We start from the raw sequence: 55,969 nt of genomic DNA, 5'->3' as shown, positions 1-55,969 counted from the left end.
GCCGGTCACGGCACGCGCGGCCGGCCCGGCACATAGGGCGCGAGGATGTCGGCCACGGTGCGGTTGCGAGGCGTGGGGACGCCCAGCTCACGGCCGAGGTCGGCGACGCCTCCGCTGAGCCAGGGCAGTTCCAGGCGGTTGCCCTGCTCCAGGTCGTTGTGCATGGAGGAGGTCATCGTGGCGGGCAGCGTGTCACAGAAGGCCAGTTGCTCGTCGACGAAGGACTCGTCGAGGTGTGCGCCCGCCGCGCGGCCGACGGCGACGACCTCCGCCATGACGTCGCGCAGCAGCCCCCGCGTCGCGGGATCGGCCCGCACGACGCCGATCGGCTGGCGCACGGCCGACGTGGTGCCCGACAGCCCGGTGAGGAACACGAACTTCTGCCACACGACCCGCGCGATGTCGGCGCTGACCTCGGCGTCGACGCCGGCCTTCTCGCACACCGCGCGGAACTCCTGGGCCCGGGCGGTCTCCTCCGCGTCGTACGGGCCGAAGACCAGTTTCTGCATCGTCCCGCGGTGGGAGACGACACCGGGCTCCTCGATGACGGCGGAGATGTAGCAGACCCCGCCCCACACGGCCTCGGACGGCAGGTGCCGTCGCAGGACGGCCTCCTTCTGCACCCCGTTCTGCAGGGAGATCACCCGTGCGCCCCCGTCGGCCAGGCCTCGCAGCCGTTCCGCGACGTCCTCGGTGTCCCACAGTTTGACCGCGACCAGCACGACGTCGACGGGACCGAGGTCGCCGACGTCCGGCACGAAGCGGTCGGCCGGTGCCCTGAACTCCCCCAGCGGGCTGCGGACGACCAGTCCGCCGTTGGCGCGGATCGCCTCCAGGTGCCTGCCTCGGGCGACGAAGGTGACCTCGTTGCCCGCCTCCGCGAGCCGGGTGCCGAAGTAGCCCCCGACGCCGCCCGCTCCCACGACCGCGATGCGCATGGCGTTCGTTCTCCCTTCCGGTTCCCAGCTCTTGGTAACCGTTATGAGGGTTACTATCCTCACATGAGCGAGCGCGCGCCGGCCACTCCCCGCACCCGCGTCACGGCCAGGGTCCGTGAACTGCGCTTCGACGCGGGATCGCCGGCGCTCGACCTCGTCGCCACCGTGGGGCGCCGCCCGAGCACGCCCGTGGAGCGGCTCGGAGACCACGACCGGCTCCGCGCCTGGTGCCAGGGGGTCGGGCTGACCCTGCGCGACGGGGAGGACGGACATGCCCTGCTGGGTGCCCTCCACGAACTCCGCTCCGCAGCCACCGACGTCGCCACCGCAGCGGTGGACGGCCGCGCGCCCCGGCCGGAGTCCGTCGCACTGCTCAACGACCTCGCGCGTGTCGAGCCGCCCGTGCCCCGGCTCCGCGTCGACCCCGAGGGGCGTCCGGGTTCCGGTACGGAACCGCTGTCATCCGCCCAGCTCCTCTCGGTCGTCGCCCGCGACCTGATCGCACTGGTGACCGACCCGCGCCTGCGCGACCGGCTGCGCACCTGCGCGGCGGAGATCTGCGGCATGGTCTACCTCGACCACGTCAACGGCAACGGCAAACCGCGCAAGTGGTGCTCCATGGAACGCTGCGGCAACAACGCCAAGGCCGCCCGTCACCGGCACCGTGCCTCCGCGTCCGAGCCGGACCAGGCCTCGTCCACACGGTTGCCGGACGCTACGGCGGGGGCGGCTGCTCGAAGGCGGCGATGAAATGGCCGAGGTCGCGCCGGCGGCAGCTGGACGGCCACACGGCCCAGGTCCTGCGGACCAGGGGATCGCCGACCAGCGGCGACCACATGACGGTCTCGGGGATCGGCTGCGCCCAGTTCGGCGGGGCCAGCGCGAACGCCCGCCCCGTGATCACGGCCGCCAGCTTCACCTCCGCGATCAGCGGCTCCGCCGCGCCCGACTCGGGACCCACGTCCAGGCCGTGGCTGCGCAGCACCGAGGTCAGCTCGTCCCACCAGGCGGGGCTCCCCTCACGGGGGAAGCCGACCCACTCCAGTCCCGCCAGGGCCTCCAGCCGTACGCCGCGCGGTTCCGCGAGTTCGGCCGCCTGCTCGGCCGCGAGCAGCACCCCGAGGTTCTCCCTGACGACCAGCATCGCGTCGAACTCCGGCCCGCCCGGGCGCTCACGCAGCAGCCCGACGTCGAGCTCGTCCGCGTGCAGCGCCTCCAGCTGGGCGGCCGTGGACAGGTGGCGGGCCTGCACCCGGGTGTCGGGGTACGCCCGCGACAGCTCGGTGAGCACCGGGGTGAGCAGGTCGGGCGGCAGCTCCAGCGGTACGCCCAGACGCAGGGTGCCCTCGCCCTGCGAGGTCAGCGCCGCCATCGCCCGTACGGCCTGGTCGTGGCGTGCGAGCACGGCCCGGGCCTCGTTGAGCAGCATCGCCCCGGCCTCGGTCGTCCTTACCCCGGAACTGGACCGCACCAGGAGTTTGACGCCGAGTTGCCGCTCCAGAGCGGTGACGGTCTGCGACAGCGCCGACTGGCTGACGTGCAGCCGCCGCGCCGCGGCCGACATCCCGCCCTCCTCCGCCACGGCGACGAAGACACGCAACTCCCGCAGTTCCATCCGGACATCCCACCAACGCGGCGCCCGAAGGACACCGCGACAGGCCAGGCCAGTTCCTTATGGCGGAACACGCCGCCCCCTGGGGGTGACGCGCCGGGCGGGCCGGCCCCCGCGAGGCATCCGCGGGGGCCGCCGCCTCTCAGCGTGCCGCGGCCAATTGAGGCAGGACGTTCACCAGGGGCTCGCCGTGCGCGTAGCGCCGGAGCTGCTGCGTGATGAAGGCGAGGGAGGCGGGGGTGAAGGCGTCCGTGAAGGCCCCGACGTGCGGGGTGATCAGGATGCCGGGCAGGTACCACAGCGGGTGCCCGCTGGGCAGCGGCTCCGGCGCGGTGACGTCCAGGGCGGCGCGCAGCCGCCCGCGCCCGGCCTCCCGTACCAGCGCCTGCGTGTCGACGATCTCCCCCCTGGCCACGTTGACCAGGACGGCCCCGTCCTTCATCAGGGCGAGGCGGGACGCGTCCATCAGGTCGCGGGTCTCGTCCGTCAGGGGCGCGCACAGCACGACGGCGTCGGCGGAGGGGAGCAGTGCGGGCAGCTCCGCGAACCCGTGCACATGGCCGTCCGCCGTCTCGCGTGCGGTGCGTGCCAGCCTGACCACACGGCAGCCGAACGGGGCGAGCCTGGCCGCCACGGCCTTCCCGACCGCGCCCTGGCCCACCACCAGGACCTCCTTGCCGGAGAGCGTGGGGAAGACGCGGGGCCGCCACTCGCCGAGGGCGTGCCGCCGGGAGAAGTCGTCGAGGCCGCGCTCGGAGGCCAGGAGCAGGGTCACCGCCAGCTCGGCCGTGGCCTCGCCGTGCACACCGTTGGCGGTGGCGACGCGGCTACCGGAAGGGAGCAGCCCCAGGAAGGGGGCGAGGTAGTCGTGACCGGAGCTGAGGACCTGCAGGACCTCCAGCCGCTCGGCGCGGTGCAGCAGCCGGTCCAGGATCTCGTGCTGCTTGGCCGGGACGGGCGGGACGACCACGAACCGTACGTCCCGGGGATCGGACGGGAAGGCCGAAAGACCGTCCCAGAAGTGGTACGACAGGCTGTCGGGCAGCGGTCCGGGAAATTCACCGGACCGATAGGGGAGCCAGACCGCGCGGCTTTCTCGCATGATTCGCAGTGCTTTTCTGTGGAACTCGGAGAACGGGCGTGCCACGCCGGGCTCCGAGAGCGCCACCCGTCGGACCAGGGGCTTTCTGTCGCGGACGCTTCACGTCCGAGGGCCCGGAGCATCTGACATCGTTGTCGCGCGTGAACCTCCGGAACGCTAACACACGACCGGTCGGCGACATCGGGCGCGGGGCTGCCGCAAATGGCGGTGCGTCAACGGGAGGTGAATTCCTTTCCCCGTGAAGGCAAAGGCACGGTCATGAACCGCCCCCGGGGGACGGAGCGCCGCTGTTGCCCTCGTCACGCCCCGCCCGGGGTCCGGGTCGGGCTGGTTCGGCCGGCCCGGCGGCCGGACCGGCGAAACGGCGGAGAGCCGTCCGGCCGCGGCGAGGCATCCCCCCGGTGCCCCGCCGCGGCGCTTCTGGCCCCCGTTCCCCCGTTCCCCCGTCCCGCGGCGTCCGTTCTGCGCGACGCCGCGGGGCGGAAGTCACATGGGCGCCGAGATCAGCGCCCAGACGGACTTGCCCGCCTCGTCGGGCGGTGTCCACCCCCAGGACTCACTGAGCGAGTCGATGATGTGCAGCCCCCGCCCCGTTTCGGCGAACCAGTCCGGCTCCTTCACCACCGGGATGCCCGTGCCGGGGTCGGCGACCGTGCAGAGCACGGCCTCCTCGCGGCGGAGCAGGCCCAGCCAGACCGGCCGGCTGGACAACGGTGCGTACGCCGGGTCGTCGAGGCCGTAGCGGACGGCGTTGGTGAGCATCTCCGACACCACGATCGAGGCGGTGTCGACGATCGCGAGCATCCCCCAGCTGCTCAGGGTGGCACGCGTGAACTGCCGTGCGGAACCTGCGGCATGGAGGTCACCGCTCAGGCCGCACGCGGCAAAGCGTGACCCTGAGTCCTCGGTCAGGCCGAAGTCGAGGGGGATCACCGGATGCGTGGTCATCGGTAACTCCGCAGAGCTGTCGGGCGGGGGGCGCGGTGCTGTCTGCGTCCACCACTATCCCCGTCGGATCCCTACCCGTGCAAGCACATCTGCAATTACAGTCGTAAGTGCAAGAGTAAGTACATCTGCACGTGCATCTGCACATGCAGATGGCGCGTCAAGGAGGCGTAGCCATGCGGGAGTTCGACAACGGCGTACCGGCCACCGACATCGAGGGCGCGGTCTGGAGGAAGAGCGGCCGGAGCAACCCCAGCGGCAACTGCGTCGAGCTGACGGCGCTGCCCGGCGGAGGCTTCGCGATGCGCAACTCCCGGCACCCGGGCGGACCTGCGCTCATCTACACGCGCGCGGAGATCGAGGCCTTCCTCGGCGGCGTGAAGGACGGGGACTTCGATGACATGACGGGCTGACAAAACGTCGGCATGCCATAAGATGCGGCTGTATTCGGGCGCCACTCAGTGAGACACTGGCGGTCAGCCCAGTCACCACGGGAGCCGGCATGACCGCGACGCGGCCGAGCAACGAACCGTCGATAAGGCAGTACCTGGAGCACCCACGCGGTGGTCCGACGGTTCTGCGTATCGTGCTCGGCACCCAGTTGCGGAGGCTGAGGGAGTCCCAGGGCATCACCCGTGAGGCGGCGGGTTTCTCGATCCGCGGCTCCCACGCCAAGATCAGCCGTCTCGAGCTGGGCCGCGTCGGCTACAAGGAGCGGGACGTCGCCGACCTCCTGTCCCTCTACGGCGTGACCGACGAGACCGAGCGCGCGGACTTCCTCAAGCTCGCCCGGCAGGCCAACACGCCCGGCTGGTGGCACCGCTACGCCGACGTGCTCCCCGGCTGGTTCGAGACGCTCGTGGGCCTGGAGGAGGCCGCCTCCGTCATCCGTACCTACGAGGTGCAGTTCGTCCCCGGCCTGCTGCAGACCGAGGAGTACGCCCGCGCCGTCATCAGGCTGGGCCACCCCAGGGCGTCCGGGGTCGAGGTCGAGCGCCGGGTCGCGCTGCGCATGGAGCGCCAGCACCTGCTGAGCGGGCCCAACCCGCCGAGGCTGTGGGCGGTCGTGGACGAGGCGGCGCTGCGCCGTCCGCTGGGCGGCGCCGAGGTGATGTCGCGGCAGCTGGAGCGGCTCATCGAGGCGGCCGCCATGCCGAACGTGACACTGCAGGTCGCGCCGTTCAGTGTCGGAGGCCTCGCCACCGCGGGCGGACCGGTGACGATCCTGCGTTTCCTGGAGCCGGACCTGCCCGACATCGTCTACCTGGAGCAGCTCACCAGCTCGCTGTACCTGGACAAGCAGGACGACGTCGACAACTACCTGGCCGTCATGGACCGGCTCAGTGCCGAGGCCGAGCCGCCGGTCCGCACGCCGGGCTTCCTGCGCGAGTTCCTCAAGCACCTGTCGTGAGCTGACGCGGGCCCCCGGGCCGGCATTCCGGCCCCGGGAGCCCCGAAAGTGATCACGACTTGCGGCCGACCCCGCCGAACTCGATCCACTCCTGTGTGGCCTGACGGGGCGCCAGGTCGGTGTCGGGGCGCCAGGTGGACACCTCGACCAGCCCCGGCTCCAGGATCTGCAGGCCGTCGAGGAAGTCGTGCACGTCGCTCTCCTGGCGGACCCGGCCCCAGTTGCCCTGGGTGCTGGCGTCCATGAACTCGGTGACGAAGTCGCGCACCGACTTGTCCTCGCTGACCAGCTGGCAGACCACCAGGAAGCTGCCCGGTGCCAGTCGCTCCGCGACGCGCCTGACCAGAGCCGCCGGGTCGTCCTCGTCGGGGATGCAGTGCATCACCGAGACGAACAGCGCGGCGACCGGCCGGCTGAAGTCGATCAGCCGCTCCACCTCGGGGTGGCCGAAGATGCCGTCGGTGTCACGGAAGTCGGCCTGGATGACGGCCGTGTTCTCGTTCTCCTCCAGCAGCGCGCGGCCGTGCGCCAGCACGATCGGGTCGTTGTCGACGTAGACGACGCGCGAGGCCGGATCGACGCGCTGGGCGACCTGGTGGACGTTGTCCTGGGTGGGCAGGCCTGACCCGTGGTCCAGGAACTGGCGTATGCCGTACTCGCGGGCGAGCACGCCCACGACGCGCTGCAGGAACCTGCGGTTGTTGACGGCGAGTTCCTTGGTGCTCGGCACGACCTTGAGGAGTTCCTCGGAGGCCTCGCGGTCGACGGCGTAGTTGTCCTTGCCCCCGAGCAGGAAGTCGTACATCCGGGCGACGCTGGGAATCCCGGTGTCGATCGCGGTCGGCAGCGGCTCTCGCTCCTGGCTCATCCGGTCCCTCACAGTCCTGCCCACGCCCTGGACGCGGGATGATCGCGGAACCCTCATTCTAGGCTCAAGTCACGTTGCTACCCTGCGGTTTCACCCATGGGAAGTGAATTGATCGCCCGCCTGTTTGACGCCTGAAATCCCCATCAGTCACCACGGAAACGGACCTATCCCCCTCGTCTCCGGGGCCATCGGTACGCTGAGGCCGTCTTGCCACCCCTCCAAGAACGGGACGAACCCCATGGAGCTCGTCTTCGCCGGCCGCGTGATCGAGTGGCGCGGGCCCTCGCCGTACTACTTCGCGACCGTGCCGGACGAGGAGTCCGCCCACATCCGCGAGGTGGCCGCGGCGGTCACCTACGGCTGGGGCGTCATCCCCGTCGAGGCCCGCATCGGCGGCACCACCTTCACGACATCGCTCGTCCCCAAGGACGGCGGCTACCTGCTGCCGCTGAAGGTCGCCGTGCGCAGACCCCAGGGCATCACGGCCGGAGACGACGTGTCCGTTGAACTGACGGTCCGGCTCTGAGCCCGCGCGCGGTCCGGGGCGCGGTTCATCGGCCCGGCTGCGCGCGGGCCGCCTCCAGGAACGCCGGCTGCGGCCCGCGCACATGATCGTGCGACGACACCTCGGCGTGGGCGCACTCGCGCCGCAGCACCTGGTCGACCGCCGTCGCGTACGCCCAGGCGCGGCGGTGGAAATCGGCCGGGAAGACGACGGCGATCATCCGCTCGCACACCCCACATCCGGTCGATCAGCCCCAGGGCCGCCTCGCGCGGCTCGGCGAGGCGTATCCCTCTGCTGCGCCAGGGCGTTGAACTCCCGCAGCGGCTCCAGCCGTTCCGCCCTTCGGGCCTCGGCCACCTCCGCCTCCCGGCGCATGCCCTCGCTGCGGCCGGCCTGGCGGCCCGCGGTGATCGGGCCAGGAAGGAGAAGCCGCCGCCGAGCGTGACACCGGGCAGCGACGTCCACACCTGCGCGTCCACGGCGCACCTTCACCAAGACCGCCGCGGGCCGGCGCATGCGGAACGCCCGTCCCGCACGGCCGTGGACACCGCCCTCGGAGGAACCCGGAACCGAGCACGCGATCCCGGTGTTCCAGCAGGTCATCGGCTGCCACCGCCGCGCCCTCCACCGGCCCGGCCGGACGGCCCGGTGAGGCCCGGCTGCCGTAACGATTCGGTGGTCACGGACGCGAGGAAATGCGGCCAGACGGGCAGCATCCGGGCGCGCACGCGGGAAAGCCCGTTGGCGTCCGGCGGGACTGCGGGTAACTTCGCCCCTCGTCACCGCCCCTGAGGGGCGGGAGGCCGGCGCCACGGGCGCCCGCGTGTACCCCTCACCTGCGACGTTTCCGGCCGGCCGGCGAGCGGCGGCCGCTGTGAGGCGTGCCGCGGCGCGTGCGTGGCTGTGCGGTACCGGCCTGGAAGGTGAAATGGGGAGGGAACAGAGGATGTCGGAACCTGCGGACTTCGTCACCCGCCTGCGCGCGGAGCGGCAGGACCCGGGACGGGAGGAGGCGCTGCGCCTCGACAAGGCACGCCGACGCCGGAAGGCCGTGCTTGTCGGGTGCGCCGGGGCGCTCGTCCTGACCGGCTTCGGGGTCTGGCTGACGTCCGTGACCGGGCACCGTCCGGCGAACGAGCCGTACGCCCCGCAGACGCTCCAGGAGGACATGTGGCCCGACGAGTGGCCCGCGACGGTCCGCCTCCCCTTCCGTGGTTCGCCCGCCGCCGCGTGGGAGGACGGCGCCTCCGGCATCGTGACCCCGAAGGCCGAGGCCACCGGCGACCACACCGTGACCGAGGTGGCCGCGGCGCTGCGCCACAGCAGGGAGTTCCTGCTCGAGTCCAATGTGACACCCGAACCGCTCGCGGGAGACCGGCCGTCGGCCGCGATGGACCTCCTCGATCCGCGCGATCCCGGAACCGCGGCCCTTGAGGACGCGCTGCGGCACCCCGACGAGGAGCACAGCCCGCTGGACGTCTTCACGCGCTTCGACCCGGACGAGGAGTCAGTGGTCACCGACGCGGTGAAGTCGCGGGGGACGATGACCTACGAGGTCGCCCCGTCCGGGGAACTCCTGGTGCACGCCGACTACACCTTCGTGTACGCGGTCACGAAGAAGCACGGCGGCTGGGAGATCGTCCCGGCTGCGCCGGAAGCCGCGCGTGTCATCGTCCGACGCCAGGTGACCCTCACTCCCAGCCACGGCAGGCTGGCCCTGCGCGGGAGCGAGCGGCGCGTCGTCAACGCCGACTGCCGGGCGTCGGAGGACGGCTACGTCCACCCCCTCTACCACGCGGCGGCCGCCAAGGCGCCGAAGGGGGCGTCACTGGACCCCTACGCGAAGCCCAGGCCCATCGAGGACATCCCGGCCGGGTGCGTGACGGCCACCCGCACCTGATTCGCTCCTCCACGCGACGAGCCCCGCTCGCGGTGCGAACGGGGCTCGTGTGCGGCGGGGGCCGCGCCACTCGTCTGCAGGGGCGGCAGGATGTGAACCTGCGGCGTGCGGGTTTGGAGTCCGCTGCTTGTCCCGCCGCTTCATGTCGGCTCATGCCGCCTCGTGCGCCACATGCCGGAACGTTCAGGTCAGGCTCCTCTTCGGCGCCCAGACATTCCCCCGTTTGTGACAGCTCATGCCGCTCGGTATCGGTCCGCATCATCCGGGCGAGCACTGAGCGAGCAGAGGAACTCCACGACCTGCAGCAACAGGTACCCCGACGGTTGCTGGCTCCGGCCCTATCCATCGGCCGAAACCTCGGTCTTCGGGTCGTCCTCGAACACCTCCCAGGAGTCAACGATCAACTCCTTCCCCACGGTGAGCGCATTGCCATCGAGGTCCACGTTGCGCCAGTCCGCCCCGATGCCCTCACCGCGGCGCAGGCCTCGGAAGGCGATCAGGTGGAAGAATGCATACAGGCGGCTGCCCACGGCCTCATCGAGAAACGTCCCGAGCTGCACCGGGGTCCAGACCATGACTGCTCTCGGCTTCTCCCCGGTACGCTCCCAGTGCTCAACGTGCCGGTCCGTCCACAGCTTCGCCTTAGGTCGCTTACCCGGGGACAGTTCCACCCACTTGGCCGGGTTGAACGTGATCAGCTGCTTCCGGATTGCGGCGTTGAGTGCGGCCCGCAGCGTCGCCCTGATGCGCTGCAGCGTCGCGGGCCCCGTGATGATGCCGTAGGGCGGCATCGAGGCCATACGGCTCACATCGCGAACGCAAGGCCACACCATGTCATGGGAGGTCCTCGCGACCACGGGAGCGCTCGCCACCGAATGGGGCGACGAAGAACTTTACGCCATAGCTTCGGCCCACAATCTGACGGCCAATCAATTCATCGAGCAGAAGTCGGGCCGTGTCATTTTCGATGACTGGATGACCTCGGATGGCGAGGCCGAGAGCGCCCCGCCCGGGGTTCCATGTCGGGCGAGGCGGCGCCGGGCCCGAGAAGCCTGGGATTCGGATAAAGCGGCACCCTACCGGGCGAAGCAGCTCCCGGAAATGGTGAGGGATACGGGCTCCTGCGAGGCGACCTGCGGTGGAGTGCCCAGCAGCCGGGCGAAGTTCGTCATGGTGGTGAACAGCGGCGTGCGGGCCCAGGTCTCCGCGCAGTCCGCGCAGGAGATCCGTACGTCTTGCCCGCGCGAGCAGACCCGCACGCCGTCCTCGATGGCGTGGCGCTGCACGGGGTGGCACCGGGGGCAGGTCAGGACGTGGGCGGCGCGCTCCATCTGGTGGAGCGCACGGTCGGCGCTGAGACGCGGGCGGCGGATGGGGCGGGCGTGCGGCCTCATGGGTCTCCCCGGGGCGGACTCGCCGCGGCGAGATTCTCCTCGGCGAGGGCGTGCAGGGGCAGACTGTCAGGTGCGGTCATCGTGCTGACTCCTTCGAGGCTTCGACACTTCGAAGATCAGCCGGTGGCCGTTTGTCTATGCGGGCACCAACCCGGACGCCGGAGCAAACCCCCGCATCAGGTCCAACCCGTTACACCACTTCCAAGGACGCAACCATCGTCAGCCCTTGGTATCTGAGCAGGACGGTTGCGTTGCCGATGAAACCCACGTGGAGCGATGTGTCGGAAGGCAGCGTCATCGTTCCTCCCGGGCGGAGAGAGGCGGAGCCGCTCGGCGCAAGGTGCCCCGCCGACGCTCCACCTCTGTTTCTCGGGGATGATGACGGCAGCCACCCAGGCGAGCGGGTGTACATCCGCCGTCAGCAGCTCGTTCTCCGGCCCCGCGCCGCCCGAGCCGACCCCGCAGGATCCATGGCCGGATACCGGGACCTTTGTCGTGTTGGGTCACGCCGGTCAGGTTGTCCGCACCGGATCGGCGCGCGGCCCCTGTGTGACCAGCGGCCGTAGAGCCCTCCGCCCTCTCGGACGAGGACAGCGATCTCGTCGAAAGAACCGGCAGGCGCGACAGCGCGAGGGCCCCGTTGTTGGGTCGCTCCATGGCTTCTCTGTCGGGCGTCCCGGCGCCGTGAAAACCGTTCGATCATGACGCGGACGGCCCGATGTCGCCCTTCTCCGCCAGTTCCGTGAGGAAGTCGTGGCAGCGCGCGGCACGCTCCGAATCCTCGCGCATCACGCCTTGGAAGAAGTCTGCGATCTCGGTCTCCCCGGCGTTCTTGGCGTCGCGGACGTACTGTCCGTAGTCGTGTCCTGCCTTCAGAGAGTGGTACTGGACTGACACCAGGTCGTACGCGACGTCCTGGAATCCTGTCTCACCTGTCGCCATGGTTCTCCTCCGTTTCTTGCGGGCACCCCACGCCTGCCCATGCGAAAACGGGATAAACAGTCCACTCCCTGCCTTCCCACCACCTTCCGGCCGACCAAGTGAGGCGCAGCGGCCGGCGCATCGGAGACCGGGCCGCCGACCACACCACGGCGAGCCGACCCTCTCCTCCGGTCAGGACCTCGGCCCATGCCCTCAGTGACGGCTGCGGGACGCGTCGACCGCGTCCTTGACCCGGTCCAATAGTGAGGCAAACGGGCCCATTACCCATTGCGCTGTCGTGGATCCGGCGACCTTGGGATGCGGGTGTGTGGGCGCCATGGAAAGGACCGACTGCAGGTGGTAACCCATGGTCCTCAATTGGTCTTGGTCACAACCGGCGAGCACGGCGGGGAACTCCTGTTGTTCCTCGCGTTCGGCATGCTTGATGACGGCTCGTTCGAAGTAGGCGAACTTCGTGTCGAACTCGGCGCTGTCGACATCCATCGTCTCGAGTTCGGCCAGTGTCTCGCTGGCGAATTTTTCCTCAAGGTTGCGTGCCTCGACCTCTGCCTCACCGGCTGTGCGTTTGGCAACCGGTCGCAGGATCATCTCCTCGGCGGTCTCGTGGACGGCGAGTGTGGCGCGGAGCTTGTCGAACCACTGCTGCCTCTCATCTCCCCGCGTTTTCTTCACGTTCGAGAACAGGTCCCGGATGTGAGCGTGCTGCTGCAATAGGATGCGTACGACATTGCCACCCGGCAGGTCGTCTGCTTGTTGACGTTCGGTTTTCGCGTCGCCCATGGCTCTCCACCCGCTCACGTAGCGTCGGTCCTTTTCTCGAGCCCACCCAATGGAGCACCTGACCGCAACGAGCTGCCCCAAAAGAAACGCCTACTTGCCGGGCCTCCTCTGCTGAGATCAGGCTGAATAAGCAGGAGCACGTTCAGCCTGCTGATCAGCCCTACGACCAGTACCCCGTCCGCAGTCGCAGGCGGCGATTGACGAGCGCGCCCATGACACGGCGCCGACTGGTCAGCGTCACCAGCGGAATCAGCGCGAACGGTATCCCGAAGGAAAGCGCCACCTGGCTCAGTACACAAAGCGTGACCAGGATTGTCCAATTCACTCACGTCCCTGACCGCGCACGAATCATCCAGGGGCACGCGAGGATCGAGAAGAATGCCCGCGACTGCCGCGCCCGCTGGGCGCAGCCATCACGCACTCTGCTCTTCGTCTTCCTCCCCTTCCTCGTCCTCCTCCTCATCGCCCTCTTCGTCTTCCTCCCCTTCCTCGTCCTCCTCCTCGCTCTCTTCGTCCTCGGGGTACTCGCCTTCCTCTTCCTCTGCGCTCTCTTCGCCTTCGTCGCCTTCTTCGCTCTCTTCGTCCTCGGGGTACTCGTCTTCCTCGTCGTACTCGTCAGGCTCCTCCGAGCCTTCCTCCTCTTCGGCGGCCTGTTCCTCTTCCTCGATGGCTTCCTCGTGGGTACGGACCACCTCACCGTCGCGAATCTCGCCGCGCCAGCCGTCCGCTTCCTCGTCGGTAAGGGTCACGTAACGCTGGAAGTGCTTGAAGTCCAGACGCAGACGCCGTCCTTGGGCGCGCCAAATGTTTCCGGTCTTCTCAAAGAGGCCGGACGGGTAGTACTCCACCACGAGCACAATCCGAGTGAGGCTGGGCGCCAGTTCGTGGAAGCTGACACAGCCCCGCGTGGTGCCCTTGGCGCCCTCCGAGGTCCACACGATGCGTTCGTCCGGCACCTGTTCCTGCGTAGTGGCCTTCCATCCGCGTGTCGACGGGCCCACCTTGACCTTCCAGTCGCTGTCCTCCTCCTTGCCCCGTGACGCACTGCGGACGCCCTTGGTGAAACTGCTGAACTTCTCGTACTGAGTCCAGTGGTCGTAGGCGAAACGCAGCGGCACACCCACGTCCAGCACTTCGATGATGTTCATGACCTTGGACGTGCCGGACTTGCGGCCCTTGCCACCTCCGCCACCGAATACCCCCTTGACCTTGTCGACGACGTTGTCCTTGATACTTTTCGCCTTCTCGCCGATCAGAGCCTTGGCCGGTGAATCGCCTTGCAACATCCGGAGACCTGCCTTGGGGAGCACGCCGCCGTTCTCCGCCACACCCGTGAGTCCACTGGTGATGTCACCCAGTTTGTCGCCGGCCTTGTCGGCAAGGTGCTCCACCTGGGCGCCCAGGAAGCCCTTGAACGCACCGCGCAGCTGGTCAAGTCCCGAGCCCTGCTCGCTTCCAGTGTCAGGTGCCTTGTCGGCCATGGATCTACCTCCGCCGCCGCCGTGGGGATGCCTTATCTGCCGTCGTCTTCTTCGCTGCGGTCTTCTTCGGCGGAGCCGTGGACTTCCTCGCCGGTGATGTCGTCTTCGCCGCCGTCTTCTTCGCAGGAGCCGCCGTCTTCCTTGCCGCCGTCTTCCTTGCCGCCGTCTTCTTCGCAGGAGCCGCCGTCTTCCTTGCCGCCGTCTTCCTCGCCGCCGTCTTCCTCGTAGGAGCCGCGGTCTTCGCCGTCGTCTTCTTCGCGGGAGCCGCGGTCTTCGCCGTCGTCTTCTTCGCGGGAGCCGCCGTCTTCTTCGCCGTCGTCTTCTTCGCGGGAGCCGCGGTCTTCGCCGTCGTCTTCTTCGCGGGAGCCGCCGTCTTCTTCGCCGCCGTCTTCTTCGCGGGAGCCGCGGTCTTCGCCGCCGTCTTCCTCGCCGGAGCCGCCGTCTTCTTCGCCGCCGTCTTCCTCGCCGGAGCCGCCGTCTTCTTCGCGGGAGCCGTCTTCTTGGCCGCAACCTTCTTCGCGGGAGCCGCCGTCGCAGTTGCCTTGCGGACAGCAGCCTTCTCGGGACGGGGCTCACGTCCGCGACCGCGCCGGGCACCCCCATCATGGTCCTCGTCCAGCTTCCGGGCTGCACGGCGACGCCGGGGCGCGGGCTTTCCCGGCTCTTCCTCCTCTTCCGGCGCCTGCACGTCCTCCGGCTCTTCCGGCTCCTGCACGTCCTCCGGCTCTTCTTCCTCCTCCCCCGGCTCCTCTTCGGGTCGTTCTTCCCCGTCTGCTACGTGCTCGTCCTCCGGCTCTTCCTCCTCCTCTTCGGGCTCTTCCTCTTCGGGCTCTTCCTCTTCCTCGTACTCGCCCTCGGGCTCTTCCTCCTCCTCTTCGGGCTCTTCCTCTTCCTCGTACTCGCCCTCGGGCTCTTCCTCCTCCTCTTCGGGCTCTTCCTCTTCCTCGTACTCGCCCTCCGGCTCTTCCTCCTCCTCTTCGGGCTCTTCCTCTTCGGGCTCTTCCTCTTCCTCCCCCGGCTCCTCCTCAGGTCGTCCCCTCTCGTCTGCTGCGTGCTCGTCCTCGGGTTCCTCCCCCTCCTCCTCCTCTTCGGGCTCTTCCTCCTCCGGCTCCTCCTCTTCCTCGTACTCGCCCTCCGGCTCTTCCTCCTCCCCCGGCTCCTCCTTGCCCTTGCCTATGCGCTCCGTGCGCTGGTGCAAGGAGTTGGCCAGATCGGCGAGTTTGCGGTCCGCCACCGCGCTCAGCGCCTTGCGCCCTGCATCGAGGGCCTGTCCGCGGAGCTGCTCGTTCAGGTCGGCGAACTGGGGAAGCCCGCGCAACCTCTTGACTCCCTCCGTCAGCAGCTGTTGTGGTTCCAGTCCGAACCGTCGGCCTGCCAGGTAGGTCGCCATCCCGAAGGCGACCCGCCCCTTCTTCGTCCGGCCCAGGACATACCCGCCGAGAACCGCGGCACCAATTGCGATCTTGGGTACATCAGCCATCAGATTTCCCTTCGAAAGGGCTGCCGAGCAGATGCGCCGGCTGGCGCCCGCCGCCCCGAAAATGTGGGGCTCGCTCGCAAGGGCGAAGCGTCTGAATGGGGTAGCGGGCAGTCGCCTGGCTGGTAGTTCCGCTCTTTCAAGTCTGGGCGGTGACGTCAGCGGGCGCATTCGGGGGAGTAGAACGAGAAGGGGCCGCAGGGGCCGCCGCAGCCCCTCGGCGGTGCCGAGGCGACTACGCCGCATGATCGACGCAGGCCGTCCTCGGTCCGTGTCGGTGCGCCGGCCTCATGCACTGGCGTACGGGGGGCTCTTAGCATGGAAGCATGTGTGACGCCCAGCGGCTCCAGAGGCAGCCGGACTTCACGGCCCGCGGCAGGTCCACCAGCGAAGCTTCCGGTCACACTGCGGAGGGAACTCACGAACACGCGAACGGCCTCTCCAAGGCAGCCCGATGCGGAGCTGCAGGAGCCGCCCACCAGGTCGGCAACATGGTGGAGGCGGTCGCCGAGGCGATGGAGCCGCTGAAACCGAGACTCCGCGGCTGGCTGCACGCCGGAATGTTCCCCGCCTCGCTGATCGCCGGCATCACACTCATCTGCCTCGCACGCACACCCCAGACGGCTCTCGCCTGCGGAATCTACTCCGCCTCCGCGTGGCTGCTGTTCGGCACCAGCGCGGTCTACCATCGCGGCACCTGAGGCCCCCGCGGGGAGGCTGTGCTGCGGCGGCTGGACCACGCGAACATCTTCGTGATCATCGCGGGCACCTACACGCCGCTGACCGTGCTCCTGATTCCCCAGCACAGGCGAGCCGTGCTGCTGGGGCTGGTATGGACCGGCGCCCTGGCCGGAGTCGCCTTCCGGGCGCTATGGGTAGGGGCTCCCCGCTGGCTGTACACCCCTTGCTACCTTGCCCTGGGCTGGTCCGCCGTGTTTCTGCTGCCGGACTTCATGCACGTTGGCGGAGTGGCCGTGGTGACGCTGATCGTTGTCGGCGGAGTTCTCTACACCGCGGGCGCCGTGGTGTACGGAACGAAACGACCCGACCCCTCTCCGCGCTGGTTCGGATTCCACGAGGTGTTCCACACCTTCACCCTGGCCGCTTTCACGACCCACTACGCGGCGATCGCACTGGCCACCGTCTCGCGTCGGGCGGTCAGCAGCGCCCGGCAGACCGATGCCCCTGGGTCCGCCCCCGGGTCGTCCGTCCCGAGGCGAGCGGTAGGTCCCGCCGCTCCTGGCGCCTTCCGCCGCGCCGCACCACGAGTGCGCCAGCAGTTGTGTGAATGGTTCGTCTTCGAGTCTGGAATGCCAGCGTCCCTGGTGGCTAACGTTGTCTTAAGGCCATTTCTCTGATGACGGTCGGCAATCACTCCGGCACTGCCTGATCTATCGGAGGCAGCCGTGGCGGCACGGAAAGGTTTGCGGCAGGGCACCGCGTTCCCGGGCGGTTCGCGGCCGGACGGCCTGCCTGAGGCACTGTCCGATCGGCGGCGGCTGGCAGCGGTGGAGGCGACCGGATTGCTGGACACCGGCCCGGAGGCCGCTTTCGACGACTTGACCCAGCTCGCGACGTCGGTGACGGGCTGTGGCCGGGCCCTGATCACACTGGTCGACGACCGCCGGTCATTTTGGAAGTCGTGTGCCGGGGTGGACGCCGGGGAGGTGGCCGAGCGGCAGGATCCGGTCGAGGAGAGTCTCTCCTCCATCCTGGTCGGCATGGACGGGGAGCCGTTCGTAGTTGAGGACGCCGCTGCTGACCCCCGCACGAGCGGCCATCCCGCGGTCAAGCGGATGAAGATCGGAGCCTGGGCGGGGTACCCGATCCTCGCGCCTGGCGGGGAAGTGCTCGGCGGCATGTGTGTGATCGACGAGAATCCGCGCGTTTGGCGACCTGAGGAACTCACCGCATTGGCAACGATCGGCCGCGCCGTGAGCAATGAGATCAACCTGCGCACCTCGCTGACAACCGCCCAGGACGCCCTGGAGACCTCCAGCGCCCTGGCCCGCAGCCTCCAGGACAGCCTGCTGCCCCCACACCTGCAGAAGGTCCCCGGCCTGGAGACGGCCGCCTCCTATCTGCCCGCCGCCGGCGGCAGCACCGTGGTCGGCGACTTCTACGACCTGTTTCACGCCAAAGAACCGTGGTGGTGCACCGTGATGGGCGATGTCTGCGGCAACGGCACCGAAGCGGCCAAGGTCACCGCCCTGGCCCGCTACACCCTGCGTGCCGAGGCCACCCAGCACCTGTCACCCGCCACCATCCTCGACCATCTGAACTCCGCCCTCATAGAGCAGCGCCAGGGAGAGCGGTTCCTGACCGCCGTCTACGCCACCTTCCGCACCACACCCGCGGGAATCGCGGGGCGTCTGTGCACCGCGGGACACCCCCCGGCCCTGATCCGGCGCGCCGACGGCCGCGTTCAGGAAGTCGGGTGGTCCGGAAGCCTGCTGGGCATCCTCGCCAACGTCAGGCTCACCGACGTCCCGTTCCGGCTCGCTCCCGGCGACGCCCTGCTGCTCTACACCGACGGCGCCACCGAGGCCCGGGCCCGCCGCACCGCATCCTCTGGCGCCCGGCCGCAGTTCGGCGAAGAGGCTTTGACCGCCGCGTTCGCCGGCTGCCGGGGAATGGATGCGCAGGCCATCGTCACCCACCTCTGTGACCTCATCGCCGAGCACACCGGCGACTGGGCCAGCGACGACACCGCCCTCCTCGCCCTGCGCGTCCCCCCGCGCCCCTGACCGGGCGGATACACCGGGCGTCTTGCCGCCTGCGCTCGATGACAGCGCCCTCCTCGATGCGGCGAGCTTTGTGCCTACCTCAAGTCCGTCATCCGGTGCGCTTGCATACACACCCCAGGGAGCCGTGACATAGCGCCTGCAGACCATGGCGGGAGTGGCGTGATCCGTCAGCGTGACAGCCACGTCGAGCCGGGGGATGTGGGCGGCCGCCTGGCATCGGGCAGAACGCCTGTGCTTCTACGGCCACGACGTCGCTCGCGGCGCGACCCCGCAGTTCGACACCGTCAGGCCTGTTCCGCCCAGGTGCGCTGAACCGGGACGTTGGCAACGGAACTACGCCAGCGACGAGCATTCAGGCGATCGCCGCCCTTCTCGCGACCCTCCCCCCAGAGGCTCAGGACGAGGTGCTGCGCAGGGTCGGACGAAGCGCCGACATCCAGACAGAGGGGGTGGAGTGCCTAGGGCGATATAGCGTAAGGGTGACGCTGGTCACGAAATGGCTACAGATCGCAGCAACGCGCGTAGTAACGCGTAGTAGCCACGAAGAATGCCCCAAAGCTTGACAGCGAAACGTTCTTCAACTGAATGAGGGGCAAACGTCGCAGATCTCCTGCTCGCCGGGGTCCTCGGCGCAGTCATACTCGCCGTCGTACTACTACTGAGATTCGCCGCGTGATGTCGCCCGGCACCTCGCCTTGAGCTGCAACGACGGCCAACGCACGTGCGACATCCCGCCGAGATCATCAGTAACCCGGACCGTCCAGCGAAACAGGCAGCTGATCCAGCAGCTACGCGCGGAGGTGGCTGCACAAAAGATCGCAGCCATGACCAGCCAGGCCGCCAGCCCCCGAAAAGGAAGAGACCCAGACATGTGTCTGGGCCTCTTCCATACCGACAGCCGATCACCGGCCTGGACCTGGGGCAGTAAGTATGGCCACGTGCCAAGCCCGCTGGCCAGGTAACCCCGTTGTCGGCCGCCCAACCACTCCCGGGCGAGCCGTGCACTTCGAGCGAGCATCGAGCGAGCAAACGATCTTCAAAGAGGGTGCCCCCGGATTCCTGGAGCAGCAGGTGCCACATCCTCCCAGGTCCGAGGGCTGCGACCTCGCCACGCCTTGCAGGGGCGACAGGATTTGAACCTGCGGCATGCGGGTTTGGAGTCCGCTGCTCTGGCCGGGCTGAGCTACACCCCTTCGGTGGCTTCACCTTGGCACGTGAGGCGGTGGTGGGGCCACGTGTTTTCCTGGGAGTGACGTCGAGTGCGCGGCTGTGGCTGCCGCGGCGCGCGGCTCGGTGCGAGCCGCGACGTCGGGTCGAGGCGACGGCCCCGCCGGCGCGGGGCGCCGCCCACCAGGATGCCGCAGGACCCCGCGCCTGACCGTGTGGCGGGTTCGAGCAGAACCGCCGCGCTCCCCCCGGGGATCGTCCACGCAGCGATCACCTGGTCGCCCCGTCCTACGGCTGGAAGTACTCCGACATCAGCCGGCTGACCCACTCCGGCTGCCTGACGTCCAGCGGGCGGAACTCCTCCATCGTCGGCTTCAGGTCGATGACCGGGGTGCCCGAGACCGCGTCGAGGCCCACCACCGTCAGTTCGCGGCCGCGGACGGATTCGATGGCGCAGGACGTCACCCCGATGCGGTTCGGCCTGCGGGGGCCGCGGCCGGCGAAGACACCGACGGGAGGGAGGTCGGAACGGCCGCGGTAGGGGCGGGGTTCGCGGTGGTCGTCGTGCTCCGGGAACCGGTCGAAGACGAAGAGGACCTCCACATGGGAGAAGCCCTCCAGTCCCTGGAGGCAGGCGTCGCCGAAGCGCTCGTCGACGGTGATCGTGCTGCGGACGGCACCCCAGTTGTCCGTCTGCTGCACGTCCGTCCTGTCGTTCCGGACCGTACCTATCGCTGTGATCTCGAAACTCGGCATGGCCAGAGGCTATCCCCGCCGCGCCCGCGCGGAGGCACTCGACACCGTCGGCGCAGCGGGTGGCGGCGTGGTGAGGACGTGGAAGGTGAAGTCCTCGCGTGCCTTCGCGTCGACGGCCATCGGCAGGCGCAGCCGCCCGGACGCGGCCATGCCCCGCACGGCGGACCGGCTCAGGCCGAACCCGGTCATCAGCAGCTTCTCGACCCGCACGGGCGCGGGAAGTTCGAATCTGACGAAGACGTCGAGCGGCAGGGGCCGCTCGGGGTCCGGCCGGTGGAACGGCATGTCGGTCTCCAGCTCCCATGTGCCGCTCCAGTCGAGCCGGTACGAGGCCCTGCCCGCCGACGCACCGTCCATGGCCAGTCGCCGCACCATGGCCGGATCGTTGTTCTCGAACATCAGCAGCCGCTCCCTCTCCAGCGCCTGCACATGGACGCGCTCATGGACGGGGATCTTCGACGTGCGGCCGCACAGCGCGCAGCCGATCAGCAGCCAGACGTCGAGGACTTTGCCGCTCGCGTTCACGCGGATCTTCCCGGTGGGACGGTGACGTGTGGACCTGCACGAGACGCAGGCTCTGACGATGGCGGGCAGACCCAGCTCACGGATCACCCACAGTGCCTTGCGGTCGACGTCGGTTCCGCCGCCGTCGGCGGGCAGACGGGTGCCAAGGGAACGGTTCATGGTTTCGGCGAGCTCCAGGGCTTGCGCGGGAGGCAGCACGCATCGCCGAACGGCGCCGTGGGATGCCTTCCCGGAATCAGTGGCGTACGGCCGGCGCCGCTGAGCGGGGCACACCGGCCGGCGCGACGTGGCGGAGCACGTCGCGTGAAGGAAGCTCGCGGCCCGCGCCGGTCACACGGTGCGGGCTTCGAGCGGTACGGCGGAGCGGGACGGGGATTGACTCGAACCCGTCCTCGTTCCGCACAGGCGCCACTGGTCACAGATCCATGCCGCAGATGATGTGCAACCGAAGGGTGGTCGGGCAACAGGTTTTCCGGCAGTCCGGAGGGCCGGGTACCTCAAGCCCCTTTGGGGCGGGCCCTCTTGTGGGGCGAGGCGGCGGCGCCTACCGTCCCAGCCTGTCGACTCGACGCATCAGGACGCCGCTTGCGGTCGCCCGGCTGACAGGGGAGAGGCCATGAGGACGATCGACTACGACAAGGAGCAGTACCGGGACTACGCGCGCGGCCGCGCGCTCTCTGAGCGCCAACTGCGGGTGTGGCTCGACGCCTTCGCATCGGTACTGCCCGGACGGCGGCCGCTGGCAGGGCTGGACGTCGGCTCGGGGACCGGCAGGTTCACCCCCGCGCTGGCACGGGAGTTCGGGCCGGTCGTCGGCGTCGAGCCGTCGGTCCGGATGCGTGAGGTCGCGCTGGCGCGGTCCGGGCACCCGGGGGTGCGGTATCTGGCGGGCGGCGCCGAGGAGATGCCGGTGCCCGCCGACAGCGCCGACTACGCTCTGCTGTTCCTCTCCTGGCACCACGTCCAGGACAAGCCCCGGGCGGCCCGGGAGCTGGCCAGGGTGCTCAGGCCCGGCGGGCGGCTGCTGCTGCGCGCGAATTTCCGGGACCACCATCCCCGTCCGTGGTGGCTGGAGCACTTTCCCCGGGGATACGAGGTGGACGCCTCGATCTTCCAGCCGCTGCACGAGGTCATCGCGATGTTCACGTCGGCCGGCTGGAAGGTCGTGGACTACGGCACGGTCACCGAGCCGTCCCCGGGAACCCTCGGCGACATGCTGGAACGGCTGCGCCTGCGCACCCTCTCCTTCTTCGCGCAGCTCGGCCCCGAGGAGGTGGAGGCCGGCTTCCACCGCCTGGAGCAGGTCGTCGCCGCGGATCCCGACGCGCCGGCGCCCGTGTTCGCCGAGCCGCTGCTCACGTTCGAACTGCGCTGACGAGGGACTCCGGGGAGCCAGGAGACGCCGAGCCTCTGGCGCAGGTCAGGGGGCAGGCCGGTCAGCCCCGGGACGATCAGGCGAAGCTCCCGGCCGCGTTCGGGAGACGCGTCCGGCCGTGCTCCGGCCGTGCCTCGGGCGGGCCGGCCGCGTGCGGGGGCGGGGTGGGCGTCGGCTGCGTAGGGTGGGTGGCGCCGGGAACGGCCGGGCCGACGGGAGGCTGGGATGAGCGCACAGGGCACGGACGCGTACACCGACGGCAACGCGCTGGCCGGACCGCTGCGGGAGATCTTCGCGGTGGACATGACGGCCGCCGAGGGGCGCTGCGTGGGCTGCGGGCTCACCGGGCCGGTCGCCTTGCTGCGCGTGTACGACCACGCTCCCGGTCTGGTGGCGCGCTGTCCCGGCTGCGACGCCGTGGTCATGCGGCTGGTCCGTGGGCCGGCCGCCGCGTGGCTCGATCTGCGGGGCTCGGTGAGCATGCGCATCCCGTTGCCGGAGTGACGTCTTCGGCCGGTTCCCGGAGCGGCCGACCGCCGCACGTGTCTTGGCCCTTCGCGCCGTGTGCCCGACACTGTGCCGATGACGACGCGAGCGGAGTGGGAGCCCTGCTGGACCGGCTGGCCGTGGACGAGCTGATCAGCGGCTACGGGGCGGCCGTCCACCACGGCGACTGGACGTCGTACGTCGCGCTCCTCACCCCGGACTGCCGAGCCGACTACACCTCCGCGGGCGGTGTCGCCGGTCCCGCCACCGAGGTCGCCGACTGGCTCGCCTCGACGATGCGGCTGTTCCCGGTGCGCCAGCACCTGATCGTCAACCGCCGGATCGCCCTCGAGCCGCCCTCGGCCGTGGCGCGGGCCGACTACGTCAACCCCATGCGGCTGGACGACCCGGGGACGAAGGCGACGGCCCCCGACTTCGTGTGCGGCGGCCGTTACACGTTCGGCCTGCGGCACACCGGAGCGGGCTGGCGTATCCAGGAGGTGCTGGTCCGGGAGAAGTGGCGCTCCTGAGGCGTAGGGACCGCACGGGCGGGCACAGCCAAGGGCGCGGGTCTATCGAGGAGTAATGGCTGTGACACGACGCCTGGGGCAGTGGGGGTCGTGGCGGCCCAGGCAGCTGCTGGTGGCCGCCGTCATCATGCTGGTCCCGGTGGTCACCGCCGTCGACATCATGGCACCGCCCGACGTCCACCTGGGGCCGTTCCAGGTCGCCGCCCCCCGCGATCACCGCTTCGTTCGCCGGGGTCAGGACGACGGCGTTCGTCGGCGGGGTCGCGGTGGCCGCGCAGATCCTCGTGGCGGGGGTTCGCACGACGCCCCTGCACCTCAACCACTCGGCGCGGATCGCCACACCGCCGCCGCCTCCCGGGCGGGCGGCGCCGCCGAGTTGACCGGCACGGCACGGCGCTCGATGGCATCGCGGGGGGCGCTCGGGGTATCCGGTCTGTGACACGGGGGGACCATGACCGGAACAGACGCAGGAGGAGGGGGTAGTCCGTGGCTCGATCGGCGGTGCGCGGGCGTACGTCGGAAGGATCGGGAGAGGGTCGGCGGTCGCCGCTGGCCGCACTTGCCCGGTGGACGGCGATGGCGCTGGCGTTCGTGGCGATGGTCGCGTTCGGGGCGGTGCTGGCCCGCGCGACACTGGCGCCGTCGTACGCCTCGGAGGGGCTCGCGCACGCGAATCTGCAGCCGGGTGCCTCACTGCGGCAGTACTACGAGCGGTACACGGTGGCGGGCGCCGTGCGCCAGGTCGGCGGGAACCTGCTGCTGGGCATGCCCTTCGGCGTGCTGCTCCCGGTGCTGGCGCCCAGGGCGCGCGGGGCGCTGCGCGTGGTGGTGACGACCGGCCTGGTGATGGTCCTGGTGGAACTGGCGCAGGGGGCGGTGGTACAGGGCCGCGCCTTCGACGTCGATGACGTGATCATGAACACCGCCGGTGCCCTGCTGGGCTACCTGCTCTTCGGGCGCCGCCTCGGCCGGGCGGTGCACGACGTCCGCCCGGCGGCTCCCGCCGAGGACCCGGCCCCGGCGGCGAAGCCCGCCGACGGCACCAGGACGTCGAGGTTCACGAAGGCCTTCCGGCGTAGCGGAAGCGGTGCGGCCGGGAAGACCGGCACGGCGGGGAAGACCCCGAGGACCGCGGGAAGCGGGAAGGGGGCCGGGAAGGGCACCGGGAAGGGGGTCAAGGCCGCGGAGCCCGCCCCTCGCGGGCCGTTCCCGTCCTTCGGAACGGTCCGCCGCAAGGCCGCCCGGCGCTCCTGAGCGGCGCCCGGCCCCCTGTCGCTCCGCCGCTGGTACGTCCCTGACCAGCGGCGGAGCCGCATGGAGTTCGTCACATCGAGGCGGCAAAAGCTTTCCCCCGGGCACGACACTTTGTTACACAGAGTGGATTCATCCCCGATTGCCCCGGGAGCGGGCGACATGAACGACGACGACACCCCGGACCGCCTCCACGCGTTCGATCTGGACTTCACCGACCACGAGACCCGCCGCCGGGCCGAGGTCCTCGCCGCCCTCGGCGACGAATGGGACCCGGTGACCTCGCTCCGCGAGGAGGACGCGGCCTACCGGCTGCTCTACTCCGGCCTCGACGAGGAGCAGGAAGCGGTGTACCGCGCGCTCGTGGCCGCCGGTGTGCTGCCGCCCCGTGAGGCGACCGGGGAGGACGACGGTGCTGCTTCCGATTGATCCCACGGCCGACCCCGGCCGCCGGGCGTGGGTCCCCTGCCCGCGGTGTGCGGACCACCGGGAGTGCGCCACCTGCGCCGCGGGCCGCAACTGCCCCGACCACTGGCGGTACTTGCTGTCGAACAAGGGGCCTGTGCTGCATCTGCAGTGCCCCGGCTGCACCCACATGTGGGCCTGGGACTCCGGCTTCGGCGCGCACCACCGCGACCGCGCCTGAACGTCACGCCGGCCGGGCCGTCCCCGGCAGGCGACGGCCCGGCTGGTGTGCGAGGCTCGGGGGTGTGGGCTGCCCCCGTCCGCGGGGAGCAACCGCGGACCCCTCAGGGAGGCGATCATGGAAACCGATGCCCTGACGGTAGGCACCCTGCGAGAACTGCGCGCGACCAGGCCGTATCCGGCGGTGTCGCTGACCATGCCGACGCACCGGCGCCAACCGGACAACGCCCAGGACGCCGTACGGCTGCGCAATCTTCTCGCCGAGGCCGAGCGCCGGATCGAGCACGATCCCGAGGCGTCCCGCCGGGCCCGGATGGCCATCAAGACGCAGCTCAAGGCGGCCGCCGCCGAGGTCGATCTGCGCTACTCGCTGGACGGGCTCGTCATGTACGCCACGGAACGGGACCACCAGATCTGGACCCTGCCCCGGGCCGTCCCCGAGCGCGTGGTGCTCAGCGACAGCTTCCTCACCCGCAATCTGGTCGCCGCGAAGGCGAGGGCGCGCCCGTACTGGGTGCTCACGGTGGCGGCCGACCGGGCCACCCTGTGGGGCGGCAGCGGCCAGTCGCTGCACCCGCAGGGCGCGCAGGGCTTCCCCCTGGAGCCCGATCCCGTGCAGTGGGACCCCGAGCGTCAGGAGCAGGTCGGGGACCACCCGAGCACGTTCCGGGACGAGGAGACGCGGCGGTTCCTGCGGTCGGTGGACACCGCGCTCGCCGCGCTCCTGGCCACCGACGACCGGCCGCTGTACCTGGTCGGCCTGCCGGACGCGGTCGCCCTGCTCAAGGAGGTCGGCACCGCCGCCGACGCCGCGGTGGCCGTCGTCCTCAAGGGCGGCCTGGCGAACGGTCCCGCGCCGGCGCTGCTCCAGGAACTCGCACCGGCGCAGAAGGAGTTCGCGGAGCGGGAGGCGGAACGGATCGGCCGCAGGCTGGTGGACGCCCGCAGTCGCAGGATCTTCGCGGCCGGGCTGGACGAGGTGTGGGAGTCGGTGTGCGAGGGCCGTGCCGAACTCGTCGTGGTCGAGGAGGACTTCCAGCGCGCGGTGCGCCTGAGCGACGGTCACCTCACGCCGGTCGACGGTGACGCGCCGGAGGCGGGCGGCTTCGAGGAGGGCATCCGCGAGGACATCGTGGACGAGCTGGTGGAGACCGCACTCGACAAGGGCGCCGAGGTCCGCTTCGTGGCGCCGGACAGCCTCGTGGAGCACGACCGGATCGCGGCGGTGCTCCGCTACTGATCCACCCCGCCGCCCAGCCGCCGGGCCGCCCTCCGGTCGCTGCGAGCGCGGCCCCCGAGTACGTCACCCGGGTCCGCTGTCGGCGGCGGGCCCGGGTGACCTGCGCCGCGGCGGCGGCACGGGCGGGCGGAGTCAGGAGGCCTCGACGGCTGCCTTGATCCGCTGCCCGAACGCCGGGGCGTCCTTGCGCGCGGCGCTCAGCGCGAGTCCCACCAGGAGCTTCCCGAGACCGTGCCCTTCCAGGTGGTTGAAGATCCGCACCCGGGTGGTGGTCTCGGAGACCGGCTCCAGGTCGTAACCGCCCTCGGCGGTGACCAGGTTCTTCGACTGCTCGGTCCAGCGGATCCGGTTGGGCGCGTCGAACTCGGTGATCCGGAACTCCCGGTGGGACTTCATCCCGGCGTCCTTCACGATGCTGGTGAACACCGTGCCGAGCGCGGTCGGGGCGTCCGGCGTCCGCCGGATCTCCTGCACCCTGGGGCTGAACTTCGGGTCGTTGCGCCCGTCCGCGAGAAAGGCGAAGACCTCCGCCACGGGACGGCCGACCTCGACGACCGCCTCGAACTGACCACCCATGTCGCTCCTTGACGGCTCGATGGATCGCCGGGTCCGGCGACCCGGCCACGATAGAGCGCTTCGCCGCCCCGGGCACCCGGGCGCGTTCCGTATCTTCGCCGCGAGCGGTGAGCGCTGCGGCTCCCCCGCACGTATGGAAGGCCGGGCCCCTCTTCGGGACCCGCGGCAGCTCATGCCGGTGACCTGCAGGTACGTAAGCGGATATTGGGGGCACGGTGAGGCGCAAACGGCGTCAGGTGCAGCGCGCGCTGCGGCTCGTGGCCGTCGCGGGAGTCGTCTGCGGCGGAGTGATGATGTCGCAGGCCTTCGGGGCGGCCCCCGACGGCACTCAGCCCAGGAGCGGCAGCCGGGTGCTGGACGCACCGGACGGCGCGCGGGGCCCGACGGACGCGGCAGGCCTCGCCGGAGACCTGGCGGCGCGTCTCGGCGACGCCCGGACGGGTGGCAGCTGGGTGGACGACGAGGGCCGCCCGGTGGTCGCCGTGACCGACGAGGACACCGCGGCCGAGGTCGCCCGGGCGGGCGCCCGGGCGGAGGTCGTCCGCTACAGCATGCGTGACCTGCAGGACGCGGCCGGCGCGCTGCGCGAGGCCCCGCGCGTGCCCGGTACGGCCTGGTCGGTGGACCCGGTCTCCAACGAGGTCCTCGTGCTGGCCGACAGCACGGTCTCCGCGCAGGAGTGGGCACGGCTGCAGTCCGTAGCGGACGGCATCGGCGGGCAGGTGCGCATGGAACGCACCGAGGCCGCCTTCACGACCAGGACCGCGGGGGCGGCACCGATCCTGACCCGGGGCAGCCGCTGTTCGGCCGGCTTCAACGTCACCAACGGCACGACCGACTTCATCCTGACGGCCGGCCACTGCGGGCCTCCGGGCACCAGCTGGTTCGCCGACAACCAGGGGACCAGGCCCGTCGGCACCACCGTCTCGACCTCGTTCCCCGGCGGCGACTTCTCCCTCGTGCAGTACCAGAACGACGGCTCGGACCACAGCAGCGTCGTCGGGGTCGGCTCCGGCCGCGTGGTCCGCATCACGGGTGCGGCCGACCCGTTCGTGGGTCAGGAGGTCTTCCGCAGCGGCAGCACCTCGGGGCTGCACTCCGGTCAGGTCACCGGGCTAAACGCCACGGTCAACTACCCCGAGGGGGCGGTCAGCGGTCTCATACAGACCACCGTGTGCGCGGAGCCCGGTGACAGCGGCGGCCCCCTGTTCGCCCAGGGCCTCGCGCTCGGGATCACCTCGGGCGGCAGCGGCGACTGCAAGGCCGGAGGCATCACCTTCTTCCAGCCGGTGACCACGGCGATGGCGACGCTCGGTGTGAGCCTGCCGCGCGCCACGGACAGCGGTGACGCCGCGACGCCCGCCGCCGGAGGCGGGACGCCGGGTACGGCGCCGTCCGCCGCCGGTGCCCCCACCCGTGAGGCGGGCGGCGGCGCGGGGGGCGGTTCGGGCGGTTCCGGGACCGGCCAGGGCGGGCAGCAGGCGGCCCCGGGAGTGCCCGGCGCCCCGACGGCGCCGGGTGGCGCGCCGGTCTACCCGGGGACCGCGAGCGATGCGACACAGCTGGGCGCGATCGGCAGCGGCGGCGGCATCGGCCCCGGTCTCCTGATCGTCGCCGTCAGCTGCCTCGCGTTCCTGGCCACGCGGTGGATCCGCCCCGCCGCGGCCGCCGGGGGCCACGGCCCGGGAGGCTGGGACTGATCGGCCGTCGCGGGCGGGGCGGGGCGGGGGATCATGGAGCTATGACCGGTTCACCTCGCGCCCGCTCCTTCGACCGTGCCGCCGGGCGGTACGCCGCGAACCGCCCCTCCTACCCGCCCGCCCTCCTCGACGCCGTCGAGGAGCTGGCGGGGCGCCCCCTGAACGGTGCCCTGGTGGCCGACGTGGGCGCCGGGACGGGCATCGCCACCGCGCTGCTGCACGACCGCGGCGCCCGGGTCGTGGCCGTGGAGCCCGGTGACGGCATGGCCGCGGAGCTCCGCCGCAACCAGCCGGACGTCCCCCTGGTCCGCGGGGACGGCGACCGGCTGCCGCTGGCCTCCGGCGCCTTCGACTTCGTCACGTACGCCCAGGCGTGGCACTGGACGGATCCGCGGCGGTCGGTGCCGGAGGCCCTGCGGGTGCTGCGGCCGGGCGGCGCGTTCGCGCTGTGGCGCAACGACCCCGACACCTCGGTGCCGTGGATCGCCGCCGAGCAGGAGCGCCTGCGCGGCTTCTTCGACGTGCTGTCCCACCCCCGCGCGGGGCGCCTGCCGGACGGGCCGGGGTTCACCGAGCTCCGGGTGCCGTGGTCGCGGCGGGTGCCCGTCGAGGTGCACCTCGCGAACATCGGCACCCAGTCGGCGTTCCTGGTGATCGGCGAGGAGCGCTCCCGGGCCTTCCTCGCCGCCGAACGGGAACACCTGGCAGGGCACTTCCCCGACGGCATGGTGGACGAGCACTACGTCGTGAACCTGGTCCTCGCGATCCGCTGACGCGCGGCGGCGCCGCACACCGGGTGCTCTGGTGGCCGCGGCGGGGCGGCACGCCTAGCGTGGGCGGAGTGGCACAGGAACCGAGGGAGCACGCATGAAGAGCGCAGATCTCCTCGCCGACGCCTTCGGCAGGATCCAGGAGGCCGTGCACGAGGCCGTCGAGGGCATCGCCCCGGAAGGCCTGCACGCGCGGCCCGACGAGGGGGCCAACTCGATCGCCTGGCTGATCTGGCACCTGACGCGCATTCAGGACGACCATGTGGCCGCCGTCGCGGGCACCGAGCAGCTGTGGACCGCCGACGGCTGGGCCGACCGCTTCGGCCTGCCCTTCGCGCCGTACGACACCGGGTACGGCCACCGCCCCAAGGACGTCGCCGCGCTGCGCGTCGAGTCGGGCGAGCTGCTGACCGGCTATCACGACGCCGTGTGCGAGCGCACCCTGGGCTATCTGTCGACGCTGCACGAGACGGACTTCCCACGCGTCGTCGACACCAGCTGGGATCCGCCGGTGACGCTGGCGGTGCGGCTGGTCAGCGTCGTCTCGGACGATCTGCAGCACGCCGGGCAGGCCGCGTTCCTGCGCGGCTGCGTCGAGCGCGGCGCGCTCTGACCACGGTCACGCGCCCGGTCAGGCCTCGGCGCGCTCGTACTGGAGCAGTACGACCCCGTTGCCGAACGTGCGGGTCCCGGTGCGCCGGAGGGCGGTGAGGGTGTCGGCGTCCGGGAAGGGCGTCCTGCCCCGGCCCAGCAGGACGGGCTGGACGTAGATCCGGAACTCGTCGACCAGGCCCAGCCGCAGGAAGGAGGCGGCGAGGCCGGCCCCGCCGAGCGCCAGGTCGCCGGGCCGCGCCTTGAGCTCCCGGACCTCCTCGGCGACGACGTCGCGCACGATCGTGGTGTTCCAGTCGGCCCGCTCCAGCGTCCGCGCGTACACGTACTTCGGCATGTCGCGCCAGATCCCGGCCAACTCGGCGACGGCGGGACTGCTCTGCGGGTCGGCGTCGGCCGTCGGCCGTCGGCCAGTAGGCGGCCATGAGTTCATGGCTGACGCGGCCGGTGAGGAAGCCGCCCATCACCTTCAGCCGCTCGTTCATGTGGAGGTGCAGCTCCTCGTCCACGAGGTGCCAGTCGATCTCGCGGTCGGGTCCCTCGAAGTCGCCGTCGAGGGACACCGACATCTGCAAGACGATCTTTCGCGCGGCGGTCCTCACCCTGGGTCGCCCGGGTTGTCCACGACCCGTCGGACGATACCCGCCCCGGGCCCGCCGGCGAAGCCGGTCAGGGGCGCGCGCCGGCGGTGCCGGAGGTCCCCGCCGGTTCCTCGACGGCGCTGAGCGGGGCTGCCAGGGACTCCAGGCTGCGCCGCTCGGCGCGGACACCGATGGCCGCCTCGACCAGCCCCGCCAGCGTCATCAGGGTCGCGCCGAGGCAGAAGGCGAGGGTGGTGTCGCCGGGCTCGCCGCTGCTCACCAGGCTGTTGAAGAGCAGGGGGCCGGTGATGCCGCCGATGGCGGTGCCGACGGCGTAGAAGAAGGCGATGCACAGCGCCCGGGTCTCCAGCGGGAAGATCTCGCTGACCGTCAGATAGGCGGCGCTGGCGCCCGCGGAGGCGAAGAACAGCACCGCGGTCCAGCAGGCCGTCATCGTCACCGCGCTCAGGGCGCCCTGCTGGAACAGGTAGGCGGTGCCGAACAGGAGCAGGCCGGAGCCCACGTAACTGCCGGTGATCATCGGCTTGCGGCCCACGGAGTCGAAGAGGTGGCCCAGCAGCAGCGGGCCGAGGAAGTTGCCGACCGCGATGACGGCGAAGTAGTAGCCGGTGTCGCCGTTCGGCACGTCGAAGAAGGTGGTGAGGATGACGGCGTAGCCGAAGGTGACGGAGTTGTAGAGGAAGGCCTGGCCGGAGAAGAGTGCGAGGCCGAGCAGGGTGCGGCGCGGGTACGAGCGGGTGACGGTGCGGGCGATGGTGAGGAAGCCCAGTTCGCCGCGGGGGCGGATGAGGATGCTCTCGCCCGGCTCCGGCAGGGGCTTGCCGCTCTCCTCGGCGACCGTGCGCTCCACGTCCGCGACCAGGCGTTCGGCCTCCTCGGCCCGGCCGTGGGTGAACAACCAGCGCGGACTCTCCGGCACATGGCGGCGCACCAGCAGGATGACCAGCCCCAGGACGACGCCGATGCCGAAGGCGAGCCGCCAGCCGACGCCGGTGGCGAACAGCGAGGTGTCCAGCAGGGCGATGGACGCGAACGCGCCCACGGCGGCGCCGATCCAGAAGCTGCCGTTGATGATCAGGTCGATCCGGCCGCGCACCCGGGCCGGGATCAGTTCGTCGATCGCCGAGTTGATGGCCGCGTACTCGCCGCCGATGCCGAACCCGGTGAAGAAGCGGCACAGGATGAAGAACCAGGCGGTCCACGACACCGCGGTGACGGCCGTGGCCGCGAGGTAGACGGCCAGGGTCACCATGAACAGCTTCTTGCGGCCGAGCCGGTCGGTCAGCCTGCCGAAGAACAGCGCGCCCAGGCACGCCCCCGCGACGTACACGGCGGCCGCCAGCGTGGTGACCTGGGCGGTGCTGATGTCGATGCCGCTGCCCTGCTCGGCGAGCCGGCCCGCCATGTTGCCGACGATGGTGACCTCGAGGCCGTCGAGGATCCACACCGTGCCGAGACCGATCACGATGCGCCAGTGCCAGCGGCTCCACGGCAGCCGGTCCAGGCGGGCCGGGACGTCGGTCCGCAATGCTCCCGGCGGGTCGGCGTGAGCCGTCGACGCTGACATGGTCACCTCCGTGAACGATCCGTTCTGTCCGGAAGCGCGCCTTCCCCCGAGGGGTGCGTTCATGCTGCGGGCCGTCGGGCCGGTCAGCCGTAGAAGTTGCGCTCCCAGCGGTGCCGGGCCAGAACGGCGAGTTGTTCCGGCGTCAGGGGACGTCCGTCGCTGAGCGCGGTGTTCCGCTCGACGTTGCGCACCGACCGCATGCCGGGGATGACGGTGGAGACCGCGGGGGCGCTCAGCACGAACCGCAGGGCGGTCTCGGCCATGTCGTCCCGGTCGATGCCGAGGTCGGCGACGACGGCGTCCACGTGCCGCTCCACCTGCGCGGGACGGTCGTCGCGGAAGTAGCGGTTGCGGAAGTCGCCTTCGGGGAAGGTGGTCCCGGCGGTGATCCGGCCGGTGAGGCCGCCCTCGTCGAGGGCGACCCGGACGATGACGCCGACGCCGTGTTCCTGGCAGGCGGGCAGCAGCGCGTCGGCGGGGGCCTGGTCGAACACGTTGTAGATCACCTGCACCGTGTCCACGAGCCCGCTGCGGACCAGGGCGAGGGCGTTGTCCGGCTCGTGGTCGTTGATGGACACGCCGAACAGCCTGATCTTGCCCTGCTTCTTGAGGTCGGCGACGGTCTCCGCCCAGTCCCCGCGGCCGACCCACTCGTCGCTCCAGACGTGGAACTGGAGTACGTCGAAGTGGTCGAGGCCGCTTGCCCGCAGGCTGGTGTCGAGGCTCTCGCGGATGTGGTCGCCGGGGAACGCCTCGGCGGGGTCGACACCGTCGGGCGCGGGCCACAGCCGGTTCCTCGGCGGCACTTTGGTGGCCACGAGGACCTCCTCGCCGGCGCGGGCGCGTTCGCGGACGACCTGTCCGACGATGCGCTCGCTCTCGCCGTAGCCGCGGGCTGTGTCGATGAGGTTCACCCCGAGGTCGACGGCCCGGTTCAGGGCGCGCAGGGACTCGTCCTCCGTCGCGCCCACCCACGCGGACTCGCCGATCCCCCAGGCTCCGTAGCCGATCTCCGACACCCGCAGCCCGCTGCGTCCCAGGTCCCGGTAGCGCACAGTCGTCCTCCACTCGTGCCGTCGTCCGCGGAGACGTCTCCGCAGCCACGACGATAGGCGACCGGCCCGCGCAGGGTCGTCAGGGTCCCGCACGGTCACGGCGGGCGGCGACCGCGACATACCCCAACACGTCCCGGCCCGCGACGCATTCGGCGATTCCGGGCCTTCGCCCACCGGCGGGTCCTAGCGTGGTCGGCCCGTAACGGATGACGGGGGGAGAACAGGGGGACCGCTGTGCCGAACCCGTCCGGCGGAGGACCGTCACGGCGCCGCATGATCGAGCCGACCCGCGTCATCCCCGCGCGGGAGGCGTCCGGGGGGCCGGACGAGCCGTGGGAGGACTCCCTCGGCCTCTTCCGCCCGGCCGGCGCTTCCGCCGGTTCCACCCCGCCCGGGGAGGGCGGCCCCGACACCCAGCCGCTGCCACGCACCGCACCGCCCGCCGCACGGCCCGCACCAGAGCGTACGGACCCCCGGGCCGGGGCGCGGAAGGGACAGCCGCCGCGGCGCTCCCCGCGTAGCACGCGCGCCCTGCGCGTCGCCGTGCTGACCGGTAGCGGCGGCGCCGCCGGATTCGCGCTCGCGCTCGCCCTGTTCGCCCCCGGCGTCCTCCACCTCCGCGCGCCGCAGGGCGCCGCCCCCGCCGGTCCCGGCGCGCCCACGGCCACGGCTCCCGGCTCCCCCGGCGCGGGTCTGATCGGCGGGGTGCTCCGCCGGGGCGACACCGGACCGGCCGTCAGCGAACTGCAGGCCCGGCTCCTGCGGATCCCGGACGTGTACGCGGGCGGCGCGGTCGACGGCCGCTTCGACGGGCGCCTCGCGGCGGCCGTCGCCCGCTTCCAGGTCTGGTACGGCGTCCGCGGCGACGAGAGCGGCGAGTACGGCGACGCCACGCGCCGCGACCTGGAGTCCCGCACCTCGCTCGCCGCGGGCTGAGCGCCGGCGGCCCGGCCGGGGGCGGCGCGCCGCGCGACAGGTGAGGAGACCGGACGCCTTATAGATTGGTGGGGTGGCCCTGCCCGAGCGGGGGGACGACGAGCAGCACGCCGTGCCGGCACCGCGGATCGACTACGCGGCGCTCTTCGCGGCGACGCCCAGCCCGTACCTGGTACTGGACGCGGCGCTCGTCATCGTGAGCGTCAACCGGGCGTACCTGGAGGCGACCCGGCGCACCCGGGACGACCTGATCGGGCAGTACATCTTCGACGCGTTCCCGGACAACCCCGCCGACCCGCTGGCCGACGGGGTGCTCAACCTCAGCGCGTCCCTGCGCCGGGTGCTGAGTTCCCGCGAGCCCGACACGATGGCGGCGCAGAGGTACGACATCCCGCTGGTGGCCGAGCCCGGGAGGTTCGAGGAGCGCTGGTGGAGCCCGATCAACACTCCCGTCCTCGGGCCGGACGGCACGGTGGCGTGGATCATCCACCGGGTCGAGGACGTGACGGCTTTCGTCCAGGCCCGCCGGCACCGGCACGGGCTGCAGGGCTCCGAGCTGAGCGCGCGGGAGCAGGCGATGGAGGCCGAGCTGTACGCGCGGGCCCGGGAACTGCAGCGCCTCAACGACCAGCTGCGCGAGGCCCACGCCCGCGAACGGAAGGTCGCCCTGACGCTGCAGGAGGCCATGCTGCACTCCCCGGACCTGGTCCAGCACGAGGACATCGCGGTGCGCTACCTGCCGGCGGCGGGCTCACTGAACGTGTGCGGCGACTGGTACGACGTGGTCAACCTCTCGGCGGGCTGCTACGCGGTCGCGGTCGGCGACGTCGTGGGCCACGGTCTGGAGGCCGCCAGCGTCATGGGGATGCTGCGCAGCGCGCTGAGCGCGGCGATGCGCACCGTCGACGGGCCCGCGAAGGCCCTGGAGGTCGTCGGCCAGTACGCCCGCTGCGTGGAGGGCGCCATGGCCACCACCGCCTTCAGCGCGCTGATCGACAAGGAGCGGCACACGATCAGCTACAGCAGCGCCGGGCATCCGCCGCCCGTGCTGCTGCACGGCGACGGCCGCTGCGAACTGCTGAACCGGGCGACCGACCCGCCCCTGGGGGCCCGTCCCGCCCACGTCCCCCGACCGCAGGCGGCTCTGTCGTACCGGCCGGGGGACACGCTGGTGCTCTACACCGACGGGCTGATCGAGCGCCGCCAGGAGGACATCTACACGGGCCTGGCCCGGTTGACCTCGGCGCTCGCCGAGAAGCCCGGGCTCGGCGCGGAGTCGCTCGCGGACACCCTGCTGAACCGGCTCGGCGTCACGGGCGGCGCGGCGGACGACATCGCGCTGGTCACCGTGCGCCTGTGAGGCGCGGGCCGGTCCGGGCGGCGCGGTGGCCGGGTGGTGCCGCCCGGCCTACGGTGATCTGAAGGGGTCCGGCGTGTCGTGGACCTGAGCAGCGAGGAGGCCGCGGGTGCCCGGTCGCGGTGGGCTGGAGTGGGTGCGGGCCCGTGATCCGGGTCTTCGCGCGGTGCGCCGTTCCGCTCGGGTGACGCTCGTGGCGTGCCTGAGTTTCTATGTGGCGCGCTACGGCTTCGGCGACCCGGTCGTCGCGATCTACGCCCTCTTCGGCACGGTCGCCTCCGGCGCCCTGTCGTACGTGCCGGGTACGCCGCGCGAGCGTGCCCGGACGCTGCTGGCCGCGCTGCCGGTGGCCGCGCTGCTGGTGGCCCTGGGCACGGCGCTGGCCGTGAGCGACTGGACGGCGGCGCTGGGGATGCTCGGGGTCGGCTTCGCGGTGACGTACGCGGGGGTGGGCGGGCCGAAACTGGTCGGGCTCGCGAACGGCCTGCAGTTGTTCTACATCCTGCCGTGCTTCCCGCCGTACCAGCCGGAGACTCTGGGGCTGCGCCTGTGCGGTCTGGTGGTCGGCGTGCTGCTGATGGCGGCGGCCGAACTGTGGTTGTGGCCGGATCCTTCGCCGGGCCGCTACCAGGACCGGCTCGCCCACGCGTGCGAGGCCGCGGCGGACGCTCTGCAGGCGCTGGCGCTGGAACCCCCGGTGGTGCGGGAGCGGTCGGAGGGCCTGCTGGAGACGGCGCAGCAACTGCGCATGAGCCATGTGCCGAAGGACGAGCGCCCGGTGTCCGCGGGGGCGCGCGACCGGGCGCTGTGCCAGGGTGCCGCGTACCTGCGGCACCTGCTGGCGCAGACCGGGCAGTTGGCGGACGACGCGGCGGAGCGCCCGCCGGCCCCGGACGCGGCCCGGTCGCGGATGCTGCTCGCCTCGGCCACCGCCTGCCACGGCGCCGCCCGGGCCCTGAGGGGCGAGGCGCCGGCGCCCCTGGTCGCCCCGTGCGCGGCCACCGCCGAGGCCTTCGAAGAGCACCGGGCCCGCCGGCCGGTGTCCGGGGCGGCCTCCGCGACGACGGTGCGGGACGGGGCGATCGCGCTCGACATCGCGTACACCGCGGCCTTCCTGGTCACATCCGTGCGGATCGCGCTCGGCGCGCCCGTGCGGTCCGAGGCGACGCGGCCCGCCGAGGGACCAGGACCGTTCTGGTACGCGGGGCAGTCGCCGATCACGCTGTACGGGCACCGGATGCGGGCCCATCTCACGCCGCGTTCGGTCTACTTCCAGAACGCCGTGCGCATCGCGCTGGCGCTGGCCGCGGCGCGGCTGATCGCGGGCGGGCTCGAACTGTCGCACGGCTTCTGGGCGCTGCTGACCACGCTGACCGTGATGCGCACCAGTGCCGCCGGCACCCGTACGACCGTGGTCCCCGCGGTGCGGGGCACGCTGGTCGGGGCCGGGGTGGCGGCGCTGCTGCTGGCGTTCGTGGGCGACCACCCCCTGGTGTACGCCGTCGCGATGCCACCGGTGTTCTTCCTGGCCTTCACCGCGGGGCCGCTGCTCGGACTCGGCTGGGGCCAGGCCTTCTTCACGGTCGCGGTGGCCACCGCCTTCACCCAGATCGCCCCCGCGGGTCCGGAACTCGCCGCGTTCCGGATCGCGGACGTGGTGACGGGCGTGCTGACCGGCACCCTCGTCGGGCTGCTGGCCTGGCCCCGGGGAGGCACGGGCGAGCTGGGGCGGGCCTGTTCGCGGCTGCTGGACCAGGGCACCCGGGCGGTCACCCAGATCACCGACTGCATCACCGGCACGGGGACGATGGGCGACGCGCTGCCGAGGGCCCGGCTCGCCCAGATGATCGCGGAGGCGAGCTACGCGCAGTTCGCGACCGAACGCGACGCCCCCGGGGCCGGGCCCGCCCTGCCGACGGACTTCCAGGCGATCATGCTGGCCGGGAACCGGGTCCTGACCATGGGGCAGACCCTGGTGGACCACTGCCCTCCGGGTGCGCTGGCGGCATGGCCGCTGAGCGCCGCGCACCTGCGGGACGCGGCGCACCATCTGCGGCTGACGACGCTGCCGCTGACGTACGACCTGCGCTCGGGGACCATGCGTCCGGCGCCCGACGAGTCCCCGCGGCGCAGCGTGCCCACGGACCGCACCGTCATCGCGGACGTCTGCGCGGCGTCGGGCGGCCGGGCACCGGACCCGCTGCTGTACTACGCCGTCGACGCCGCGATCTGGCTGGCCAGCCTGCAGCGGGTGGTCACCGCGGTCCGCCGGCCGGCGGAAGATGCGGTAGCAGCGCGGAGTTGACGACCGCGAGGATGACCGCGACGTCCTCGCGGGGCACCGCAGGCCACAGAACGGCCCGTGCGCGGCGGTACTTGGCGGCCAGCCGCAGCCGCTGCGCCTCGTCGAGGTGCGCGGCCCGGTCCGGATGGCTGTTGTGGGCGTTGTCGGCGATCTTGACCAGGGCCGCGTCGCGAGAGGCGGCGATCCGCCGCAGCTTGTCCTCGTAGGGCACGCCCGGCTGGTTGGTGACCTGCTCGACGATGCCGACGACACGCTCCGGGACGCCGGCGGCGCGCAGCCGGCCGGCGGTCCATGGGGTGTCCTCGATGACGTCGTGCAGGAGCCCGGCCATCTGCAGTTCCGGGCCGAAGGCGGCGACCCCCGCCGCGACCGCCCGGACGTGCTCGATGTAGGGCACGCCGATGCGGTCGGTCTGCCCCTCGTGCGCCAGGCGGGCCAGGGCCTCGGCGTCGGCCACGGTGTTCACCGTCATGGCCCCCATCCTCCGGGCACCGGGCGGGCCGGTCCAGCCTCAGTCGAGCGCGGCGAGCAGGCGCCCGGCCAGCGGGCCGGACGACGCCGGGTTCTGACCGGTGATCAGGTTGCGGTCGGCCACCACGTGGGGCGTCCAGGGCTCGCCCTCCTGGAAGTCCGCCCCGAGGGCGACCAGCCGGTCCTGCAGGAGCCAGGGGGCGCGGTCCGCAAGCCCGGCCTGGGTCTCCTCGGCGTTGGTGAAGCCGGTCAGCCGGTAGCCGGCGAACGACCAGCCGCCGTCCGCTCGTTCGGCGGCGAGCAGGGCCGCGGGGCCGTGGCAGACGACGCCGAGCGGCTTGCCCGAGTCGAGGGCGTCGGTCAGCAGGCGTCCGGAGACCGGGTCGACGGCGAGGTCCTCCATGGGGCCGTGCCCCCCGGGGTAGAACACCGCGGCGTAGTCGCCGAGATCCGCCTCCTCCAGCTTGACCGGGTGCCGCAGGGCCGTCATCGCCTCCAGTTCCTCGGCGACCGCCCGGGCGCCCTCCTCGCCGCCGTTGAACGCGGGGTCGAGGCTCCCGCGGTCCACGGACGGGACGACGCCGCCCGGGGTGGCGACGACGACCTCGTGCCCCGCGGCGGTGAGGACGCGGTGCGGGGTCACGGCCTCCTCCGCCCAGAAGCCGGTCGGGTGCTCGGTGCCGTCGGACAGCGTCCAGGACGAGGCGCCGGTCAGGACGAACAGGATCTTCGCCATGTGAGGTCTCCTTGGGGTGCTCGGTTGCCGCCGGCCCGCGTCGGGGCGGGCCGGACAGCACGACGGTAGGACGGGTCACCCATCGGTTTCCAATAGGATCGCCATCATGAGCCATACGGATTCCGATGGATCTGCGGGAAGGCGCCCGGGGCACGGGGGCGGCGGCGCCGCAGGCGGGCCGCTGGACCTGACCCTGCTGCGCACGTTCCTGGCGGTGCACCGCGCCGGCTCGTTCACCGCGGCCGCGCGCCTGCTGGGACTCTCCCAGCCGACGGTGACCACCCAGATCCGTGCGCTCGAGGCGCAGCTCGACCGGGAGCTCTTCGAGCGGCTGCCCCGCGGGGTCGCCGCCACGCCCTTCGCCGACGAGCTCGCGGGCCGGGTGGCCGAACCGCTCGACGCGCTCGCCGCCGTCGCCGAGCGCGGGCACGGCGACCCGGACGTCCCGGCCGAGCCGGTCCGCCTCGGAGGCCCGGCGGAGCTGCTGTGCGAGCGTGTGCTGCCGGCCCTGGCCCCGCTCGTCGAGCGCGGCGTACGGCTGCGGATCGGTACCGGGCTCACCGACGACCTGCTGGAGTCGCTGCGGGCCGGACAGCACGACCTGGTGATCTCCACGCACCGCCCGCGCGGCCGGCTGCTCACCGCCGTCCCCCTGATGGACGAGGAGTTCGTGCTGGTGGCCGCCCCGTCGCGGGCCGCCCGGCTGGACGTGGCGTCCGGCGGCCCCGGCGTGCTGAGCGGCGTCCCGCTCGTCTCGTACGCCGAGGACCTGCCGATCGCCCGCCGCTACTGGCGCCATGTGTTCGGCCGCCGGCTCACCGGTCAGGCCGCCGTGACCGTCCCCGACCTGCGGGGCGTGCTGGCCGCCGTCGCCGCGGGCGCGGGCTTCACCGTCCTCCCCCGCTACCTGTGCGCCGCCGCTCTCGCCGAGGGAACGCTCGTGGCGCTGCTGGAACCCGAGGACCCGCCCTTCAACACCGCCCACCTCGTCCAGCGCCCGGGCGTCGGCCACCACCCGCACCTCGGCCTCGTCCGCGACCTGCTGCTGCGCGAGGCCAGGGCCTGGTGAGGCGCGGCGCGGTGGTCACGACGGGAGCAGCCTCAGGGGCGAGCACCGAGGCCGACACCAGCCACCCCGTCAGGAACACCGCCTGCACTCCCGCGGCACCCGTGAAGCCGCGGCGCAGCAGGACCGCGCCCGTCCCGGCGAAGTGGAGGTCCGGCAGGCAAAGGGCCCTTGCTTACGCGGTGAGGTCGAGGGCGCCGGGCCCGGGGCAGGCCGGCCCGTCGAGGCAGAAACGGTGGGTCAGCTCCCACAGGACGGCGGCGGCGGTCCGAACGCCGGCGCGGCGCGACGCGACGCGACGCGACGGGGAGCGCACGCCCGGAGCGGTCCTGAGGCGAGTGTGCCGGTCGCTGCCCGGCTCGCGGAAGGGTTCGAGCGCACGCCGCCCGGGAGGGCACGCTTGAGTCTCCCGCGGCAGGAGACCCCAGGATGGCGGACATGGACGACGACACCCTCCACACCATCGGTGACCTGGCCCGGCTGAGCGGTCTGACCGTGAAGACCATCCGGTACTGGTCCGACACCGGAGTGGTGCCGCCGACCGACCGGACACCCGCCGGTTACCGGCTCTACGACCGGGCCGCGCTGGACCGCCTGGCCCTCGTGCGCACGCTGCGCGACCTCGGCATCGACCTCGCGTCCGTCCACTCCATCCTGGACAGCAGGGTCACCGTCGCCGAGGTCGCCGCGGCCCACGCCGAGGCCCTGGAGGTGCAGATCCGCACCCTGCGGATCCGCCAGGCGGTGCTGCGGACGGTCGCGGGGCGCGGGGCCTCACCACAGGAGACGGAACTGATGCACCGACTCGCCACCCTCTCGGACCGTGAACGCCGCCGCCTCGTCGACGAGTTCGTCGACCACATCGTGAGCGGCACCGACGTCGACCCGGGATTCCCGGCCATGATGCGCGCCGCGCTGCCCGAACTCCCTGGCGAGGCCTCGCCGGAGCAGGTGGGCGCCTGGGTGGAGCTGGCAGAGCTCATCCAGGACGATGACTTCAGGGCCGGCGTCCGCCGGGCCGTCGCCGACCAGAGCAACGCGCTCGCGGAAGGCGGACGGCCGGATCCGGCGGCGGCCCGCCGGACGGCCGAGTTGCTGCGCGAGCGGGCGGGCGGCGCGATGACGGCGGGCATCGACCCGGGCTCGCCGCCGGCCCGGCCGGTCGTGGAGGAACTCGTCGCCGCCTACGCCGAGTTGTCAGGCCGTACGGACGGCCCGGAGTTCCGGGCGTGGCTGGCCGAACGGCTGGAGATCTCCCACGACTCCCGTTACGAGCGCTACTGGCACCTGCTGGCGCGGGTCGGCGGTCAGGAGGCACCCCCCGCGCTGTCCCCGGCGGTCGCCTGGCTGACGGCCGCGCTGCGGGCGGACTGAGCCGGGCGCGGCGGGCCGTCAGCGCTCCTCCGCGACGCGGGCCCGCCGCCGCAGGACCTCGGCGGCCCGCCGGCACCAGTCCCGGTTGCCCTCCTCGAAGGCGAGGCCCCGCAGACAGGTGAGGTACGGGCCGACGCGGCGGCCGCGGCCGAGGAACTCCTCCTCGCTGCGGTCGCCGCGCATCCGCGCGAGAAGCCGTTCGAACAGCTCGATCTTGGCGTCGGCGAAGGCGGCCCGCTCGCCGAGCCGGGCGATCAGCTCCCCGGCGTCGACGACGTCGGCGGCCTGCACCGCCACCAGCAGATCGTCGCGGATGAAGGAGGGTTTGCCGACCGCCGCCGCGAAGCGCTCCAGCTCGCCGAACCCGCCCTCGGTGACGCGGAAGAGGCGCTTGTTGGGCCGGCCGTCCTGGACGACCTCCCGGCCCGCGATCAGCCCCTCCTTCTCCAGCCTGGCCAGTTCGGCGTAGAGCTGCTGCGGCAGGGCGTGCCAGAAGTTGGCCACACCGATGTCGAACGCCTTCGTCAGCTCGTAGCCGCTGAGCTCCCCGTCCAGGAGTGCGGCCAGGACCGCGTGCCGCAGGGCCATCCCGGCTCCCCTTCCGTCCGCCTGTCCCGGCGTGCGTGCTCTTCCGTGTGGACGCTCCCCATGGTACTCAAGAAACTGACTAATCAATTTTCTGAGTGCCGGTGTCCGGAGCCGGACGACCAGGAGGAGCCATGACCGCCGCCGAACGCTTCCGGTCCGCCGTCGAGCGCAGCGATCTCAGCGCGCTGGAGGAGCTGTTCCACGACGACGTCCGCCTCTACAGCCCCGTGAAGTTCACCCCGTTCGAGGGCAAGCCCATGGTGATGGGGCTCTTCGGCGTCCTGCTGCGCACCTTCGAGGACTTCCACTACGTGGGGAGCCTGGACGGCACGGTCGAGACCGCCGCGGACGGCACCGGTGCGCCGTCGACCGTGCTGGTGTTCCGCGCCACCGTGGACGGCAGGAGCATCCACGGCATCGACCTGCTGCAGGTCGACGAGGCGGGCCTGATCAAGGAGTTCACCGTGATGGTGCGCCCGCAGTCAGCGGTGCAGGCGCTTGGCGAGGCCGTCCTGGCCGGCCTCGTCGCCGACGGCCTCGCCCCGGCACGGTAGGGCCACGGCACCGTAGGGACACGGCACCGGGCAGGAGCGTGCCGGGCGGCGGACCTAGGCCGGGGTCCTACGTCTCCGGCCGGTTACGCCGCCCTGGTGAGCCGCCTACTGTCCTGGCCATGGATACGACAGGGACCCTGGACGAGGCGCTCCAGCGGCTGCACGGATCGGGGCCCGAACGACTCGGGCGGCTCACCAACCACGCGCCGATGGCCGTCGAGGCCCTCACCGCTCGCGGGCAGGCCGCTTCCGTCCACCGCTGGCTCGACCTGTACGCGCGCAAGCTCGAGGAGTTCCCCTCCGGCGTCGAGCCGGTCACGGCCGCCGGCTGGCGCTCCGCACTCGGCGATCCGCGGCGCGCCGCCGACTGGATCGACTACTTCGGGCGCGAGATCGCCGAGCACCCCTGGCGAGAGGTGCTCACGCAGTGGTGGCCGCGACTGCTGCCCGGCATGTACGGCGGCTCGACGCACCCGGTGATCCGGGTGGGCCACGCCGTACGCACCCTGCTGGCCGGTGAGACCACCGCGCCCCGTCTGGCGGAACTCGCCCACGGCCTCGGCTACTGGGCCGCCCGCCACCACCCCGTCGCGGGGCTCGCCCCGCTGCCCGGCGCGGGCGGCGCGGCCGCGGCTCTCGACGCGGTGGCGCCCATCGCCGTACGGGACGGCGGCTTCCCGGCGCGACTCGGCCGCGTCACGGGTCTGCCGGTGTGGGCGGCCTCCGTCACGGACCCGGACGAGGCCCGCACCCGCCTGACCGAACTGGTGCGGGCGGCCACCCACCGGTACGCCACCCACGGCCACGGTGAGGAGACGATGCTGGTCCACGCCGCCACGGCCCCCAACGCCGTCCTGCGTACCCTGCCCGCCCTCCCCCGCGCCCTTTGGGTGCCGAGCCTGCGGGCCGCCTGGACGGCCTCCGCTGCGGTGACCGCGATGTACGCGCCGGACGCCCCGGTCGTGTACACCCCGCCGGGCACGTTCACCCCCGAGGAGGTCTTCGAACGGGCCCTGGCCCACGGCGACGAACACGTCCTCAAACTGACCGACACGGCCCTGGACGTCGGGGACGAGCAGGCCCTGGCGGCCGCTCTGCGCTCCGTCGAGCTCAGCGAACCTCTGCGGTAGGCGGGCGCCCTCAGGGCCGTCGACCGGTGGCGGAGACCATGCGGGCCAGGGCGGGAAGCACGCTTCGCAGGTCGGCGCCGTCCACCGTGACGGTCGCCGCGGCGCGTGCTCCCGCCGAGGCGTTGAACGCCACGCTCAGCCCGACGGATGCGAACAGCGGGAGGTCGGAGCGGCTGTCCCCGACGGCCCCGCACCGGGCGGGAGCCAGCCCCAACTCCCGCGCCTGCGTGAGGGCGACATCCCGTTTGTCGTACTCGTCGAAATGACGGGCGACCCGGCCCGTGAACCGGCCGCCGGCCGTCTCGAGGCGGGGCCCCCCGAACGCGTGGAAGCCGAACCGCCCGGCCAGATGACCGCCGACGGGTGACCAGGCGAGCGTCGCCAGGACGGGCACCAGCCCGTTCCGCCGGCACCAGGCGACGGTCTCGGCGATGCCCGCCACCAGGGGAAGCCCGTCGAGCCAGCGGGAGACCCGCTCCTCGGACACCCCCGCCCAGCCGGCGGCATCCAGCTCGGAGACCTGACGATTGTCCAGTTCACCGGCGGCGTAGGCGTCTTCGGCCCGGGCCAGCTCGTCCCGGTGGCCGAGGAAGCCGGCCAGATGGAGGGACGAACTCGTACCCGGGACGAGGGTGCCGTCGACGTCGAAGAACACGGCACCGGCATGATCGGGCGAGGACACCCGGCAAGGATCCCACGCCCCGGCCGAGCGGCCCCGGCCTACCGGCGCCGGGTGCCCGGCGAGCGGCGCAGCCGGAACAGCAGGGCGATCGCGGCCATGCCGCCCAGCAGGGTGGCGCTGCCGAGGGCCAGCAGTGTGCGTGCCGGTCCCTCGCTCTCGGCGGCCACGGGCCGGGTGGCCGGCGTGTGGACCGCGTCCCGGGGGGAGGCCGGGGCGGCCGCGGCGGATTCGGAGGTCCGGGCGGCGGAGGGGGACGCCGCGCCGCGGGAGGCCGTGGCCGCGGGGCTCGCGGATGCCGCCGTCGCCGAGGGCCTGGCGGGCTTCGCCGGCTCGGCGGGTTTGGCCGGCGCCTTGGCCGCGGCCGGGAAGACGACGTCCGAGCAGGAGTAATAGGTGTCGGGCGTCGAGGAGTTCTGCCAGATCGTGAAGAGGACGTGCCGCCCGGTGCGGTCCGAGGGCAGCCGCCCGCCGATGCGGTAGGCGCCGCCGGACACGGGCGGGTCGGTGACCTTCACGAAGGGATCGCTCGCCAGCGCCGACCAGGTCAGCGGCCGGGTCGGATCGTAGCCCTCCCTCGTGAGGTACAGCCGGAACGTGCCCTGGTGCGGGATGGTCGTGCCGTACGCCATGGTGAAGGCCGAGCCCGGCGTCAGGCGGGTGGCCGGCCAGTCGGTGCGCGGCAGGTCGAGACCGCGGAAGGCGGCCAGCCCGCCGCTGCAGAGCCTCCCGTCCGGGACCACCTGGCGGTCGCGGCCGGCGACCCCGGCGACCCGGATGTTGTCCCAGTCCGCGAAGGGCCGGCTCCCGCCGTTGGCGGCCGCGGCGGCACGGCAGGCGGCCGTCCCCACGTACTGTCCGCTTCCGGACGCGCACGCCGCGGCACGGCTGACCGGGGACACCGGTGCGCCGTGGGCCGCGGCCGGCCCCGCCAGGGCCAGCGGCAGCACGACGGCCGTGCCTGCGACGACGGAGCTGAGCACGTGGCGCGATGGGGCCATGCAGGCCGCCTCCCCTGTTGCCGTTCGGTTGATCGGAACGCACGTCCCCCCGTAGTACGGACGGTCGGCGGGGGGTGTTCAGCCGGGTGGGGGGTTCCCCGGGAACCGGTCGCGGAGGAATCGTGTCTGTTGAGGAGAAGTCGACGCGGTCGCCGGCACCGCGCCACGTTCAGGGGGGACAACTCAATGAGCGGCTGGAGGGCTCCCGGGTACACCGAGACCAGAGAGCTGGGCTCGGGCGGCAGCGGTCGTGTGGTGCTCGCGTCCCATGACGCCACGTCAGCGCCCGTCGCGATCAAGTACCTGAGCGACGAACTCCGGGCCGATCCGGAGTTCCTCCAGGAGTTCCGCGCCGAGGCACAGTTGCTGGGAGGTCTCGATACACCGTATGTCGTCAGTCTGTACGAGTACGTGGAGGGTCCCCAGGGTGCCGCGATCGTCATGGAGCTGGTCGACGGCTTACCGCTGAGGACGCTTCTCCGACAGGAAGGAGCGACCGGACCCGAGGCAGCCCTGGTGGTGCTCAAGGGGTCGTTGCTCGGCCTCGGCGCCGCCCACCGCACCGGAGTGGTGCACCGCGACTACAAACCGGAGAACGTGCTGGTCGCGGCGGACGGATCGTCGAAGCTGGTCGACTTCGGCATCGCCTTGCGCAGCGGGTCCAAAGGGTCCGTGGCGGGAACGCCCGCCTACATGGCCCCCGAGCAGTGGGACGGGCGTGCGGCGTCGCCCGCGACGGACGTGTACGCGGCGACGGCGACGTTCTACGAGTGTCTCACCGGCAGCAAGCCCTTCCGGGGCGACAACTTCGCCGAACTGGCCGTACAGCACATCGAGGCCCCGGTGCCGGTAGAGAGGGCTCCGGAGGCGGTACGCGGCCTGATCCTCCGCGGAATGGCGAAGGACCCGCAGGAGCGTCCCACCGACGCCGAGGCGTTCGTCGCGGAACTGGAGGTGATCGCGGGAGCGGCCTACGGAAGCGACTGGGAGGAGCGAGGGCAGCGCAGGCTCGCCGCGCTCGCGGCGCTGTTGCCGCTGCTCTTCCCTTCTGCGGGACCGGCGCCGGGGACGGCCGACCTGGCCACCACCCTGGTCCGCGGCGGCGCGCGGCGCCTGACACGTCAGGGCATGCTCGCCGCGGTGGGCGGACTGATCGTCGCCGGACTGCTGACCTTCGCCGCGGTGGCCTCGGGCGAGGCCCCACGGCAGACGACCGCCAACTGGACAGGGGAAACGACGAGAGCGACTCCGCGCGGCACCTCCGCCACGCCGGGGACGGCGGCTCCACCGGGCAGTCCCTCGCCCGGTGCGACGAGTGCGTCGCCCTCGCAGACGGAGAGCAGCCCGGCAGCCACCGGGCCCACCGCCGTCACCACGCCGACAGCGCCGACCGCGCCGACACCGACCACGACGGTCTCGGCCACGGCTTCCGCGTCCGTGACGACCACGCCGCCGGCGTCGCCCTCCACGTCACCGACACCGCCGGTGAGCGTGAGCGACGTCTCCGTGACCTCGCTCGCCCAGACGGGTGTATTCAGCGCCGCGGCCACGATCCAGGTGCGCACCAGCGACGCACGCCCGGTGACCGTCACGGTCGCCTGGTACACGAGTGACGCGAAGGGGGAGCGCGGCACCGCCGACGGCGCGCAGACCTTCACCCGCAGCGGCTCGACGTCCTACACCTTCACCGCCGACCACACGTTCCCGCGGGGCAGCGGCTGTTGGTTCGGAGCACTCGCCACCACCGGGCCGGCGGCGGCCAACGGCCAGTCGTTCCAGCAGATCCTCACCCGCGGCTGCGTGATCACGTGAACGGGTCGCCCGGTCTTCCGCCGGAGGAGACGGACCGCACGGACCGCACCCTCCACCTCGGCCCCGCGGACGCACCGCCGGCTGAAGCGGCACCACGGGACGCCTCGCCCCACGACCCCGAACCCGTACGGGCGGCGGCCGACCCCGAGTACAGCGCCACCGTCCTCGCCGAGCACTGGGCGCCGTCCACACTGCCGACGGCACGACTCGAACCCACGGTCAGCGCCGAAGGGGGGGTACCGACGGTGAAGGCGGGCCCCACCGTCGTCCTCCCGGACCGGGTCGAGGGCGACGTGATGCGGTTCGGGCCCGGTGTCACACCGGCCGCGGCGGCCCGTGCGAACATCGCCGCCGAGGTCTGGCGGGGCCTGATCACCCCGCCCCCGCCGCCGAGTCCGGCAGGCCGCAGGTGGCCGCGGCGGTACGCACTGGCCGCGACGGTGCTGGCGGCGGTGCTGCTCTTCCTCGCCTGGCAGCGCTTCGGCCCGGGCCTCGCGGTGCGGGGGGTGACGGTGACCGCCTCCCCGTCGGCGCCCCCCTGCGACACCACCGTCGACCTCGTCGCGGTGGTCACGACCAACGGCCGCCCGGGCACTATCGGTTACCGATGGCTACGCAACGACGGCACCTCCTCCGACGTGCTGTACGAGGAGGTTCCCCGCGGCCGCCACGAGGCCCGGCTGCACCTGCTGTGGACCTTCCGCGGTCAGGGCACGTACCGGGCGCAGGCGGAACTGCGCATCACCACCCCCGGCCACCGCGCCGTCACCACGGGTTTCACATACGACTGCCGGTGACCACCGGGCCCGCCCGCGCCGTCTGGGCGCGGGCGGGCCCGGCCATATGACGAGGCTTCAGCGAATACCCGTCGCCTTTTAACTCTCTTGACCGGGACGACCACTCTCGGTAGCGCTTATCGCATCCCCGCGACTTTCCCGCAACCTTTCGAATCGATGGTTTTTCCGGCTTTCCGGAACGGTACTCGTCGATTCGTCGCGCCTTCGCGAGCATTTGCGCAGTCCGGGGTCGCGACATGCCACTTCGATCATCTTCGAGTGGCAGTCCGAACGAGGACGGCGGAGACTACGAGGAGCGACATATGGTTGTATGGCGAGAGAAGAGCTCACGACCGCATGGCTTCCGGATTACTCGCTCCGGCCCAGCCGGGGCGCGAGGGACACCGGGTACCGGCCTTACCGGCCGCCCGTGGTCGACTTTTCCTCAAGGAGCTCACATCGTGGAAAAATCTGCAGAGGTCCTGGCGTCGGATCCCGCTTCGGATCCCGATGAATCTTCAACCACCGGGCGTCCCCACGCCGCCCCGGCCGACGGCACGGAAAGGATTCTCGCCGACATTCTGGCGGGCGTCGTGCACACGGACCGGGTGTCGGTCGACAGCCATTTCTTCACGGAGATGGGTGCCGACTCCCTGGTGATGGCGCATTTCTGCGCCCGGGTGCGGAAGCACCAGGATCTGCCGTCGGTGTCGATGAAGGACATCTACCGGTATCCGACGATCAGAAGCCTCGCGGCGGCCTTCGCGGACGCCGCGCCGGCCGCCGCCCAGGCCCCCGCCGCGGCGTCGGCCCTCGCCGACGTGCCGGTCCCGGAAGCGATCGAGGCGGCTGCCGCGAGGGGCACACCGCGCTATGTGCTCTGCGGTGTGCTGCAGGCCCTGTTCTTCCTGGGCTACTCGTACCTGGCCGCGCTCGTGGTGATGAGCGGCGCGGAGTGGATATCCGCCGGCACGAGCCCCTTCGACATGTACCTGCGGTCCGTGGCGTTCGGCGCCGCGGCCCTGGCCGGCCTCTGTGCCCTGCCCATCGCGGGCAAGTGGCTCCTGGTCGGACGGTGGAAGCCGCAGGAGATCCGCATCTGGAGCCTGGCGTACTTCCGCTTCTGGTGCGTGCGGACCCTCATCCGGGCGAACCCCATGGTCCTGTTCGTCGGTTCACCGCTGTACGTGCTGTACCTGCGGGCGCTGGGCGCGCGAATAGGCCGCGGCGTGGCCGTCTTCTCCAAGCACGTCCCGGTCTGCACCGACCTGCTGACCATCGGCGACGGCACGGTGATCCGCAAGGACTCGTACTTCTCCTGCTACCGCGGCCACTCGGGTGCGATCCAGACCGGCCCGGTCACCCTCGGCAAGGACGTGCTGATCGGTGAGGTGACGGTGCTCGACATCGGCACCTCCATGGGAGACGGCGCCCAACTCGGCCACGCCTCCTCGCTCCACACCGGCCAGACCGTCCCCGCCGGCGAGCGCTGGCACGGCTCCCCCGCGCAGCCGGGCGCGGCGGACTACCGCGTGGTCGCCCCCGTGCAGTTCGGCAGGAGCCGCCGCGTCACCTACTGCCTGACGCAGTTGCTGATCCTCGTGTGCGTCTCGGTCCCGCTCGCCGTCGGCGGGGTGGCGATCCTGCTCGCGGCGGTCCCGCGGCTGGCCTCCCTGCTGGAGCCGGGCCCGATGGCCCTGACGACGTGGACCTTCTACGGCGACGCCCTGGCCGTCTCCTTCGCGCTCTTCTGCGGGGCGCTGCTGATCGGCCTGCTGCTCGTCGTCACCGTGCCGCGACTGCTGCACCCGCTCGTGAAGCCCGACACGGTCCACCCGCTCTACGGGTTCCGCTACGGGGTCCACCGGAGCATCGGCTTCCTCACCAACCGCAAGTTCTTCCGCGTCCTGTTCGGCGACAGTTCCGCCGTCGTGCACTACCTGCGCGCCATCGGATACGACCTGTCGCCGGTGGAACAGACCGGCTCGAACTTCGGCACCGAGGTGAAGCACGAGAATCCGTTCCTGAGCAAGGTCGGCAGCGGCACCATGGTCGCCGACGGACTGTCCATCATGAATGCCGACTACTCGAGCACCTCTTTCCGCGTCACCCGGACGGCGATAGGCCCGCAGAACTTCCTGGGCAACCACATCGCCTATCCGCCCCAGGGCAGGACGGGCGAGAACTGCCTGCTGGCCACGAAGGTCATGGTCCCCGTCGAGGGACCGGTCCGGGAGAACGTCGGGCTGCTGGGCTCGCCCAGCTTCGAGATCCCCCGCACGGTGGACCGGGACAGCAGGTTCGACCACCTGAAGGACGGCGACGCGTTCCGGCGCCTGCTGTCGGACAAGAACAAGCACAACACCGGCACCGCGGTGCTGCATCTGATGCTGCAGTGGCTGCTGCTCTTCCTGGTCGCGCTGACGGCTTCCTGCGCCGCCGACTTCTACCCCACGTACGGCGTCGCCGCACTGGCCGTCGCGAACGTCGTGGTCATGGTCGTCACCGTCGCCTACATCGTGCTCGGCGAGCGCATCGTCACCAGGTTCCGCGGTCTGCGTCCGCTGTACTGCTCGATCTACGACCTCGACTTCTGGCGGCACGAACGCTACTGGAAGGTGACGGCCGCGACCGAGTACCTGAACGTCCTCAACGGCACCCCGTACAAGAACGTCGTCTGGCGTCTGCTCGGCGTGCGCATCGGGCGCCGGGTCTTCGACGACGGCCTCTTCCTCCCGGAGCGCTCCCTGGCCGCCATCGGTGACGACTGCACGCTCAACGCGGGCACCGTGATCCAGAGCCACTCGCAGGAGGACGGCGCCTTCAAGTCCGACCACAGCACGCTGGGTGCCGGCTGCACCCTCGGGGTCGCCGCCCTCGTCCACTACGGCGTGACCGTCGGCGACGGCGTCGTGATCGCACCGGACTCCTTCGTGATGAAGGGCGAGGAACTCCCCGCGCACGCCCGGTGGGGCGGCAACCCCGCCCGGGAGATGCCCGAGAACCCGAAGACCCCCGACAGCGGCGGCGATCGCGCCACCGCGCTGATCAGCGGTGTGTAGCCCCGTGGAAACCGCGAGTGGAGGCAGTTCGATGGACATGGCAGTGCACGCCGGACGGGAGTTCTGGCGCGGAGTGCTCGCCGAGGGCGGGTTCACCGCGATCCCCCGCTGGACTTCCGAGCCGGTCCCCGGCGCCGCCGAGCACGTGGTGGCGGTCCCCGACGGCCTCACGGCGTCCGTGCGCCGTGTGGCGGACGAGGTCGCCGTCCCGCTGGGCTCGGTGCTGCTGGCCGCGCACGCCAAGGTGCTGGCCGCGCTCTGCGGCGAGACCGACGTCGTGACCGGTTACGTCGCCGCGGGCGGCGCGGTGCTGCCGTGCCGGCTGCCGGCGGGCCCCGGTTCGTGGCGGTCCCTGCTGCTGGACGCGCACGGCGCCGAGTCGCGGGTACTGGCCTTCCAGGACTACCCGGTCGACGCGCTCCGCAAGGAACTCGACCTGACCGAGCCGCTCTTCGAGACGGTCTTCGACCTGTCCGGCGGCGGTGTCGAGCTCACCCCCGGCACCGTGCTGTGGGTCGGTGCCTCGGACCGCGACGGACGCCTGTCGCTGCGGCTGCGCTACGCCACCGACGTCATGGACGAGGACGCCGCGGCCCGTGTCGCCGGCTACCACGTGGCGGCGCTGGCGCGGATCGCCGCCGACCTGGACGCCGAGCACACCCGCAAGAGCCTGCTGTCGGCCGAGGAGAGCCGGCTGCAGCTCAGCGGGATGGCCGGGCCGCACAGGAAGCTGCCGGACCAGCGGATGCACGAGCTGTTCGAGGAGCGGGTCCGGGCTCACCCGGAGGCGGTCGCCGCCGTCCACGGGGACCGCCAGTGGACGTACGGCGACCTCAACGCCCGCGCGAACCGCCTGGCCCACGCCCTCCTGGCGCGCGGTCTGGAGCGCGAGGGCGTCGTCGCGGTGGTCACCGAGCGGAACCTGGACTGGCTCGCGTCCGTGCTGGCGGTCTTCAAGGCCGGAGGTGCCTACCTGCCGATCGAGCCGCACTTCCCGGCCGGCCGTATCAGGAACACCCTGACCCGCGCCGAGTGCCGCCTGGTGCTGACCGAGCGCGGCAGCACCGCCACCCTGGACGAGGCCCTGTCCGCGCTCCCCGAGGTGCAGCGGCTGCCGGTCGAGGACGCCTACGCGGAGGACCACCCGAGCGAGGACCCGCGCGTGGCCGTCGCCCGCGACCAGCTGGCGTACATCTACTTCACGTCCGGGTCGACCGGGGAGCCCAAGGGCGCGATGTGCGAGCACGCGGGCTTCCTCAACCACCTCTACGCCAAGATCGACGACCTCGGCATCGGTGAGGGGCAGGTGGTGGCGCAGACCGCCCCGCAGTGCTTCGACATCTCGCTGTGGCAGCTGGTCTCGGCGCTGCTCGTCGGCGGACGCACCCTGCTGGTGGAGCAGGAGACGATCCTGGACGCCGACCGCTTCCTCGACAAGGTCGTCGAGGGACGGGCGAACGTCGTCCAGCTCGTCCCCTCCTACCTGGACGTCGTGCTGTCCGCACTGGAGCGGCAGCCGCGCGAACTGCCGGACCTGCGCTGCGTGTCGGTGACCGGCGAGGCCCTGAAGAAGGACCTCATCGGGCGCTGGTTCGCCGCCCGGCCCGGTGTGAAGCTGGTCAACGCCTACGGGCTGACCGAGACCAGCGACGACACCAACCACGCGGTGATGGACCGGGTCCCGGACACCGACTGGGTGCCGCTGGGCCGGCCCGTCAACAACGTCCGCGTGTACGTCGTCGACGAGCACCTGTCCCCGGTGCCGCTGGGCGCGCCGGGTCTGGTCGTCTTCTCCGGCGTCTGCGTGGGCCGCGGCTACATCAACGACCCCGAGCGCACCCGCCAGACGTACCTGACCGACCCCCACCGGTCCGGTGAGCGGCTGTACCGAGGCGGCGACTACGGTCGCTGGCACCCGGACGGCACGCTGGAGTTCCTCGGCCGCAAGGACCACCAGGTCAAGATCCGCGGTTTCCGCATCGAGATCGGCGAGATCGAGAACACCCTGGTCCATGCGCCGGGCGTGCGCGACGGCGCGGTCGTCGTCAGCGAGGACGGCAGCCAGCTGGTCGCCTTCTACTCGGGCCCCGCGCCCGTCGCGGCGGACACGCTGCGCGAACACCTGGCGGCCTCCCTGCCCGCCTACATGGTGCCCGCGGCCTTCCACTGGAGGGAGAGCCTGCCGCTGACCGCCAACAGCAAGATCGACCGCAAGGCCCTGACGGCGCTGGCCGCCGAGGAGGGCTCCGAGCGGGACTCCGCGGAGCCGGACGGGCAGGCCCCCGCCACACCCGCCGAGCTGCGCCTGGCGAAGGCGTGGTCGACGGTGCTCGGCATCCCGCAGGAGCGGATCGGGCGCCGGGACCACTTCTTCGACCGCGGCGGCACCTCCCTGTCGGCCGTGCGGCTGGCGATCCTGCTGGACCGCGCGATCTCCCTCAAGGACGTCACCGCCCACCCCGTCCTCGCCGACCTCGCCGAGGTCGTCGACGGCCGGACGGCGGCCCGGCCCGGACTGCTGCAGGCCCTGTCGGAGCCGGACGGCGAGCCGCACGGCGCCCTGGTGTGCTTCCCGTACGCCGGAGGCAACGCGGTGAACTTCCGGCCGCTGGCCGCGGCCCTGCGGCCCGCGGGCTGCGCGGTCTACGCCGTCGAACTGCCCGGCCACGACCCGGCCGCCCGCCACGAGGCGTTCGCCCCGATGGCGCAGGTGGCCGACGCGGTGGTCGAGGAGATCGCCGGCCGCGGACTGTCCCGGATCCTGCTGTGGGGCCACTCCTCGGGCACCGCCCTCGCGGTGGAGACCGCCCGGCGGCTGCAGGAGCGGGGCGTCGAGGTCCAGCGCGTGTTCCTCGGCGCGCAGCTGCTCGGCGACTCCGCCGGGCGGCGCGCCGCGGCCGAGGCGCTGTCCGGCCGCAGCGACGCCGAGATCGCCGCCGAGCTGAGCGGCGACGGGGGTTACGGCCAGCTCGCCGAGCTGGACAGGACGCGTGCCGAGCACGTCGCCGCCGCCTACCGCCACGACTGCGTGGCGGCCCACCGATACTTCGCCGACGCCCTCGACTCCGCACCGCCGGTGCGGCTGTCCGCGCCGGTCACCGTGGTCGTCGCCGCCGACGACCCGTACACGGCGGACCACTCCCGCCGGTACCGCGAATGGCGGCTGCTGGCCGAGCACGTCGATCTGTACGAGCTCGCCCGCGGCGGCCACCACTTCCCCCGCACCTGCCCGGACGAGGTGGCGCAGGCGGTCCTGCGCGCCGCCGAACTCCTGGCCTCCCCATGAACGCGAACCGAGAGGAGACGCAGTTGTCGACCTCAGCTTCCCCTCCGTCCCTGCTCGACCTCGAGCTGCGGCCCGGCTCACCCCCGATCCTGCGCACCGGGGCCGTCGAGGACCCGGCGGGCTGGGCCGACGGATACCGCGCCGCGCTGCGCGCGGTCGTCGCCGAGCACGGCTCGGTCCTGATCCGCGGCCTCGGCCTGACCGCCGCGGACAAGGCCGCAGGCGTCGTCCGGCGGCTGGCCGGCCGGCTGACCGCCGAGAAGGAGGCCTTCGCGTCCCGGCAGACCTACGCCGAGGGCCTGTACTCCTCCTCCAACTGGCCGCCCAACCAGCCGATGTGCATGCACCACGAACTGAGCTACCGGCTCGAGTTCCCCGGCATGATGATGTTCGCCTGTCTGACCGCGCCGGAGAAGGGCGGGGCGACGGCGGTGGCCGACGCACCGGCCGTGCTCGAGGCACTGCCGCCCGAGCTGGTCCAGCGCTTCGAGCGCGAGGGCTGGCTGCTCACCCGCAGCTACAACGACGAGATCGGGGCGACCGTCGCCGAGGCCTTCGGCACCGACGACCGTTCCGCCGTCGAGGACTACTGCCGCGCCAACGCCATCGCCTTCGAGTGGCAGCCGGACGGGGCCCTGCGCACCCGCCAGCGGCGCAGTGCCGTCGTCCGCCACCCGGTCACGGGCCGGCGCTGCTGGTTCAACCAGATCGCGTTCCTCAACGAATGGACGATGGACCCCGAGGTGCACGAGTACCTCGTGGACATGTACGGCGCCGAGGGCCTGCCGTTCAACACCCGCTTCGGCGACGGCGACCCGATCGGCGCGGACGTCGTCCAGCTGCTCAACACCGTCTACGAGGCGAACACCGCCCGCGAGCCGTGGCAGACGGGCGACCTGATGCTCGTCGACAACATCCGCACCGCTCACAGCCGCGAGGCCTACGAGGGCTCCCGTGAAGTGCTGGTCGGCATGGCCGACGCGGTGCGCCTGGCCGACTGCTCCCCGACCGTCGAGGTGACGACCGCATGACCAGCAACCGCTCCGCCGCCCAGGGTTCCGCGCCCTCCGGGTCGCTCACCGTACCGCCGTTCGCGGTGGTGCCCGGTGTCCAGGTCCAGCGTGCCCTGCACGGGCGCGAGAAGCAGATCACGGAGTTGGTGGAGACCACCTACCGGCTGCACTCCGCCGGTGACTCGGTGAACCCGCCGTCGTACTTCCTGCGGTTCCCCGACCGTCCCACCGCCCGGATCATCGCCCTGCCGGCCTCGATCGGCGGCGAGGTACGCGTGGACGGCCTGAAGTGGATCTCCAGCTTCCCGGAGAACGTGGCGGCGGGGATCCCCCGCGCCTCGGCGGTGCTCATCCTCAACGACCATGACACGGGCTACCCGATGGCGTGCCTGGAGAGCTCCATCATCAGCGCCACCAGGACGGCGGCGATGGCGGCCCTGGCCGCCGACCGGCTGAGCCGCCCGGACCGGCGGCCCCGGCGCGTGGGGTTCTTCGGGACGGGGCTGATCGCCCGCTACATCCACACCTACCTGGTGGGCACGGGCTGGCACTTCGACGAGGTCGGCGTGCACGACCTGTCGGCCGAGAGCGCCAAGGGCTTCCGCGGCTACGTCGAGCAGACGGGCGCCCCGGGACGCGTCACCGTGTACGAGAACCCCGAGCAGCTCGTCCGGGAGAGCGACCTGGTGGTCTTCGCCACCGTCGCGGGCCGGCCCCACGTGGGGGACATGACCTGGTTCGGGCACAAGCCGCTCGTGCTGCACATGTCGCTGCGGGACCTCACGCCGGAGATCGTGCTCGGCTCGACCAACGTGGTCGACGACGTCGAGCACTGCCTGAAGGCGGACACGTCGCCGCACCTGG

General features: G+C 71.9%; 52 protein-coding genes, 1 tRNA gene and 2 pseudogenes (1 of these 55 cut by a window edge). 30 read left to right on the top strand and 25 right to left on the bottom strand.

Features of this window, described 5'->3' with window-relative positions; genetic code table 11:
- Window positions 1–5: 5 nt before the first annotated feature.
- Entirely contained in the window at window positions 6–938 is a 933-nt protein-coding gene (locus PV342_RS21065) for a 2-dehydropantoate 2-reductase (RefSeq protein WP_433415882.1), read from the bottom strand.
- 63 nt (window positions 939–1,001) lie between these two features.
- Between PV342_RS21065 and PV342_RS21060 the strand changes: the two genes are divergently transcribed.
- Window positions 1,002–1,688, top strand: a complete 687-nt coding sequence (locus PV342_RS21060) for a CGNR zinc finger domain-containing protein (protein WP_400803591.1) — start codon at window positions 1,002–1,004, stop codon at window positions 1,686–1,688.
- Here the strand turns inward: PV342_RS21060 and PV342_RS21055 are convergent.
- From PV342_RS21055 to PV342_RS21045, 3 genes are all read right to left on the bottom strand, one after another.
- Window positions 1,654–2,553 (bottom strand): LysR family transcriptional regulator, encoded by a 900-nt coding sequence (locus PV342_RS21055; protein WP_500318326.1) that lies wholly within the window; start codon window positions 2,551–2,553, stop codon window positions 1,654–1,656. The two genes, PV342_RS21060 and PV342_RS21055, sit on opposite strands and share 35 nt — an antisense overlap.
- Window positions 2,554–2,692: 139 nt before the next feature.
- Window positions 2,693–3,652 carry an NAD(P)-dependent oxidoreductase gene (locus PV342_RS21050; RefSeq protein ID WP_400803585.1) on the bottom strand — a complete coding sequence of 320 codons (960 nt, stop codon included), beginning with the start codon at window positions 3,650–3,652 and terminating at the stop codon, window positions 2,693–2,695.
- A 486-nt stretch (window positions 3,653–4,138) separates the two neighbouring features.
- Window positions 4,139–4,600 carry an ATP-binding protein gene (locus PV342_RS21045; RefSeq protein ID WP_018559318.1) on the bottom strand — a complete coding sequence of 154 codons (462 nt, stop codon included), beginning with the start codon at window positions 4,598–4,600 and terminating at the stop codon, window positions 4,139–4,141.
- A 173-nt stretch (window positions 4,601–4,773) separates the two neighbouring features.
- On the opposite strand from PV342_RS21045, the gene PV342_RS21040 reads away from it, so the two are divergent.
- Complete coding sequence (locus PV342_RS21040; protein WP_018559317.1) at window positions 4,774–5,010, top strand: DUF397 domain-containing protein; 237 nt, start codon at window positions 4,774–4,776, stop codon at window positions 5,008–5,010.
- Between the two features lie 89 nt (window positions 5,011–5,099).
- Window positions 5,100–6,008, top strand: coding sequence for a Sco1979 family transcriptional regulator (locus PV342_RS21035; protein ID WP_500318323.1), 909 nt, complete (start codon window positions 5,100–5,102; stop codon window positions 6,006–6,008).
- Window positions 6,009–6,060: 52 nt separating this feature from the next.
- On the opposite strand, the gene PV342_RS21030 is transcribed toward PV342_RS21035, so the two are convergent.
- Window positions 6,061–6,876 carry an SAM-dependent methyltransferase gene (locus tag PV342_RS21030; RefSeq protein ID WP_500318321.1) on the bottom strand — a complete coding sequence of 272 codons (816 nt, stop codon included), beginning with the start codon at window positions 6,874–6,876 and terminating at the stop codon, window positions 6,061–6,063.
- Window positions 6,877–7,114: 238 nt separating this feature from the next.
- On the opposite strand from PV342_RS21030, the gene PV342_RS21025 reads away from it, so the two are divergent.
- A complete protein-coding gene (locus PV342_RS21025; RefSeq protein ID WP_500318319.1) occupies window positions 7,115–7,402 on the top strand; it encodes a DUF1905 domain-containing protein in 288 nt (95 codons plus the stop codon).
- A 25-nt stretch (window positions 7,403–7,427) separates the two neighbouring features.
- Here the strand turns inward: PV342_RS21025 and PV342_RS21020 are convergent, their stop codons facing one another.
- Window positions 7,428–7,601, bottom strand: a complete 174-nt coding sequence (locus PV342_RS21020; RefSeq protein WP_400803576.1) for a hypothetical protein — start codon at window positions 7,599–7,601, stop codon at window positions 7,428–7,430.
- 726 nt (window positions 7,602–8,327) lie between these two features.
- Between PV342_RS21020 and PV342_RS21015 the strand changes: the two genes are divergently transcribed.
- Window positions 8,328–9,281: a hypothetical protein gene (locus PV342_RS21015; protein WP_500318316.1), complete on the top strand. Its 954-nt coding sequence runs from the start codon at window positions 8,328–8,330 to the stop codon at window positions 9,279–9,281.
- Window positions 9,282–9,619: 338 nt separating this feature from the next.
- Here PV342_RS21015 and PV342_RS21010 read toward each other — a convergent pair whose 3' ends face one another.
- From PV342_RS21010 to PV342_RS20980, 7 genes are all read right to left on the bottom strand, one after another.
- Complete coding sequence (locus PV342_RS21010) at window positions 9,620–10,081, bottom strand: site-specific integrase (RefSeq protein ID WP_500318314.1); 462 nt, start codon at window positions 10,079–10,081, stop codon at window positions 9,620–9,622.
- A gap of 276 nt (window positions 10,082–10,357) precedes the next feature.
- Window positions 10,358–10,675 (bottom strand): hypothetical protein, encoded by a 318-nt coding sequence (locus tag PV342_RS21005; protein ID WP_500318312.1) that lies wholly within the window; start codon window positions 10,673–10,675, stop codon window positions 10,358–10,360.
- Between the two features lie 699 nt (window positions 10,676–11,374).
- Window positions 11,375–11,617 (bottom strand): acyl carrier protein, encoded by a 243-nt coding sequence (locus PV342_RS21000; RefSeq protein ID WP_386996547.1) that lies wholly within the window; start codon window positions 11,615–11,617, stop codon window positions 11,375–11,377.
- Window positions 11,618–11,809: 192 nt separating this feature from the next.
- Window positions 11,810–12,397, bottom strand: a complete 588-nt coding sequence (locus tag PV342_RS20995) for a hemerythrin domain-containing protein (protein ID WP_500318310.1) — start codon at window positions 12,395–12,397, stop codon at window positions 11,810–11,812.
- Between the two features lie 160 nt (window positions 12,398–12,557).
- Window positions 12,558–12,680 carry a divalent metal cation transporter gene (locus PV342_RS20990; protein WP_500318309.1) on the bottom strand — a complete coding sequence of 41 codons (123 nt, stop codon included), beginning with the start codon at window positions 12,678–12,680 and terminating at the stop codon, window positions 12,558–12,560.
- A 130-nt stretch (window positions 12,681–12,810) separates the two neighbouring features.
- Window positions 12,811–13,878, bottom strand: coding sequence for an SRPBCC family protein (locus PV342_RS20985; protein ID WP_500318308.1), 1,068 nt, complete (start codon window positions 13,876–13,878; stop codon window positions 12,811–12,813).
- A 4-nt stretch (window positions 13,879–13,882) separates the two neighbouring features.
- Complete coding sequence (locus PV342_RS20980; protein WP_500318306.1) at window positions 13,883–15,358, bottom strand: histone protein; 1,476 nt, start codon at window positions 15,356–15,358, stop codon at window positions 13,883–13,885.
- A gap of 488 nt (window positions 15,359–15,846) precedes the next feature.
- Between PV342_RS20980 and trhA the strand changes: the two are divergent.
- A pseudogene (gene trhA, locus PV342_RS20975) lies at window positions 15,847–16,494 on the top strand (PAQR family membrane homeostasis protein TrhA); the annotation flags it as partial.
- A gap of 285 nt (window positions 16,495–16,779) precedes the next feature.
- Window positions 16,780–18,102, top strand: a complete 1,323-nt coding sequence (locus PV342_RS20970; RefSeq protein ID WP_500318304.1) for a PP2C family protein-serine/threonine phosphatase — start codon at window positions 16,780–16,782, stop codon at window positions 18,100–18,102.
- 1,118 nt (window positions 18,103–19,220) lie between these two features.
- Here PV342_RS20970 and PV342_RS20965 read toward each other — a convergent pair.
- The 3 genes from PV342_RS20965 to PV342_RS20955 all read right to left on the bottom strand — a co-directional run bounded on the left by PV342_RS20965 (window position 19,221) and on the right by PV342_RS20955 (window position 20,709).
- Window positions 19,221–19,295, bottom strand: a tRNA-Trp gene (locus PV342_RS20965).
- Between the two features lie 262 nt (window positions 19,296–19,557).
- Complete coding sequence (locus tag PV342_RS20960; RefSeq protein ID WP_500318302.1) at window positions 19,558–20,025, bottom strand: SAM-dependent methyltransferase; 468 nt, start codon at window positions 20,023–20,025, stop codon at window positions 19,558–19,560.
- A 9-nt stretch (window positions 20,026–20,034) separates the two neighbouring features.
- Window positions 20,035–20,709, bottom strand: a complete 675-nt coding sequence (locus PV342_RS20955) for a DUF1062 domain-containing protein (protein ID WP_500318300.1) — start codon at window positions 20,707–20,709, stop codon at window positions 20,035–20,037.
- Window positions 20,710–21,166: 457 nt separating this feature from the next.
- Between PV342_RS20955 and PV342_RS20950 the strand changes: the two genes are divergently transcribed.
- From PV342_RS20950 to PV342_RS20920, 7 genes are all read left to right on the top strand, one after another.
- The gene (locus tag PV342_RS20950) at window positions 21,167–21,925 is read left to right on the top strand and encodes a class I SAM-dependent methyltransferase (RefSeq protein ID WP_500318298.1); all 759 of its coding nucleotides are present in this window, start codon (window positions 21,167–21,169) and stop codon (window positions 21,923–21,925) included.
- Between the two features lie 225 nt (window positions 21,926–22,150).
- Window positions 22,151–22,429 (top strand): DUF6510 family protein, encoded by a 279-nt coding sequence (locus tag PV342_RS20945; protein ID WP_018560730.1) that lies wholly within the window; start codon window positions 22,151–22,153, stop codon window positions 22,427–22,429.
- A gap of 95 nt (window positions 22,430–22,524) precedes the next feature.
- On the top strand, window positions 22,525–22,941 hold the full coding sequence (locus tag PV342_RS20940; RefSeq protein WP_500318296.1) for a nuclear transport factor 2 family protein: 417 nt from the start codon (window positions 22,525–22,527) through the stop codon (window positions 22,939–22,941).
- 576 nt (window positions 22,942–23,517) lie between these two features.
- A complete protein-coding gene (locus PV342_RS20935) occupies window positions 23,518–24,195 on the top strand; it encodes a VanZ family protein (protein WP_500318294.1) in 678 nt (225 codons plus the stop codon).
- Window positions 24,196–24,354: 159 nt separating this feature from the next.
- On the top strand, window positions 24,355–24,621 hold the full coding sequence (locus tag PV342_RS20930; protein WP_500318293.1) for a DUF6400 family protein: 267 nt from the start codon (window positions 24,355–24,357) through the stop codon (window positions 24,619–24,621).
- Window positions 24,608–24,838: a hypothetical protein gene (locus tag PV342_RS20925; RefSeq protein WP_386996575.1), complete on the top strand. Its 231-nt coding sequence runs from the start codon at window positions 24,608–24,610 to the stop codon at window positions 24,836–24,838. Before PV342_RS20930 ends, PV342_RS20925 begins: the two co-directional genes overlap by 14 nt.
- 117 nt (window positions 24,839–24,955) lie before the next feature.
- On the top strand, window positions 24,956–26,077 hold the full coding sequence (locus PV342_RS20920) for a baeRF3 domain-containing protein (RefSeq protein WP_500318291.1): 1,122 nt from the start codon (window positions 24,956–24,958) through the stop codon (window positions 26,075–26,077).
- A 132-nt stretch (window positions 26,078–26,209) separates the two neighbouring features.
- On the opposite strand, the gene PV342_RS20915 is transcribed toward PV342_RS20920, so the two are convergent.
- Entirely contained in the window at window positions 26,210–26,653 is a 444-nt protein-coding gene (locus PV342_RS20915) for an SRPBCC family protein (RefSeq protein ID WP_500318290.1), read from the bottom strand.
- A gap of 215 nt (window positions 26,654–26,868) precedes the next feature.
- On the opposite strand from PV342_RS20915, the gene PV342_RS20910 reads away from it, so the two are divergent.
- The 3 genes from PV342_RS20910 to PV342_RS20900 all read left to right on the top strand — a co-directional run bounded on the left by PV342_RS20910 (window position 26,869) and on the right by PV342_RS20900 (window position 29,736).
- The gene (locus PV342_RS20910) at window positions 26,869–28,353 is read left to right on the top strand and encodes a S1 family peptidase (RefSeq protein WP_500318288.1); all 1,485 of its coding nucleotides are present in this window, start codon (window positions 26,869–26,871) and stop codon (window positions 28,351–28,353) included.
- 41 nt (window positions 28,354–28,394) lie between these two features.
- Window positions 28,395–29,126 (top strand): class I SAM-dependent methyltransferase, encoded by a 732-nt coding sequence (locus PV342_RS20905; protein ID WP_386996524.1) that lies wholly within the window; start codon window positions 28,395–28,397, stop codon window positions 29,124–29,126.
- Window positions 29,127–29,220: 94 nt separating this feature from the next.
- Complete coding sequence (locus PV342_RS20900; protein WP_386996523.1) at window positions 29,221–29,736, top strand: mycothiol transferase; 516 nt, start codon at window positions 29,221–29,223, stop codon at window positions 29,734–29,736.
- Window positions 29,737–29,754: 18 nt separating this feature from the next.
- Here PV342_RS20900 and PV342_RS20895 read toward each other — a convergent pair.
- From PV342_RS20895 to PV342_RS20885, 3 genes and pseudogenes are all read right to left on the bottom strand, one after another.
- A pseudogene (locus PV342_RS20895) lies at window positions 29,755–30,304 on the bottom strand (dihydrofolate reductase family protein).
- Window positions 30,305–30,404: 100 nt separating this feature from the next.
- The gene (locus tag PV342_RS20890) at window positions 30,405–31,904 is read right to left on the bottom strand and encodes an MFS transporter (RefSeq protein WP_406261388.1); all 1,500 of its coding nucleotides are present in this window, start codon (window positions 31,902–31,904) and stop codon (window positions 30,405–30,407) included.
- Window positions 31,905–31,987: 83 nt separating this feature from the next.
- Window positions 31,988–32,959 (bottom strand): aldo/keto reductase, encoded by a 972-nt coding sequence (locus PV342_RS20885; RefSeq protein WP_391579900.1) that lies wholly within the window; start codon window positions 32,957–32,959, stop codon window positions 31,988–31,990.
- Window positions 32,960–33,232: 273 nt separating this feature from the next.
- Here PV342_RS20885 and PV342_RS20880 point away from each other — a divergent pair, with 273 nt between their 5' ends.
- The 3 genes from PV342_RS20880 (at window position 33,233) to PV342_RS20870 (ending at window position 37,557) form a co-directional block, all read left to right on the top strand.
- Entirely contained in the window at window positions 33,233–33,895 is a 663-nt protein-coding gene (locus PV342_RS20880; protein ID WP_500318286.1) for a peptidoglycan-binding domain-containing protein, read from the top strand.
- A gap of 73 nt (window positions 33,896–33,968) precedes the next feature.
- Window positions 33,969–35,255 carry a PP2C family protein-serine/threonine phosphatase gene (locus PV342_RS20875; protein WP_400803507.1) on the top strand — a complete coding sequence of 429 codons (1,287 nt, stop codon included), beginning with the start codon at window positions 33,969–33,971 and terminating at the stop codon, window positions 35,253–35,255.
- A gap of 190 nt (window positions 35,256–35,445) precedes the next feature.
- A complete protein-coding gene (locus tag PV342_RS20870; RefSeq protein ID WP_400803504.1) occupies window positions 35,446–37,557 on the top strand; it encodes an FUSC family protein in 2,112 nt (703 codons plus the stop codon).
- On the opposite strand, the gene PV342_RS20865 is transcribed toward PV342_RS20870, so the two are convergent.
- Both PV342_RS20865 and PV342_RS20860 read right to left on the bottom strand, forming a co-directional pair.
- Entirely contained in the window at window positions 37,508–38,029 is a 522-nt protein-coding gene (locus PV342_RS20865; protein WP_500318284.1) for an HD domain-containing protein, read from the bottom strand. The genes PV342_RS20870 and PV342_RS20865 overlap by 50 nt on opposite strands.
- A 39-nt stretch (window positions 38,030–38,068) precedes the next feature.
- Window positions 38,069–38,764 carry a type 1 glutamine amidotransferase domain-containing protein gene (locus tag PV342_RS20860; protein WP_500318282.1) on the bottom strand — a complete coding sequence of 232 codons (696 nt, stop codon included), beginning with the start codon at window positions 38,762–38,764 and terminating at the stop codon, window positions 38,069–38,071.
- Window positions 38,765–38,870: 106 nt separating this feature from the next.
- Here PV342_RS20860 and PV342_RS20855 point away from each other — a divergent pair, with 106 nt between their 5' ends.
- Window positions 38,871–39,833 carry a LysR family transcriptional regulator gene (locus PV342_RS20855; RefSeq protein WP_500318280.1) on the top strand — a complete coding sequence of 321 codons (963 nt, stop codon included), beginning with the start codon at window positions 38,871–38,873 and terminating at the stop codon, window positions 39,831–39,833.
- Between the two features lie 435 nt (window positions 39,834–40,268).
- On the top strand, window positions 40,269–41,204 hold the full coding sequence (locus PV342_RS20850; protein ID WP_500318278.1) for a MerR family transcriptional regulator: 936 nt from the start codon (window positions 40,269–40,271) through the stop codon (window positions 41,202–41,204).
- An 18-nt stretch (window positions 41,205–41,222) separates the two neighbouring features.
- Here the strand turns inward: PV342_RS20850 and PV342_RS20845 are convergent, their stop codons facing one another.
- Complete coding sequence (locus PV342_RS20845) at window positions 41,223–41,792, bottom strand: PadR family transcriptional regulator (RefSeq protein WP_361005331.1); 570 nt, start codon at window positions 41,790–41,792, stop codon at window positions 41,223–41,225.
- 131 nt (window positions 41,793–41,923) lie between these two features.
- Between PV342_RS20845 and PV342_RS20840 the strand changes: the two genes are divergently transcribed.
- Both PV342_RS20840 and PV342_RS20835 read left to right on the top strand, forming a co-directional pair.
- Entirely contained in the window at window positions 41,924–42,346 is a 423-nt protein-coding gene (locus tag PV342_RS20840) for a nuclear transport factor 2 family protein (RefSeq protein ID WP_400803491.1), read from the top strand.
- Window positions 42,347–42,465: 119 nt separating this feature from the next.
- Window positions 42,466–43,476 (top strand): questin oxidase family protein, encoded by a 1,011-nt coding sequence (locus tag PV342_RS20835; RefSeq protein ID WP_500318276.1) that lies wholly within the window; start codon window positions 42,466–42,468, stop codon window positions 43,474–43,476.
- A 10-nt stretch (window positions 43,477–43,486) separates the two neighbouring features.
- Here the strand turns inward: PV342_RS20835 and PV342_RS20830 are convergent, their stop codons facing one another.
- Both PV342_RS20830 and PV342_RS20825 read right to left on the bottom strand, forming a co-directional pair.
- Window positions 43,487–44,158 (bottom strand): HAD family hydrolase, encoded by a 672-nt coding sequence (locus PV342_RS20830; RefSeq protein WP_400803484.1) that lies wholly within the window; start codon window positions 44,156–44,158, stop codon window positions 43,487–43,489.
- Between the two features lie 38 nt (window positions 44,159–44,196).
- Window positions 44,197–45,156: a lytic polysaccharide monooxygenase gene (locus PV342_RS20825; protein WP_500318274.1), complete on the bottom strand. Its 960-nt coding sequence runs from the start codon at window positions 45,154–45,156 to the stop codon at window positions 44,197–44,199.
- A 186-nt stretch (window positions 45,157–45,342) separates the two neighbouring features.
- Here PV342_RS20825 and PV342_RS20820 point away from each other — a divergent pair, with 186 nt between their 5' ends.
- From PV342_RS20820 to sbnB, 6 genes are all read left to right on the top strand, one after another.
- Complete coding sequence (locus PV342_RS20820) at window positions 45,343–46,968, top strand: serine/threonine-protein kinase (protein WP_500318273.1); 1,626 nt, start codon at window positions 45,343–45,345, stop codon at window positions 46,966–46,968.
- The gene (locus PV342_RS20815) at window positions 46,965–47,765 is read left to right on the top strand and encodes a hypothetical protein (RefSeq protein ID WP_500318271.1); all 801 of its coding nucleotides are present in this window, start codon (window positions 46,965–46,967) and stop codon (window positions 47,763–47,765) included. The genes PV342_RS20820 and PV342_RS20815 overlap by 4 nt, the downstream gene beginning before the upstream one ends.
- Window positions 47,766–48,202: 437 nt before the next feature.
- Window positions 48,203–50,806, top strand: coding sequence for a Pls/PosA family non-ribosomal peptide synthetase (locus PV342_RS20810; RefSeq protein ID WP_500318348.1), 2,604 nt, complete (start codon window positions 48,203–48,205; stop codon window positions 50,804–50,806).
- 31 nt (window positions 50,807–50,837) lie between these two features.
- A complete protein-coding gene (locus PV342_RS20805) occupies window positions 50,838–54,092 on the top strand; it encodes a non-ribosomal peptide synthetase (protein ID WP_500318269.1) in 3,255 nt (1,084 codons plus the stop codon).
- Entirely contained in the window at window positions 54,089–55,123 is a 1,035-nt protein-coding gene (locus PV342_RS20800; RefSeq protein ID WP_361008705.1) for a TauD/TfdA family dioxygenase, read from the top strand. The genes PV342_RS20805 and PV342_RS20800 overlap by 4 nt, the downstream gene beginning before the upstream one ends.
- A protein-coding gene (gene sbnB / locus PV342_RS20795) for a 2,3-diaminopropionate biosynthesis protein SbnB (protein ID WP_500318266.1) crosses the window boundary here: on the top strand, window positions 55,120–55,969 show its 5' portion. 221 nt of this gene lie beyond the right edge of the window; 850 of the gene's 1,071 nt are visible here — the first part of the coding sequence; the start codon lies at window positions 55,120–55,122; the stop codon falls past the right edge of the window. Before PV342_RS20800 ends, sbnB begins: the two co-directional genes overlap by 4 nt.

This window comes from Streptomyces sp. PA03-3a (assembly GCF_033792735.1).
Lineage (GTDB): Bacteria > Actinomycetota > Actinomycetes > Streptomycetales > Streptomycetaceae > Actinacidiphila.
Note: the sequence above shows the minus strand (reverse complement) of the source record. Positions and strands in the feature narration are given on the sequence as shown.

Bases quoted from the DNA above. Each gene is read 5' to 3' on its own strand.
- PV342_RS21065 (WP_433415882.1), bottom strand. From the start codon at position 938: ATGCGCATCGCGGTCGTGGGAGCGGGCGGCGTCGGGGGCTACTTCGGC.
- PV342_RS21060 (WP_400803591.1), top strand. From the start codon at position 1,002: ATGAGCGAGCGCGCGCCGGCCACTCCCCGCACCCGCGTCACGGCCAGG.
- PV342_RS21055 (WP_500318326.1), bottom strand. From the start codon at position 2,553: ATGGAACTGCGGGAGTTGCGTGTCTTCGTCGCCGTGGCGGAGGAGGGC.
- PV342_RS21050 (WP_400803585.1), bottom strand. From the start codon at position 3,652: ATGCGAGAAAGCCGCGCGGTCTGGCTCCCCTATCGGTCCGGTGAATTT.
- PV342_RS21045 (WP_018559318.1), bottom strand. From the start codon at position 4,600: ATGACCACGCATCCGGTGATCCCCCTCGACTTCGGCCTGACCGAGGAC.
- PV342_RS21040 (WP_018559317.1), top strand. From the start codon at position 4,774: ATGCGGGAGTTCGACAACGGCGTACCGGCCACCGACATCGAGGGCGCG.
- PV342_RS21035 (WP_500318323.1), top strand. From the start codon at position 5,100: ATGACCGCGACGCGGCCGAGCAACGAACCGTCGATAAGGCAGTACCTG.
- PV342_RS21030 (WP_500318321.1), bottom strand. From the start codon at position 6,876: ATGAGCCAGGAGCGAGAGCCGCTGCCGACCGCGATCGACACCGGGATT.
- PV342_RS21025 (WP_500318319.1), top strand. From the start codon at position 7,115: ATGGAGCTCGTCTTCGCCGGCCGCGTGATCGAGTGGCGCGGGCCCTCG.
- PV342_RS21020 (WP_400803576.1), bottom strand. From the start codon at position 7,601: ATGATCGCCGTCGTCTTCCCGGCCGATTTCCACCGCCGCGCCTGGGCG.
- PV342_RS21015 (WP_500318316.1), top strand. From the start codon at position 8,328: ATGTCGGAACCTGCGGACTTCGTCACCCGCCTGCGCGCGGAGCGGCAG.
- PV342_RS21010 (WP_500318314.1), bottom strand. From the start codon at position 10,081: ATGGCCTCGATGCCGCCCTACGGCATCATCACGGGGCCCGCGACGCTG.
- PV342_RS21005 (WP_500318312.1), bottom strand. From the start codon at position 10,675: ATGAGGCCGCACGCCCGCCCCATCCGCCGCCCGCGTCTCAGCGCCGAC.
- PV342_RS21000 (WP_386996547.1), bottom strand. From the start codon at position 11,617: ATGGCGACAGGTGAGACAGGATTCCAGGACGTCGCGTACGACCTGGTG.
- PV342_RS20995 (WP_500318310.1), bottom strand. From the start codon at position 12,397: ATGGGCGACGCGAAAACCGAACGTCAACAAGCAGACGACCTGCCGGGT.
- PV342_RS20985 (WP_500318308.1), bottom strand. From the start codon at position 13,878: ATGGCCGACAAGGCACCTGACACTGGAAGCGAGCAGGGCTCGGGACTT.
- PV342_RS20980 (WP_500318306.1), bottom strand. From the start codon at position 15,358: ATGGCTGATGTACCCAAGATCGCAATTGGTGCCGCGGTTCTCGGCGGG.
- PV342_RS20960 (WP_500318302.1), bottom strand. From the start codon at position 20,025: ATGCCGAGTTTCGAGATCACAGCGATAGGTACGGTCCGGAACGACAGG.
- PV342_RS20955 (WP_500318300.1), bottom strand. From the start codon at position 20,709: ATGAACCGTTCCCTTGGCACCCGTCTGCCCGCCGACGGCGGCGGAACC.
- PV342_RS20950 (WP_500318298.1), top strand. From the start codon at position 21,167: ATGAGGACGATCGACTACGACAAGGAGCAGTACCGGGACTACGCGCGC.
- PV342_RS20945 (WP_018560730.1), top strand. From the start codon at position 22,151: ATGAGCGCACAGGGCACGGACGCGTACACCGACGGCAACGCGCTGGCC.
- PV342_RS20935 (WP_500318294.1), top strand. From the start codon at position 23,518: ATGGCGCTGGCGTTCGTGGCGATGGTCGCGTTCGGGGCGGTGCTGGCC.
- PV342_RS20930 (WP_500318293.1), top strand. From the start codon at position 24,355: ATGAACGACGACGACACCCCGGACCGCCTCCACGCGTTCGATCTGGAC.
- PV342_RS20920 (WP_500318291.1), top strand. From the start codon at position 24,956: ATGGAAACCGATGCCCTGACGGTAGGCACCCTGCGAGAACTGCGCGCG.
- PV342_RS20915 (WP_500318290.1), bottom strand. From the start codon at position 26,653: ATGGGTGGTCAGTTCGAGGCGGTCGTCGAGGTCGGCCGTCCCGTGGCG.
- PV342_RS20905 (WP_386996524.1), top strand. From the start codon at position 28,395: ATGACCGGTTCACCTCGCGCCCGCTCCTTCGACCGTGCCGCCGGGCGG.
- PV342_RS20900 (WP_386996523.1), top strand. From the start codon at position 29,221: ATGAAGAGCGCAGATCTCCTCGCCGACGCCTTCGGCAGGATCCAGGAG.
- PV342_RS20890 (WP_406261388.1), bottom strand. From the start codon at position 31,904: ATGTCAGCGTCGACGGCTCACGCCGACCCGCCGGGAGCATTGCGGACC.
- PV342_RS20880 (WP_500318286.1), top strand. From the start codon at position 33,233: ATGATCGAGCCGACCCGCGTCATCCCCGCGCGGGAGGCGTCCGGGGGG.
- PV342_RS20865 (WP_500318284.1), bottom strand. From the start codon at position 38,029: ATGACGGTGAACACCGTGGCCGACGCCGAGGCCCTGGCCCGCCTGGCG.
- PV342_RS20860 (WP_500318282.1), bottom strand. From the start codon at position 38,764: ATGGCGAAGATCCTGTTCGTCCTGACCGGCGCCTCGTCCTGGACGCTG.
- PV342_RS20855 (WP_500318280.1), top strand. From the start codon at position 38,871: ATGAGCCATACGGATTCCGATGGATCTGCGGGAAGGCGCCCGGGGCAC.
- PV342_RS20850 (WP_500318278.1), top strand. From the start codon at position 40,269: ATGGACGACGACACCCTCCACACCATCGGTGACCTGGCCCGGCTGAGC.
- PV342_RS20845 (WP_361005331.1), bottom strand. From the start codon at position 41,792: ATGGCCCTGCGGCACGCGGTCCTGGCCGCACTCCTGGACGGGGAGCTC.
- PV342_RS20840 (WP_400803491.1), top strand. From the start codon at position 41,924: ATGACCGCCGCCGAACGCTTCCGGTCCGCCGTCGAGCGCAGCGATCTC.
- PV342_RS20835 (WP_500318276.1), top strand. From the start codon at position 42,466: ATGGATACGACAGGGACCCTGGACGAGGCGCTCCAGCGGCTGCACGGA.
- PV342_RS20825 (WP_500318274.1), bottom strand. From the start codon at position 45,156: ATGGCCCCATCGCGCCACGTGCTCAGCTCCGTCGTCGCAGGCACGGCC.
- PV342_RS20820 (WP_500318273.1), top strand. From the start codon at position 45,343: ATGAGCGGCTGGAGGGCTCCCGGGTACACCGAGACCAGAGAGCTGGGC.
- PV342_RS20805 (WP_500318269.1), top strand. From the start codon at position 50,838: ATGGACATGGCAGTGCACGCCGGACGGGAGTTCTGGCGCGGAGTGCTC.
- PV342_RS20800 (WP_361008705.1), top strand. From the start codon at position 54,089: ATGAACGCGAACCGAGAGGAGACGCAGTTGTCGACCTCAGCTTCCCCT.